Raw genomic sequence first — 57,553 nt, 5'->3', positions numbered from 1 at the left:
GGTTGAGGCCCTGTCCGCCGAGGGGCGGATGGATGTGCGCCGCGTCGCCGGCCAGCAGCACCCGCCCGGCCCGATAGCGTTCGGCCAGCCGGGTGGCGTTCCCGAAGCGGGACAGCCAGCGCGGCGAGTGCACGCCGAAATCGGTTCCGGCGACGGCGCGCAGCTGTCGCTGGAAATCCTCCAGGGTGGGCGGTTCCGCGCGGTCGCTGACTCCCCCGGCCGGGACGACGACGCTGTAGAACCCTTCGCCGAAGGGCCTGAGCCAGAAGGGCCGGTGGGTCTCGCCGACCTCGGCCACCTTGGCGGCGATCTCCTCCGGCGGTACGCCTGTTTTCAGCTCGCCCATGAGCGTGTCGGACCGTGAGGGCTCGCCGGGGAAGCCGACGCCGAGCAGTTTGCGCACTGTGCTGCGCGCCCCGTCACAGCCGATGAGGTAGCGCGAACGCAGCCGTTCCCCGTCGGACAGTTCGACGGTCACGCCCTCGTCGTCCTGCTCGAAAGCGGCGACCGCGCGACCGCGCCGCACCTGCGCGCCCCGTTCGATCGCGTGTTCTTCGAGCAGGCGGACGATGACCGGCTGCGGGATGCCCAGCAGGTAGGCGTAGGCGGAGTCCAGGCCCTTGGGCGCGGGTTTGGGGATGGCGGCGAAGAAACCGGCGGCCGGACGCCGTCTGCCATGCGGGAGGATGCGGTCCAGGAGTCCGCGCATCGCCATCAGTTCGAGACTGCGGATGTGCAGACCGACGATGCGGACGTACGACGCGGGTTCGGTGTCCTTCTCCAGGACGAGTACCCGCACATCGTGCAGCCGTAGTTCGGCGGCCAGCATCGCGCCGGTCGGCCCGCAGCCGGCGATGATCACATCGATGTCGTCATGCATTGGTGTTGCCCTTCGGGAGTGCCTTCTTGGCGGGGCGCTCCCGGCGACACCTACGTCAGTCGCCCGCCCGTGACGGGAAGGGGGAGCACCCACATCGATACAGCGTTCATGGGGCTCACCTCCTCGGGCGATGTCACGGTCGAGTGCAAGCTACAAGCCCGCTCATCACCCCGTCCAACCCTTTTTAGTCGTCGCGGGAGTCGTAGGCCGTCTGGCTGCGTTCGATGCCGGGGTTGTGCTCGACCGCCCACTCGGCGAGGGTGATCGCCGGGACGATGAGGGTCTGACCCATCGGCGTGAGTTCATACTCCACCCGGGGCGGCACCTCGGCGTGGGCCGTGCGGGAGATCAGCCCGTCGCGTTCCAGGTGGCGCAGGCTCAGCGACAGCATGCGTTGCGATATGCCGGGGATGTGCTGCTGCAACTCGGTGAAGCGCATCCGGCCGCCGTGGAGGGTCGCGACGATCAGCAGGGTCCACTTGTTGCCGATGCGGTCGAGGATGGCGCGGATCGTTCTCCCGGAGTCGCCCCTGATCAGGCAGGTCTTCTCGTACTGCGACACGGCCGCTCCCGGTTACCGACGCACACTGATGTTCCTTTTGTACGGCATCCCGCGGTCCCCCATCATGGGCGGGCGCAACCATTGGAGGAACGCCATGACCGTCGCCTACTGGATCATCGCCGGACTGCTGGCCCTGTTCTACCTCTACGCGGGGGGCAAGAAGATCGTCCAGAGCAAGGAGCGGCTCCAGCCCATGATGGGCTGGGTCGACACCGTCCCGATGCCGATGGTCCGGGTGATCGGCGTCCTGGAGGTCCTCGGGGCTGCCGGGCTCGTCCTGCCGCCGGTCACCGGGATCCTGCCCGGCCTGGCGCTGACCGCCGCGGTCGCGTTCGCGGTGCTCCAGGTGCTGGCCACGGGGCTGCACCTGTCGCGGGGCGAGGTCAAGGAGACCGGTCTGAACATCACCCTGATCGTGCTCGCGGCGGCCGAGATCTGGCTCGCGACGATCTGGCTGTGATCACGCCGGGTCCTTGATCTCGCAGATGACCACGCCCGCGGCGACCGTCGCACCCACCTCGGCGGACAGGCTGACGACGGTCCCCGCCTTGTGCGCGGTGAGCGGCTGTTCCATCTTCATGGCCTCCAGGATGACGACGACGTCGCCGGACGCGACCTCGTCGCCATCGGCGACCATGACCTTGACGATCGTGCCCTGCATGGGGCTGACCAGGGAGTCTCCGCTCGCCGCGGCCTTCGTCCCGCCGCCGCGACGGCGGCCGGCCGGCGCCGGGGACCGCTTCGCCGGAGCAGTGCCGAAGCCGGCCGGGAGGGCGATCTCCAGGCGTTTGCCCGCCACCTCGACCGTGATCCGTTCGCGTTCCTCCTGCTCGGCCGCCGCGCCGGCCTCACCGTCGTAGGGCTGGAGGGTGTTGTGGAACTCCGTCTCGATCCAGCGGGTGTGGACGGTGAACGGCTCACTCGTGAACGCGGGATCCTCGACCACGGCCCGGTGGAACGGCAGCACGGTCGGCATGCCGTCGATCTCGAACTCGGCCAGGGCCCGGCGGGCGCGTTGCAGCGCCTGGGTCCGGGTGGCGCCGGTGACGACGAGCTTGGCCACCAGGGAGTCGAAGGAGCCCGGCACGGTCTCGCCCTGCTCGTAGCCCGAGTCCACGCGGACGCCCGGGCCGGAGGGTGCGCGCCAGCGGGTGATCGTGCCCGGGGCGGGGAGGAAACCGCGCCCGCCGTCTTCGGCGTTGACGCGGAACTCGATCGAGTGGCCGCGGGGTTCCGGGTCGTCGTAGGTGATCGCCTCGCCTGCGGCGATGCGGAACATCTCGCGGACCAGGTCGATGCCGGTGACCTCTTCGGTGACCGGGTGCTCCACCTGGAGCCGGGTGTTCACCTCGAGGAAGGAGACGGTGCCGTCCTGTCCGACGAGGAACTCGCACGTCCCCGCGCCGACATAACCGGCCTCGCGCAGGATCGCCTTGGAACTGTCGCGGAGCAGGGTCTCCTGCGCGGCGGTGAGGAACGGCGCGGGGGCCTCTTCCACCAGTTTCTGGTGGCGGCGCTGCAGGGAGCAGTCGCGGGTGGAGACCACGACGACGTTGCCGTGGGTGTCGGCCAGGCACTGGGTCTCGACGTGGCGGGGGCGGTCGAGGTAGCGCTCGACGAAGCACTCGCCCCGGCCGAACGCGGTCACGGCCTCGCGGACCGCCGATTCGTACAGGTCGGGGATCTCTTCCATGGTGCGGGCCACTTTGAGGCCGCGCCCGCCGCCGCCGTACGCGGCTTTGATCGCGATGGGCAGGCCGTGTTCGGCCGCGAAGGCCGACACCTCCGCCGCGCCGGAGACCGGATCAGGGGTGCCCGCCACCAAAGGGGCTCCCACGCGCTGGGCGATGTGCCGGGCCTGGACCTTGTCGCCGAGGGCGGTGATCGCGGCGGGCGGCGGGCCGATCCAGGTCAGCCCGGCGTCGATGACGGCCTGGGCGAAGGCGGCGTTCTCGGCCAGGAAGCCGTATCCGGGGTGGACGGCGTCCGCGCCCGATCGGCGGGCCACCTCGATCACCTTGTCGATCGAGAGGTAGGTGTCGCCCGGGGTGACGCCGCCCAGCGCGTAGGCCTCGTCGGCCATGCGCACGTGGAGCGCGTCGCGGTCCTGGTCGGCGTAGACCGCCACGCCGGGGATTCCGGCGTCCCGGCAGGCCCGGATGATCCTGACCGCGATCTCGCCGCGGTTGGCTACCAGCACCTTCACAGACGTCCTCCAAGGTTCCACGTCGACTGCCGCCAGGCGTGCCGCCCGGGGGCGGAAGAGCGGCGCAGCCCGTTCTGGCGGGCCAGTTCGCGCCAGGCGGCTGACGGCGGCGCGACCGGGCCGATGTCCCGCGCCGCGAGCAGGGCCGCCACGAGCGCGGCCAGTTCCTCGGGCGACGGGTCGCCCTTCGTCACGCGCAGCCCGTTCACAGGGGGATGTTCCCGTGCTTCTTGGGCGGCAGGGCTTCCCGTTTGCCGCGCAGCATGCGCAGGGCACGGACGATCGCGCGCCGGGTGTCGCGCGGCGGAATCACCGCGTCGACGTAACCGCGCTCGGCCGCCAGGTAGGGGGTGGCGAGCGTGTCCTCGTACTCGCGTACCAGTTCGGCGCGCAGCGCGTCGGAGTCGTCGGACGTGGCCAGCGCCCTGCGGTGCAGGATGTTGACCGCGCCCTGGGCGCCCATGACCGCGATCTGCGCGGTCGGCCAGGCCAGGTTGACGTCGGCGCCGAGGTGCTTGGAGCCCATGACGTCATAGGCGCCGCCGTAGGCCTTGCGCGTGATCACGGTGACCAACGGGACGGTGGCCTCGGCGTAGGCGTACAGAAGCTTGGCTCCTCGCCGGATGATGCCGTTCCACTCCTGGTCGGTGCCCGGCAGGAAGCCGGGCACGTCGACCAGCGTGAGCACGGGGATGTTGAACGCGTCGCAGGTGCGCACGAAGCGCGCGGCCTTCTCCGAGGCGTCGATGTCGAGTGTCCCGGCCATCCGCAGGGGCTGGTTGGCCACCACGCCGACCGACCGGCCCTCCACGCGGCCGAAGCCGACCATGATGTTGGGCGCGAACAGCGCCTGCACCTCGACGAACTCGCCGTCGTCGAGCAGGGCGGCGATGACGTCGTTCATGTCGTAGGGCTGGTTCGCGGAGTCGGGGATCAGCGTGTCGAGGGCGCGGTCGCCGTCGCTGATGTCGAGGTCGGCCGGGAACTCGAAGGGGGCCGCGTCGTCGAGGTTGTTCTGCGGCAGGTAGGACAGCAGGGCGCGGGCGTAGTCGAGGGCGTCGTCCTCGTCGTCGGCGAGATAGTGGGCGTTGCCGCTGCGGCTGTTGTGGACGCGGGCACCGCCGAGTTCCTCGAAGGTGACGTCTTCGCCGGTGACCGTCTTGATGACGTCGGGGCCGGTGACGAACATGTGGGACGACTCGTCCACCATGATCGTGAAGTCGGTGAGGGCCGGGGAGTAGACGTGGCCGCCGGCGCAGGCGCCCATGATCAGGGAGATCTGCGGGATGACGCCCGAGGCGCGCACGTTGCGGCGGAAGATCTCGCCGTACAGCCCCAGGGAGACGACGCCCTCCTGGATGCGCGCGCCGGCGCCCTCGTTGATGCCGACGATGGGCGCGCCGATCTTGACGGCCAGGTCCATGACCTTGCAGATCTTCTCGCCGTAGACCTCGCCCAGGCTGCCGCCGAACACGCTGAAGTCCTGGGAGAAGACGCAGACCGTCCGGCCGTCGACGGTGCCGTGCCCGCTGATCACGCCGTCGCCGGGGACGCGGTTCCGGTCCATGCCGAAGGACGTGCCGCGGTGCACGGCCAGGGCGTCGAGTTCGACGAAGGACCCGGGGTCGAGCAGCCGCTCGACCCGCTCGCGGGCGGTGAGCCGGCCCTTGGCGTGCTGTTTGGCGGCCGCCCGTTTCTCGCCCGCGCCGATCGCCTCGTCGAGGCGTTCTTCGAGGCCGGTCAGCCGGGCCGCGGTGCCACGCGCTTCCATGGATCACCACAATCGTGGACGGTGATACTGAGTTTCATACTGAAGGTACTCAGTATCAGGGCTGCGGACAACCCCGGCTCCGTCACAATGGCTTGATGGGCACTCCGTCAATCAGCCGCCGTCTCTCCGAGGCGGCGGTGGCGCTGTTCGACGAGAACGGCTATGAGGCGACGACCATCGACGACATCGCGGCCCGCGCCGGGGTGAGTCGCAGCACCTTCTTCCGCCACTTCCGGTCGAAGGACGACGCGGTCTTCCCCGACCACGACACCCTGCTCGCCACCGTCGACGCCCGGCTGCGCGCCTCCGCCGCCGACACCGCGATCGTCGCCGTGACCGACGCGGTCCGCATCGTGCTGGCGCACTACGTGGAAGACGCCGAGGTGTCGCTGCGCCGCTATCGCCTCGTGCGCCAGGTGCCGGCCCTGCGCGACCGGGAGATCACCAGCGTCGCCCGCTACCAGCGGCTCTTCCGCGAGTTCATCGGCAAGATGCTCGACGGCTCCCCCGACGCCGACCTGCGCGCCGAGCTCATGGCCTCCTCGGTCGTCGCCGCCCACAACCAGGTCCTGCGCGGCTGGCTGCGCGCCGGGGGGACCTACGACCCCTCAGACCTGCTCGACCACGCCATGCGCTATGTGATCGCGACCTTCCGCCAGCTCGAACAGCCCCACGAGCCCGGCAGCGAGCAGATCGTCGTGGCCACCTTCAGCCGGTCGGCCTCTCCCCAGGCGGTCATGGCGGCCGTCGAGAAACATCTCAGGAGCAGGTGACGGCGATCTTGCCGAGGGTTCCGGCGCCGAACGCGCCGAACGCATCCGGGGCCTTCTCCAGCGAGTAGGTGACGGTGACCGGAACGCGCAGCGCCCCCGACGCGACCTGGTCGCCCAGCACGGTCAGCGTCGCCGCGTTCGGGTCGGCCATGATCGAGTGGACGGTGAGGTCGCCCTCGACGGCGTCCGGAGTCAGGCCGAGCGTGGAGGCGATCCGCCCGCCCGGCCGGAGCAGCCCCGCGAGCCGGCGCCCGTCGCCCGCCAGGTGCAGAACGGCGTCCACCCCCTCGGGGACGAGCGCGAGGACCTGCTTGTCCAGCTCGACGGTGTAGTCGACCAGGTCGACGTCGGCGAGGCCCGTGACGAAATCGGCCTCCTCGCCCGGCCTGGCGGTGGCGATGACACGGGCGCCGCGGGCGGCGGCGAGCTGCACGGCCAGCGCGCCGACCCCGCCGGTGGCGCCCGAGATCAGCACCGTCTCGCCGTCGGCCAGGCCCACCGCGTCGAGGCTGTCGAGCGCCGCCGCGCCGGCCAGGCCGAGCGAGCCGGCGTCCTGAACGGCCAGGCCGTCGGGGATGGGGGCCACGCCGTATCCGGCGGACACGGTGACGTACTGGGCCAGCGATCCGGTGCCCAGGAAGGGCTTCATCACCACGCCGAAGACCGGCTGGCCGACGGTGAACCCGTCGACGCCCTCGCCGAGCGCCTCGACGGTCCCCGCGAAGTCCTTGCCGACCACCAGCGGGAACCGGTGTTCCATCATTCCTTGGACGTAACCCGCCGCCACGGCGGTGTCGAAGCCGTTGATCGAGGAGGCGGCCACCTTCACCAGCAGCTCACCGGCCTCCGGCTGGGGGGTGTCGACGTCGGTCACCGCAGGGGCGGCGGGGACGGAATCCAGGGTCACGGCACGCATGAGCTGCACCTCTCGAAGTGGAACGGGCTTCCCGTTTATCCTAACCACGGAAACGGGAAGGCTGTTCCACTTAGATAGGATGCGGCCATGAGTTCCTCGGGTGAGCCCCTCCGCGCCGACGCCGAACGCAACCGCGAACGCATCCTGACCACGGCCCGCCGCCTCTACGCCACTCACGGGCTCGACGTCTCGATGGCCTGCGTCGCCCGCGAGGCCGGCGTCGGCAAGGCCACGCTGTCCCGCCGCTTCGCCACCCGCGACGAACTCATCACCGCGGTGTTCGCCGACCGCATGGACGCCTACGCCGCCGCCGTCGCCGTCGCTCTCGCCGACCCCGACCCGTGGCGCGGTTTCACCGGCTACGTCCAGGCCGTCTGCTCGATGCAGGCCGCCGACCGCGGCTTCGCGGACGTGCTGACCATGGCCTTCCCCACCGCCAAGGCGCTGGAGGCCCGCCGCGACGAGGCCTACCACGGGTTCACCGAACTCATCGCCCGCGCCAAGGCCACCGGCCGTCTGCGCGCCGACTTCACCGCGGAAGACCTGGTCATCCTGCTGATGGCCAACGCGGGCGTGGTGGCCGCCACCCAGGACGCCGCCCCCGGCACCTGGCGCCGCCTGGTCGGCCAGATGCTCCGCGCCTACGCCGCCCCCGGCGCCGACCTGCCCCCGCTCGATCCGGGCCCCACCCCGACCGCGCTCTATCGCGCCATGATCCGGCTCGCCCGCTCCCGGGACGACGAAGCCCCTCAGTGAGCGGGCCCGCCCAGTTCGGGGTCCACGATCACCGCGATCTTGCCCAGCACCCCGCCGCCCGTCTTCAGCGACCCCAGCCCCTCGTTGATCGCTTCGACGGTGCTGTCGATGGTCCGGCTGACATGCGGGACCACAAGCCCGGCGTTCGCCCACTCCATCGCCAGGTCCATCCCGCGCTGGAGGAAGGCACGCGCCTCGCCGTCCAGCGTGGCGGGTTCGGAGTAGTACCGCAGCAGGTTGACGTTGACATACGTGGCCCCGCGCTCGGCCAGGATGGCAGCCACCGGGCTGGCCGTCTCGGCCACGCGCGTGGTCCTGCCGGGGCCGACGCCGAGCACGATCCACCTGCCGCCCCGCCGGACGGTCTTCGCGGTCGCGGCGAAGCTCTGCTCGCTGTAGGTGGCGTCGAAGACGAGGTCGACACCCCGGCCGTCCGTCAGCTCCGCGATCTCGGCGGCGATGTCGTCACGCCGGTAGTCGAAGACGTGATGGGCGCCGGACCGCCGGGCCAGCGCGATCGACTCCGGCCTGCCGCCACTGCTGATGACCGTCCCCGCCCCATAGGCACGTGCCGCCATCTGCACGGCCAGATGCCCGACACCGCCCCCACCGCCCGGGATGTAGACCGTATCACCGGCCTGGACGACCCCGTGAAGACCGGCGAAAGCGGACAGGAAGCACATGGGCAGCGCCGCCGCGTCGCGAAAACTCAGGGACGACGGCTTGCGCACGGTGAGGAACCGGCGCGCGAGGGCGTAGGAGCCGCGGCCCGTCGCGGCCCAGCCCCCGTCGCCGTTCAGATCGGCCATGGCGACCACCTCGTCACCCACGGTGACGCCGGTGGCGTCGGGGCCCACGTCGGCCACCACACCGGCGAGGTCGAACCCGAGGGCGACGGGAGGCGTCCGTCCCAGGAAGTTGAGCTCGGCCAGCTTGTACTCCAGCGGGTTGAGCGACGAGGCGGCGACGCGGATCAGAACCTGGTCCGCGACCGGCTCGGGCACGGGGACACGCACGGCCTTGAGCGGCAGCCCGGCCCGGTCCCTCGCGTAGCCGACGCCGGCGAAGGTCCCGTGAATCGGATGAGGTAGCTTCATGATCTGCTTCTGGCCGGACTTCATGATCATGAACCCTGCCGGACCGCTCGTCCTGTCGTGGTGATGCAATGGTGCTCATGTCCCTGGACGAGCTTCGCGACCTGCTGGAACGGCATGTGCGTCCTGATCTGACCACGGCCATCGACGGCGTCCGGATCTGCCGGATCGACCATGCCGCGTCGCCGGTGTCCGCGATGTCCGGCACGGTGCTCGCGATCATCGCCCAGGGCGGCAAGCGACTCGCACTGGGCGACCGGGTGTACGAGTACGGCGTCGGTCAATATCTCGTTGCCTCGGTCGATCTTCCGGTGACGGGGCAGACCGTCGACGCCGCCCCGGGCCGCCCCGAGCTCGGTTTCGGGATGGCCCTGGAACCCGCAGCCGTCGCCGAGCTGCTGCTGGAGGCCGGGCCGGGCGATCTGCCCAGGTCCGCCGGCGACATGCGGCCGGGGATCGCGGTCAGTGACGCCCCGGACGAGTTGATCGACGCCGTCGTGCGCCTGCTGCGCCTGCTCGACCAGCCTCGGGACCGCAGGACGCTGGCGCCGTTGATCAAGCGCGAGATCCTCTGGCGGTTGATGACCGGGGAGCAGGGTGAGGCCGTGCGCCGGCTCGGTCTCGCCGACGGCGGCCTGGGCCACATCACCCGGGCCGTGCGGTGGATCAGGGAGAACTACACCCGCCCGTTCCGCGTCGAGGAGGCCGCCCGGCTTTCGGGGATGAGCGTCTCCGCGTTCCACCGGAACTTCCACACGGTGACGGCGATGAGCCCGATCCAGTTCCAGAAGCACATCCGGCTGCAGGCGGCCAGACTGCTGCTGGCCAACAGCCCCCACGACGTCACCGGCGTCGGCCGTCGCGTCGGCTACGACAACCCGTCCCAGTTCAGCCGGGAGTATCGCCGCCTGTTCGGCGCCCCGCCGAGCATCGACGCGCGACGTATGCGCGGGGAAGCCGCTCTCCCCTGACCGAAGAGGATCGTGCAACCACGCGAGACGATCCTGGTAGCCCCCCGCATGCGGCCCTTGCTTTCCTGAAGTGCGGGAACGTGCCCGCATTCAAGGGAGAACCATGAAATACCGCACGCTGGGCCGCACGGGAATGAACGTCAGCCCGTACAGCCTGGGGGCCATGATGTTCGGGTCCATGGGCAACACCGATCACGACGAATCGATCCGGATCATCCACCGGGCGCTGGACGCGGGGATCAACGTCGTCGACACCGCCGACGTGTACTCCGGCGGCGAATCCGAGGTGATCGTCGGGAAGGCGCTCAAGGGGCGCCGTGACGACGTCGTGCTCGCGAGCAAATCGTACTACCCGATGGGTGCCGACCCGAACCAGCGGGGGAATTCGCGGCGCTGGATCATCACCGCGGTCGAGAACTCGCTGCGCCGCCTGCAGACCGACCACCTCGACCTCTACCAGGTCCACCGCCCCGACCCGACGGTCGACGTGGAGGAGACGCTGTCCGCCCTGTCCGACCTGATCCACAGCGGCAAGGTGCGCGCGATCGGCGCCTCGTCCTTCCCCGCCTCGGAGATCGTCGAGGCGCAGTGGGTCGCCGAACGGCGGGGGCTGGAGCGCTTCCGGACCGAGCAGCCGCCCTATTCGATCGTCAACCGGAGCATCGAACGCGAGGTGCTGCCGGTCTGCCGGCGTCATGGGATGGGCACGCTGGTGTGGAGCCCGCTGGGTCAGGGCCTGCTCACCGGCCGATACCGCAGGGGGCAGCAGGCCGACACCCACCGGTCCGGGGGCATGCCCCACCACTTCAGCGACGAGCGCAAGCTCGACGTCGTGGAACAGCTCGTCCCGCTCGCCGAGAAGGCGGGCCTGTCGATGACCCACCTCGCGATGGCGTTCGCGATCGCCCACCCGGGCGTGACCTCGGCGATCATCGGGCCGCGCACGATGCGGCAACTCGACGACCTGCTCGCCGGCGCCGACGTCACGCTGGACGACGAGATCCTCGACCGGATCGACGAGATCGCGCCGCCCGGCACCGACGCCGGGCCCAACGACGTGTCCTACACCCCGCCGGCCGTCTCGGACGTGGACCTGCGCCGCCGCCCGGTGCCCGAGCGCTCAGCAGCCTGACCTCCGGGCGCGGGAAGGGCTCCGGGAATCCCCCCGGAGCCCTTTTGATCTTAAGAGGATCAATGGATCTAGTAGCGCTCGCTCAGGCCCGTGTTGATCTCGTCCAGCAGAAGTGAGGTGTCCAGGTAGCGGATCGTGTTCTGCAGGTTGGCCGGGAGTTCGAGGGTGGCGAAGGAGTGGCGGACGGCGCCGCCCACCGTCGTCAGGTTGAGTTTGTGGGTCACCAGGGACTGGATGCGGGTCGAGGCGTTGATCCTCCGGTCGCTCAGGTTGAGCAGGGTGGTCAGGAGTTTGGTCTTCAGCGGCTTGGGCTGGAGGCCGATCGCGGTGAGCGTGCCCAGGGCCTCGTGGTCGGACAGCCTGCCGTCGCCGTTGGCGTCGTAGCGCTGGTCGGTCGCCTGGATGCGGGCCAGGAGTTCGGCGTCGCGGGCATTGTCGAACAGCGTCCAGATGAGGGTCGGGCGCGGGTCGCGGCTGGGGGCGGCTTCGGTGATGCCGGTGGCGGAGGTGGCGCTGGCGGGGTCGTACACGCAGCCCTTGGTGTTCTTGTACGCCGCGCTCGCGTTGCCGGTCAGGGTCGCGCCCGCGGTGAAGAGCAGGCTGGGGCGGGCGGTGTACTCGACGGTCTTGTTCTGGGCGGCAGTCAGGGAGCCGAGGGTCCAGGTCAGGGTGGTGGTGCCGTCGGGGTTACGGGTGACCGTCGTCGGCTTCGGACCGGCGCCTTGGTCGAGGGCCTGGCTGTAGTAGACCTCCTTGGGCAGCTTGTCGGTGACGACCGTTTCCAGCGCGGTTGCACTGCCGGTGTTGGACGTCTTCAGGGTGACTTTCAGCGCCTCCCCTGCCTTGACGGTGGCGGGGGCGGTCCTGGTCAGGGTGAGTCTGGGGGCGTGGACAGTGGTCGTGGCGGTTCCACTGTTGTTGGCCGTGTTGGCCTCGGCTCCCCCTGCGCTGTCCTTGGCGGTCACGGTCGCCCGGTTGGTGAGCACCGTCGCGTCGGCGGTGTCGCAGGGGACGGTGTAGGCGATGGTCTCCGTGGCGTTCTTGCCGTTGGCCAGGTAGGGGAGGTCGCGGATGATGGGGGCGCCGGTGGGCGGGGTGTCGGTGATCCTGATCTGGTGGGCGCCGCCGGTGCCGACGTTGTCGAGCTTCACCTGATACTTCAGTTCTTCGCCTGGTTCGGCGTCGGCCTTGTCCACGGTCTTGGCCAGCGCGACGTCGGGGTCGTACTGGTTGAAGAACCCGATCTCCTGCCGGACCACGGTGGCGAAGGCGAGTTCCCCGCCGGCTCCCGCACAGACCGAGGTGAGGTAGCCGCTGCACGCGCCCGTCTTGGCGTCCGCCGACGCGACGGCCCGGTAGCGCAGGGCGGTCCAGTCGTTGTGGTCGTCCAGGACGGTGTCCGCGTCGGCGTTGATGTTCACGTTGACCGTGCCGGCCTCGATCATCGCGGCGCCGGTGGCCGGGTTGACGGTGTCGTTCCAGTTGAGCGGGCCGTTGCCGCGGTCCGAGCGCAGCGGACGGAAGCCGCTCCCCGGATTGGCCAGGTTGTCGGTCCACCAGAAGGTGAAGTCGTTGCCGTCGCTGATGCCGGTGTTCTCGTTCAGCGCGGTCTCCACCAGCCGTGGGAGGCCGCCGGGCGAGTAGCTGAAGCGCACCGCGCCCTTCTTCCAGTCTCGCAACTCGTTGACCAGCAGCGGGGGCGGGCTGTTCGGGATGCCGGTCTGGAAGAAGTAGTTCATGACGCTCACGTAGTTGGGCTTCCACTGGACGTCCGTGTCGCCACCGTGCCGCAGGTTCAGGGCGTGGCCCAGCTCGTGAATGATCGTCCCGGCCTGGTCTTCCGCGGTGCCCACCTCGGCGTCGCCGGCTCCGGTGCCTGGGGTCAGCACCTGACGGTCGGTGGCGTCTGAGCTGGTCGTGTCGCACGTTCGGTCGTTGCCGACGTGGATCTGGTTGCCGATGACGACGTCGTCCCCGTTGCGGACGGTCTGCAGCATGCCGTCGCCGCCGTAGTCGACGCCGAAGTCGGCCACGCACATGGTCCGCCAGGAGCCGAGGGAGACGATGATGTCCTTGTTGTTGTCCCGGTTCGGCTCGCAGCACTGACCGGAGACGCCGGGATTGGTGCCGCCTCCGGTGAAGGTCAGGTCGTGGGCGAAGATCCCATAGTGGGCGTAGGGGGCCAGCGCGGCCGGGAAGTTGGCGGTGCGGAAGTTGCGGTAGCCGGCGCTGTCCAGGCCCAGGAAGTTCTGTTCGGCCACCCCGGTGCCGGCGACGTGGATGAACTCGATGCCGTCCTGGCGGGGGCCCGGGTAGGGGCAGGTGGCCACGGGCGGGACCGGGGCGTCCTCGTAGGCGTCGCGCACCAGGGTGATGGCGTCGCCCTTGGGCTGGTGGCTGTGGCGGGCGTCGCTCATCCAGTCGAGTTGCAGGATGAGGGTCTTGCGGCAGGGGTCGGAGCCGCTGACGATGACGGCTCCGGCGGCGTTCCTGATGCCGGAGAGTTCGATGATGTCGGGGATGCCGTCGCCGTCGGTGTCCGGCAGGGTCGTCTTGACGCTGATGCCGATCCGGGTGATGCGGCCGTCGTTGTTCCTCGGGAACCCGTGGTCGCCGTCGCCCTGGACGCAGTACTGGCCCTGCTCGACCCCGGAGGAGCTGACGCACGGGGCGGCGGCCGGGAGCTGGTCGCCGGAGAGGGTGCCCGACCGCACGTCGTAGACCAGGTTCAGTTCCACGTCCTGGTCGACGGGGCTGATGTCCATGCGGTCGTCGTTGCTGTTGAGCCCGCTGTCGTAGTCCCACAGCGTGACCGTGATCGGCACGGTCGGCACGTCGCCCGGCAGGTCGCCCTTGGTGAACGTCCATCCGTCGGGCGACTCCGGCAGGCCCAGCGGGCTGAACTCGTCGTCCTCGATCCTCGGCCCCTGCACCAGCGGTCCGTCGGCGATCCGGACGCGCGGGAAGTAGTCGCCGGTCCCGTCGGGGCTCTCGATCTCCTTGAGGTAGTCGATCGTGAAAGTCAGTGAGAATGCGGGCGCCGCCGCCCACGCGGGAAGCGCCGACAGTAGTGACAGCAGCAGTGCGGCGGCGGCCGTGACGGCCAGTGATCTTCGGGTGCGCATCGTCCCCTCCTGAGGTTCTGCTCTAGAAGGGGATGGTGAGCCCGGACGGTGGGGCCGCGCGTGAGTAGGCCCCTACTCTCCGTCTGTTTTCCCTGGTCAGAGGCGTGGCGGTGGGCCGGTCCGGGTACGAGAGCACGATGTTCTTCACTGTGCCGCAGTCGATCGCCCGGGAACTGCCCCGGTTTCTGAACATCGTCGGACGGGTCCCGCTGGTCCGCAGAGTGGTGAGCACCGTCGTGATCGATACCCTGGCGCGCTCGACCTCGCCGCGGCCGCGCGCTCTGTCGATGGCCGACGACTACACCACCTGGAAGAGCCTGACCGACCGGACGTTCAGCGGACGCCACCTGCCCCCGAACCTGTCGTCACCGGGAGACCTGCCGAGCGAGGAGAGCGTCAACGACCTGTTCCGGCGCCGCAAGGACGTGCGGGGACAGGACCTGGCGATCGAGTCCACCGACACCAGCGTCATGTTCATGTTCTTCGCGCAGTGGTTCACCGACAGCTTCCTGCGGACCAGCAGGGACGACTTCCGCAGGAACACCTCCACCCAGGAGATCGACCTCTGCCAGATCTACGGCCTCACCGAGGAGAAGACGCACCTGCTGCGCGCCCACCGGGACGGACGGCTGAAAAGCCAGCTGATCGACGGCGAGGAGTACCCCGAATTCCTCTTCAGGCCGCGCTCCTCAGGGGAGCCGCCGGTGTTCAAGCCGGAGTTCGAAGGGCTCCACGACTCGGAGTTCATCGTCAGCAGGCTCCTGGAGGACGCACCCGAGAAGCAGAAGGACACGTTCTTCGCCGTCGGGCTGGAGCACGGCAACTCCACCATCGGCAACACCATCATGAACGTCGTCTTCCTGCGCGAGCACAACCGGATCGCGGGCCTGCTCAAGCAGGCGCATCCGGAATGGGCCGAGCGGCCGGAGGGGGCCGACGCCCGCCTGTTCGAGACCACCCGCAACATCATGATCGTCCTGCTGCTCAAGCTGGTGGTCGAGGAGTACATCAGGCACATCAGCCCGTACGACTTCCCGCTGGAGACCGTCCCGTTCATCGCCGACGGGAAGCGCTGGAACCGCTCCAACTGGATCTCGATCGAGTTCAACCTGCTCTACCGGTGGCATTCGCTCGTGCCCAGCACCATCGGCTCCGGCCCGGACCGGCTGGATTCGACCGACTTCCGCAACAACAACCCGCTCGTGCTGGCGCGCGGGATCGAGTCACTGGTCTCCCAGTGCTCCGGAGAACGCGCAGGCCGGATTGGCCTCATGAACACGCCCGGCTTCCTGGTCGACCGCGATCCCGCCCACCCCGAGCGTCCCTCGGTGCAGGAACGGACGATCGCCCTGTCGCGCAAGGCGCGACTCGCCTCGTACAACGACTATCGCGAGAACTTCGGCCTCGGGCGGCTCAAGGACTTCGGCCGGCTGACGCAGGACGCCGAACTGCGGGAACGTCTGGAGAAGCTCTACGACGACATCGACAAGCTCGAGTGGTACGTGGGCATCTTCGCCGAGGACTACTCCCGCGACGAGATGATGGGCCGGCTGATGACGACCATGGTCGCCTACGACGCCTTCACCCAGGCCCTGACCAATCCCCTTCTCGCCCGCGACGTCTACAACGAGGCCACCTTCACCCGCACCGGCCTGGACGTCATCGAGAAGACGCAGTCCCTGCAGCAGATCGTCGCCCGCAACTCCACCTCCCCCGAGTCCGTGCACTGCGCCTTCCGCTGCTGATGGGCCGGTCCCGGCGGACCGGCCCATCCCGTCAGGACCGTCTCAGAGAAGGCCGCGCCGGTAGGCGGCGATCAACCGGCGCGGCACCAGCAGCCGACGTCCCTCGACCACGATGGGCACCAGGTCGGGGGCGACGGCCTTCCACTGGGCGCGGCGGTGCCGGGTGTTGCTGCGGGAGGTCTTCCTTTTCGGTACGGCCACCGCTACCAGCTCGCCTTCGTGACGCCCGGGAGTTCGCCCCGGTGGGCCATCTCGCGGAACCGGATCCGGGAGAGGCCGAACTTGGTCAGGTGGCCGCGCGGGCGTCCGTCGACCGAGTCGCGGTTGCGGACCCGGGTGGCGCTGGCGTCACGGGGCTGGCGGGCCAGCTCTCGTATGGCCGACACCTGCTCGTCGGCGGAGCCGGTGCGGATGAGCTCCTTCAGTTCGGCCCGGCGGGCGGCGTACCGGGCGACGACGGCCCGGCGGCGTTCGTTGGCGGCGATCTTGCTCTTCTTGGCCATCAGACCTTCTCTCCTCTGGCGCGGACGCGCGCCACGGCCGCCTCGACCCCGATCTTGTCCACGGTCTTGATCGCGCGGGTGCTGAGGGTGAGCCGGACGTGCCGGTTCTCGCTGGGAAGCCAGTAGCGGCGGTGCTGGACGTTGGGGTTCCACCGGCGGCGGGTGCGCCGGTGGGAGTGGGAGACGTTGTTGCCGAAGACCGGTTGCACGCCCGTGAGCTGGCAGTGGGCGCTCATCGGTCCTCCCGGAACTCGACGTGCCTGCGGGCGATGGGGTCGTACTTGCTGAGGGTGAGCCTGTCGGGGTCGTTGCGGCGGTTCTTCCTGGTCACGTAGGTGTAGCCGGTTCCCGCCGTGGAGCGGAGTTTGATCACTGGACGCAGTTCGTTTCTGGCCAAGGCCGAGTCCTTTCCTGAAGACCGATGGTGCGATGATAATGATAATTGTTTTCATTCGCTACTCGAGAGGTCAGCCATGACCACCCCCGTCGTCCTGGTCGCCGGCCTGCATCCCACGGCCCGCACCGCCACCGTCCACCGGCTCCTGGCCGCCCACCCCGGTGCGGTGGCCGTCCACCACGACCTGCGCGAGGTCTCCTCCGGCCGGGTCGAGCGCACCGTGCGAGACGTCTCCGGCGTGCTGGACTCGGCCGAAGTGCTGCTGGCGCACGGATGCGTCACCTGCACGGTCAGGGAGGACCTGCTGCCGGAGCTGATCCGGCGTGCCGGAAACGCGTCGCTGCTGATCGTGGACCTGTGGGATTCGGTCGAACCCCGGACGGTGGCCGAGGCGCTCGACACCGAGGAGGCCTCCGAGGTCCTGCGCCTGACGTGCGTGGCGACCGCGCTGCACACCGAGCATCTGCCGGTGGACATCGCCAGGGGCGAGCGCCTGTCGGAGACGGGTCAGGGCGCGAGCGGCGACCGGCGATACCTGGCCGAGGTGCTGGCCCGGCAGGTGGAGTACGCCACCGCCCTGGTCCTGCATGGCGGCGACGAGGAGGACCACGAACTCTCCCGCGCCCTGCTGGCCCACCTCGCGCCCGCCACCCCGGTCTTCGCCGCCGAACCGCCCTACGTGACCGGGCCCGCGCTCCGCACCGAGGTGCTGGCCGAACGCGTCGACCCCGCCACCGCCGTGCTCCCCTGTGACGCGCGGGACGGTGAGATCACCACCGTCGTCTGGCACCGGCTGCGCCCGCTGCACCCCGCCCGCCTGTTCGAGGCCATCGACGACCTGGTCACCGAGTCGGTCCGGTCACGCGGCCGGTTCTGGCTGGCCAGCCGGCACGAACGGCTGCTCGGCTGGGACGCCGTGGCGGGCGGGATGGCGGTCGAGGACGCGGGCCCGTGGCTGGCCTCGCTGCCCGAGGCCGCCTGGGATCTGGTCTCCCCCGCCCGCCGGGCCGCCGCCGCCCTCGACTGGACCGACCCCCTCGGCGACCGTGTGCAGCACCTGGTCTTCATTGGGCCCGACCTGGACCGCGACCGCATCCACGGCCTGCTCGACTCCTGTCTGCTGACCCCGGACGAGACCGTGGCGGGCTCGTCCGCGTGGGCCCGTTACGACGACCCGTTCGCCCCGCTCCTCGACCTGGAGGAGATCGCATGACAGACGGCCGGCCCGGATGGGTTCCGGGCCGGCCGTCTGGTGGAGCGGGCAGGTGTTACGGCGCGGACACCCCGTCGAGGATGCCCACCGCGTCGGTGCCCGGGGTCACGACGAGCTTGCGGGTGAGGGTGTAGGAGCCACCCGCCGGCACGTCGACGTTGAACCGGCTCATCACCCAGTTGCCCGCGGCGTACACGTCGAAGGCACTGGCGGGCGTGCCGTAGACGAGGCCGAAGACCTGCGGGTCGGTGCCGGTCATGCCGATGTACGGCTTGGTCGGCGTGTAGGCCAGGTTTGTGCCGGGCACCACGATGCCGGCGCCCGGGATGACACTGGCCTGGCCGGCCGCGTCGTGGTCCATCGCGTCACCGGTCCACACGTTGAGCGGGGCCGGGCCCGAGTTGCTCAGCTCCGTCGCGACCGTGGCGAAGTCGTCGCCCTGCTTCAGCGTGTACGTCGTCGTCGCCGTCAGGCCCGCGATGCCGGTGACCGGCCCGGACACCCGGACGACCGCCTGGTCGCCGGTCGCCTGGACGATCTTGACGTCGGTCGCCGCGACCGTCCGGATGTCCCAGGCGCTGCCGCCGGTCGGCTGGGTCGCCAGGACGTAGGGCAGGTTGATCCAGTCGAACTGGTCGGCCATGCCGCGGACGGCGATGTCGACCGGCTTGCCCCGGGTGCCACCCGAGAGCTGCGCGTCGTTGTAGGCGTCGGCGATCGCCATCGAGAGCTTGTCGTTCTCGAGCATGACGTCGCCCGCACCCGCCTCGACCAGGCCCGCGCCGATCTGCTTGCCGTAGCTCGCCTCGACGGTGACCGGGCTCAGCGCGACGTCGGCGACGCCGCTGCCCGCCGCCGGCACGGTGACCGCGCCGGTGGCGGTCTGGAAGCCCAGCTTCGAGACCCGGACGTCGTACTGACCGGCCGCGGCCTCGACGCGGTACTTGCCCAGGGCGTCGGTGCTCGTGGTCGCGACCACCGCGCCGGCCTTCTCCAGGGCGACCCGGGCGCCGGAGACGGGGTTGCCGCCCTCGGTGACCGTGCCGGCCGCGCGCGCGGCGTCGGGGACGGTCTCGTCGTGCAGGTCGATCTCGCCGGCCCACTTCGCGATGTTGCGGGTGGGGTCGCCGCCCGCGGTCGCGTAGTCGGTCAGGTGGTAGAAGCTGAACTGCTTCGTCGCACCGGGCGCCAGCGTGGCGTCGTAGTAGAGACCCTCGACGTAGCCGTACGCGCCGACGGCGGCCGGCGTGTCCAGGGCCCAGGCGAGACCATGGGCCGCCTGGCCGTTCGTGGTGGCCGCGTCGGCCCCGACGTAGACGTACTTCCCGGTCCAGCCCGTGGTCTTGAGGCCCGGGTTGGTGCCGGCGAAGCCGGGGATCCGGCCGTTGTCGACCGAGCTGTCGGGGTCGATCATGTAGTTGAAGTAGCCCTGGTAGCCCGTCGTGCCGGTGTTGGTCAGCTTGACCGTCATCTTCACGATCGGGGCGTCGGGCAGGGTCTCGTACCGGACCTGCGCCTTGATGGCCGGGTTCGCCTTGTACTGGCCGTTGCCGACCACGGCGGCGCCGTCGACCGCGAGGTCGGGCAGGTCGATCAGGTCGTTCGGCCGGTCCCACGAGTCGGGCGGCGTGAGGCTCGGGCGCAGCAGCATCTCGCCCCAGTCGAGCGTCTCGGCGCCGTTGGTGTCGTTGAGCAGCAGGTCGGACAGGTGGCCCTGGCCGAGACCGCCTGCGCCGTTGTTGGCGGCGGTGTACGGCGTGATGGACGCCCGGATCCTGTCGTTGGCCAGGTAGAAGTACTCCTTGCCCGCGACGAAGTCGGTGCGGGTGCTGCCGTTGCCGTAGTCCGGCGTGTACGTCGACCTGCCGGCGACCGGGTGGGTGACCTTGATCAGCTTCAGGTCGGCCTTCTCGTCGCCGGTGGTGCCGACGGTGACGCTGACGGCCGAGTGGTCGTCGGCGATCAGGCCGCGCTTGGCCGCGGTGACGTTCCAGGTCGCCGCCGCCAGACCCAGCGTGTAGTGGCCCTTGGCGTCGGTGCTGGTCACCGCGGTGTCCTGACCGGCGGCGACGGCGGTGACCTTCGCGCCGGCGATCGGGTCGCCGGTCTCCGCGTCGGTGACCTTGCCGGTCACGGTCGCCCAGCGCGGTGCGGACTCGCCGCCCGGCACGTAGGCGTAGAGGTTGCCGTCCCAGGCGCCCGCCACGACGGTGTTGCCGCTGACGGCCGGTCCGGCGCCGACCCAGGTGCCGATCTCGTGGTTCCACAGGATCTGGCCGGTGTCGGTGGCCAGGGCGTAGAACCGGCCGTTGTTGGCGCCGACGAAGAGCGTGTCACCGGCCACGACCGGGCTGGACATGACGCCGCCGTGGTAGATGTCGCCGGGCAGCGCCCGCTCCCAGAAGACGTTGCCGGTCTGGGCGTCGAGGGCGACGACCGCGCCGCTCGGGAAGCCCATGTAGACGACGCCGTCCTTGACGGCCGCGGCGCTCGGGGTCGAGCCGCTGGAGACGAGCGAGGCGCGCGGGCTGGTGTAGGTCCACAGCGTCGCGCCGGTCTTGGCGTCCCGCGCGACCATGCCGTTGTTGGCGCCGATGAAGACCTTGCCCTCGGCGGCGGTCGGCACGCCGTCCTGCCAGCTGCCGAGCGCCTCGGTCCCGGTCCACTTGCGGGCGCCGGTGGCCAGGTCGTAGGCGAGCACGCGGTCGGCGGTCTCGTTGCCGACGAACACGGTGCCGTCCATGACGGCGGGGGTGCCGTCGCTCATGGTCGCGCCGGACATCGGGGAGGCCCAGATCTGCTTTCCGGTACGGGTGTCGAGCGCCTTCAGCACGCCCTGGCTGCCGATGCCGAAGCGGGTCTGGTACGGCCAGAGCACCGTGTGGCCGGAGACGGCCGGTGAGTAGTAGCCGTAGGTGCGCTGGTTGTTCGGGGCCGGGGCCTGCTCGGGCACGGCCTTCCACTTCAGCTCGCCGGTCTCGGCGTCGACGGCGTAGAGCTCCGAGCCGAGGGTCGGCGCGAAGATCAGGCCGTCACCGTAGGCGAGGCTGCCGTGGATCGACTGCGGGACCTCGACGTTCCACAGCTCCCGGCCGTTCTTGAGCCGGACGGCGTGGATGCGGCTGTTGCCGTCGCCGTTCTCGTCGCGGGTGCCCGCGTAGACGACGCCGTCGTGGATGACCGGCGAGCCGGTCAGGAAGGTGCCCTCGGTACGGAAGCTCCAGGCCAGGCGGCGGCCCGGCTCCTGGTCCTGCGCAACACCGGAGTGGCCCTGGTCGCCGTGGTGCTGCGTCCAGTCGTCACCGGCGACCGTCTTGAGTTCCGGCTCGTCGGTGAGGGTGAACTCGGCCGACCTGGTCCAGACCTTGCCCGCCGCGTCGGTCACCTGCACGTCGATGCGGTGCGCGCCGGGCGTCTGCTGGCTGTTGGGCAGGTTGCCGCGCCAGGTGAACTCGCCGCTGCGGTACAGCGGCCGCCAGTTCTTGTCGCCCGCGATCTGGAAGCGCGCCGAGACGACCTCGTCACCGGTGTCGTAGGCGTTGATCTGGACGTCCGGCATCCCGGCGGCCGGCACCTTCGAGCCCGGGGCCGGGTTGACGATGGTGATGTGCTCGTTCTCGCCGTACATCCGGAACGGGTTCTCGAAGCCGGGGCCCGCCATGTGGATGTAGCGGAAGCCGCGCGGCGCGTTGTCGATCGTGTACGAGCTCGACACCGTCTGGATGTGCTTGGCGGTCGAGGCGAACGCCGACTTGTTCTCGACGTGGTTGGAGTGCTCGTGGCCGACCAGGATCAGCTGCGCCTTGTACTGCTCGAGCACGTCGCCGAACTCGTCGTAGGTCGACGGCGAGCCGAACGGGACGTTCATCGGCTGGTGGGTGAGCACCACGACCTCGGTGTCGTCGTTCGGGACACTGGCGGCCAGATCGTTCTTCAGCCAGTTCAGCTCCTCCTCGAGGGGGGCGGAGCCGTTGTTCTCCAGCACCACGAAGTGCCGGTTGCCGTAGTCGAAGGAGTACCACTCGGGGCCGACGTTCTTGCGGTAGTTGTCGATCCGGTCCGCGTAGGCCGAGCCGCTCGCGTACTCGTGGTTGCCGACGGCCGGCCACACGCCGACGGCCGACTGCTGGGTGCCACGACGGTAGGTGTCGAACTGCGCCTGGCTGGCGTCGTTGGTGAGGTCGCCGCTGACCGCGATGAAGCGCAGGTCGGTGCCGGTGGAGTTGATCTCGCGGATCTGGTCGGGCAGCTGCGCGTTGACGTGCGGGTCGGCGATGTTGGCCCAGGAGAAGGTGTCACCGTCGGACAGCTCGTCGCGGACCAGCGCGAAGTCCGCGACCGGCGTGGCGTCGTCGGCGAGCTCGCCGAGGTTGGCCCAGAACCTGGGCTCCTTGTACTGGTCGAGGCCGAACCGGTAGCCCCGGGGCTGACCGGCCCACACGATGTCCGTCTTGCGACGGTCGGTGGAGATCGTCAGGGCGTAGGACCCGTCGGCGGCGGTCGTGGTGGTGACCGTGCCGTCGGAGACGCGGACGCCGGCCAGACCGGCCTCGCCGGTGTCGCGCTTGCCGTCGCCGTTGGCGTCGACGTACACGACACCTCGTACGGCGGCCTCCGGCGGATCGATGGCGTTGGCGGCATATGTGGTGAGCGGACCCGCCACGACACTGAGGGCGAGCCCCAGCGTGACGGTGTACAGGACGACGCGCAGACGCGCGCGTGTCCCCGTTAAGCCGTACAAATCAGAATCCTTCAGGTGAGGAGCGGGGAGCGCTCGACGAACCAGATGAGACCGGCCCCGGCGACGGCCACAGCGGCCGCGACGGTGCCGAGCATGAGAGCGCGGGCGGCGAGCGGCCCGGTCGCGACCCTGCGCAGGAACAGCAGGGCCGGGAAGGCGACGGCGATGATCGTCAGCTGGACGAGTTCGATGCCGACGTTGAAGGAGAGCAGGTCGACCAGGGTGGAGAACGACAGGGGCCCGTCGACGCTGAGCGCGCCCGCGAAGCCGAGCCCGTGCATCAGCCCGAAGCCGAAGACCACGGGCAGGCGGTGGCTCGTCCTGGGCGAGAGCAGGTTGTCGAGCGCGACGAACGCGATCGACAGCGCGATGAGCGGCTCGACGATCCACCCGGGCACGCTGACCCAGCCGATCGCGGCCAGCACCAGGGTCACCGAGTGGGCGACCGTGAAGGCGGTGGCGACCTCGACGACGTCGCGCAGCCGTTTGGCGCCCAGCAGCAGCGCCAGCAGGAACAGCACGTGGTCGAGCCCGAAGAGCAGGTGCTCCCCCCCGAGCAGGACGAACCTCGGGATCTCGCTGAACAGGTCGGTGTCCCCCACCGTGACGCTGGTCCGCGCGGCGTCGAGCAGCGTCGAACCGCGCGTGCCGTCGACGTCGTAGGCCACCATCGTGCGGATGTCGTCGACGACGCCGTCTGCGGCGCGGAAGACGTCGCTGCGGACGGTGAGCTCGCCCGCTGCCGGGCATGCGTAGGCGAGCGCGACCCGTACCGCCCCGGCGTCGGTGAGTTCGACGCGGCCGCCGTCCTGCGCGGTGCACGCGATCGAGCTGCGGCTCAGGCGCAGGCCTCCGCCGACGTAGGCGGCCACGTCGCTCTCGTGGGCGTCCAGCGAGACGCGCCGCACCTCGGCCGGCACCTCGGGGACGGCGCCGTCGGGGTCCGGGCTCGCGACTCCGTCGAGACCCAGCATCCGGCCCAGGGCGTCGTACTCCACGTCGACGACGGCCGCGACCCCGTCGCCCGAGCCGCGCAGGTCGACGGCGACCGAGGTCGTGCGGACGTGCGCCTGCGCCGGAGCGGCGGTGAGGAGCAGGACGACGAGGGCGGCGAGAAACGCCAGTACACGCACGGGAGGCACTTCCGTCACAGGGGGGAACGGCGGTCGACTCCCCACCCTGTAGTGATCGCTCCACGGCGGGCAACACGCGAGAATCCCAATTCACCGACCCTTCCGCCGACCGTTACCTGCTGGCCGAAAGATGGGTTTCTGGGCGCGTAAATCCGGTTTCTCGGCGACGCGCCGGTCAGTTCTTGGTGATCACGCCGCAGGCGATGCGGGCGCCGGAGTCGCCGGCCTTCTTGGTCTCGGCGTCAGGGCCCTTCTCCCCTGCCGCGTTCCGGTAGCGGTCGGGGATGTTCGCGAAGTTGTCGGCCAGCGCGTGGATCATGATGGAGCTGCCGTCGGCGTCGAAGAGCTGGGCCACCCGGAACCGGTCGGTCACCGACGAGGCGGTGCCGGTGCCGTCGGCGCCGACCAGCAGGTTGGGCAGGTCGCCGGTGTGGTGGTCGTGCGAGTGCCCGCCGACGTCGAAGTGCCCGCCCGCGCTGAAGAAGGGGGTGCCCGAGACGGGGTCGATCGACGTGGGGTCGCAGACGCCCTTGGCGTGGACGTGGAAGCCGTGATAGCCCGCCGGAAGATTCGTCACGTTGACCGTGATCTTGGACTTGCCGGTCCCGGCGTCCTCCACCTGGAGCGAGCCGACCGTCTGGCCCGCGACGTTCCTGATCTCGGCGCCGGCCGGCGCTCCGCCGCCTCCCGCGAGCGCCAGCGCGGAGGCGCCGACCATGACGACTCCGACACCCAGGGGGACGACCAGATTCAGACGGGCTTTGCGTGGCATTGACGGTCTCCCGATGTGGCGGCGTTTTCTCCTCGAAAACCTCGCCACAGGGATTCCCCGTGATTCGCCCGCTCCCCCGATGCCGAAGGCAAAGGTCTTAAAAACAGCGGAGCCCTTTCCCGAGGGGAAGGGCTCCGCGTTTTCAGAGGGTCAGCCCGGCGGGAAAGCGCCGTTCTTGGCGACCGGCAGGGCCAGCTGACTGGCGCCGTACAGGATGGCCTGCTCCTGCGGGAGGCCGGCGAGCACGGGGTTGATGTGCCGCAGGGTCAGTCCGACCTGGGGCGTGGCGGCGACGTTGATGTCGAACTTCTCCAGGTCGATCCAGCGGATGATGTTGAGGATCTGGTCGGGGATGACGTCGCCGGCCTTCTGCACGGGAACGCAGAGCTGCCGGGCGTAGGTGACCTGGGCCGCGTGGTTCGGGATCAGCGGGACCAGGACGGGGTTGAGCTGGCGCAGGCCGATCTGCGCGCCGAGCGGGTTGTTCGGGGTGATGCCGTAGCACTTCAGGTCGATGTGCCGGACGAGCGCCAGCACCTCGCTGGGCGGGACCACGTTGTTCTTGATCACCGGCACGCAGAGCTGCTGCGGGGAGTTCAGCGCCACCTGGGTGCGCGGCGCGCTCTGGAACAACGGGTTGAGGTGGCTGAGAACCAACCCGGTGCCCACGGTGATGCCGGAGATGCGGTAACAGGCCAGGTCGATGAACCTGATGAAGTCGAGCGCGGGCGACGGCGGCTGCTGGTTGTTCTTGGCGACCGGGACGCACAGCTGCTCACGCGGGCCGAGTGTGACGGTCTCGATGGGCAGGTTCGCGAGCACCGGGTTGAGGTGGCGCAGCGTGAGTGTGGCGGCGGGCGGTTGGTACTGGCTGGTCCTGAAGCATTCCAGGTCGAGGAACGCCGTCAGTTCCTTCGGGGTCGGCAGCGCGACCGCGGCGCTGGCGGGCGGGACGCAGAGGAACGCCACGGCGAGGAGGGCGACGCCGGCCGACGCGATGCGCCGGAGCGTCGATTTCCTACGCCATGGAATTCCCTTTACGGCTCGGTCCATTGCGGCTCCAAAATCGAGGGGTCAGGCCTCTTCGCCCTCGATTGTGAGCCGCTCTCGACGCACTTTCAATTTGCCGTTCCAACTTTTTTCCACCACGATATTCCGGACCGGCGTTCCGGGGAATTAACTTCACGCAGAAAGCGCTTGTTAGCTGCTCAACAATTTAATTCTGGAGAAATTCAGGAGCCCACCGGTTCCCAGCGGCCGGTCTTCATCGACAGGTAGCAGGTGTCGATGATGCGGTTGACGATCACGCCGTCCTCGAAGGTCTCCAGCGGCGTCTCCCCCGCCGCGAAGCAGTCGACGAAGTGCCGCATCTGCTGGGAGAAGCCGTACGCCCTGGTCTCCTCCGGCACCGGATAGACCCAGCCGGTGTCCGCGTCGGCCTTCTCCACCAGGTAGCCGACGGGCTGGCTGATGAAGCCCCACACGGGCGTCGAGGCGGTGTCGGTGACCAGGCGGCCGGCGCTGCCGACGAACTCGTGGCGCAGTTGCATGCCGCCCTTCTCGACCCACGACGACTCGATCGAGGCGACCTGGCCGCCGGCGAACTTCAGCAGCGCGATGGCGGTGTCCTCGCCGGTGGTCTTGTCCGTGTGGACCATCGTCGCGCCCCAGGCGAAGACCTCGACGACCGGGTTGTCCTTGCCGAAGAAGTGCCGGGCCGACTCGACCGTGTGGCAGCCCATGTCGAGCAGCGCGCCGCCGCCCGCGGTCTCGGCGTCCCAGAAGTGGGGGGCGTGCGGGCCCGAGTGACCTTCGCGGGCGCGCATCCACAGCACGTCGCCGATGCCGCCGGCCTGGACGATCTCGTGGGCCTTGGCGATGTTGGGCGAGAAGACCGAGCTCTCGGCGTAGCCGTGCCAGACGCCGGCCTCGGTGACCACGCGGAGGATCTCCTCGGCCTCGGGGCCGGTGCGCGCGAGCGGCTTGGTGCACACGACGCCCTTGCCCGCGGCGGCCACGAGGCGGACCGCGTCGAGATGCGCCTCGTTGGGCAGGGCGACGACGACGAGATCGACTTCCGGGTCCTCGCAGAGGGCCTTCATGGTCTCGTGTGGTCTCGTGTTGCGCCCCGGCCGGGCGGCGAAAGCGGCGGCCCTCTCGGGCGATCGGGAGTAGTGCGCGACGAGCTCCGCACCCTTCACGTCGTCGAGTGCGTCGGCGTAGCACTCACCGATAAACCCTGCACCGAGCAGGCCGACACCGATCATCTGGTCCTCCGGACGCGGTTCGCGGCGGCAAGGGGCACGCCGTGGTTCGAAAGGTAGCATCACCGTAAACCAAAGCAATACCTCTTGTTACCACCCTATTCGTCTGTGTACGCTGCCGCATCAGGCGCTGGCCTCCGGGGGAGCAAGCGATGTGACAACGATGACGAGAGGCAACCCCATGCATGCGATACGTGCATCCGTTGCGTTGGTCGCGGTAGCGGCTGCCGTCCTGACCTCGGCCTGCGCGCCGTCGGCGACACCGGTGACCACCACGGGCGGCACCACCGCCCCAGCCGCCGCGGGCGAGAAGGTCGTGCTGACTCTGGGAAGCTGGCGCACCGAGGACCTGGCCATGTGGGAGGACGAGATCCTCCCGGCCTTCGAGAAGACCCACCCGAACATCGACGTCAAGTTCGCCCCGACGAACACCAACGAGTACAACGCGGCGATCCAGTCGCAGGTGGACGGCGGCACCGGGCCCGACCTCATCACCTGCCGGCCCTACGACGTGAACCGCTCGTGGATCAAGAAGGGCTACTTCGAGAAGCTCGACGGCAAGCCGATGCTCGACTCGTTCGAGCCGCTCGCGCTGGACCCCTGGTCCGACGACGCGGGCAGTCGCTACTGCCTGCCGACGGCCGCCGTGCTGGCGGGCTTCTACTACAACAAGGACATCTTCGCCGAGCTCGGCCTCCAGGTGCCGACCACCCAGGACGAGTTCCTGGCGGTGCTCAAGAAGATCAAGGACAACGGCAAGTACACCCCGCTCGCGGTCGGCTCGTCGGAGTCGTGGCAGCTCGCCTACAACGGGCTCTACAGCGTCGGCCCGGTCTACTGGAAGGGCGAGGAAGGCCGTCAGGGGCTCATCAAGGGCACCAAGAAGGTCACCGACCCCGAGTTCGTGAAGGCCTTCGAGGCGTTCGCGGCGTGGAAGCCGTACCTGCCCAAGGGCTTCGAGAGCCTCAAGTACCCGGACATGACGCAGCTCTTCACGCTCGGCAAGGCCGCGATCCTGCCCGACGGCTCCTGGAACATCAACCAGGTCTCCGTCGACGGCCTCAACGTCGGCGTCTTCGGTCCCCCGGCCGAGACCGCCGGAGGTGAGCGCTACCTCCAGGAGATGCCCGACATGGCCATCGGCGTCAACGCCGCGAGCAAGAACAAGGCCGCCGCCGAGGAGTTCCTGGCCTGGACCGCCACTCCTGAGTTCCTGGAGGTGTACGTCAACAAGGTGCCCGGCTTCTTCTCGATGGCCAAGCAGCCCGTGACGTACACCAACCCGCTCGCGCAGAGCTTCGCCGACCTGAAGACCGGCGCGAAGCTCACCCCGCGCCTCGGTCTCGACCGGCTCAGCGCCGGCACCCCGCCGTTCGACGACGAGGTGTGGCGCGTGCTCCAGCTCATGCTCAACGAGGACCTCAGCGCCCAGAAGGCGACCGAGGAACTCCAGAAGGGCCTCGCGAGCTGGTACACGCCGCAGCAGTGAGAACGCGTGCCGGGCTCTCTCGCGAGGGCCCGGCACGACTCCGCGATGGGAAAGGCACCTCTTGAACCGGGCCCACTACCGCTACTTCCTGGCGTTCACGCTGCCCGCGCTCGTGGTCTATGTGATGTTCGCGGCGCTCCCGCTGGTGAACTCCATCTGGTACAGCCTGTACGACACCGACTCGGGCGTCGCCAGGTTCGTCGGCCTGGAGAACTACGTCTACCTGTTCACCAACCCGACGACGAGCGAGCGTTTCTGGAACGCGCTGACCAACAACCTGGAGTTCTTCGCCATCCACCTGCTCGTGGAGGTGCCGCTCGGCCTGCTGCTGGCCGCGCTGCTCACCTCAGGCACGCTGCGCAGGTCGACGGGGCTCTACCGGACGTTGTTGTTCATCCCCACCACCCTGTCGGTGGTGATCGTCGGCTTCGTCTGGCGTCTGATCATCAACCCGCTGTGGGGCCTGGTCGACTTCCCGCTGCTCGGCGACGAGCGCACCGCCCTGCCGACCATCTCGCTGATGTCGGTCTGGCAGTACGTCGGCATTCCGATGATCTTCCTGTACGCCGCCCTGCTCGCCGTGCCGAACGACGTGCTGGAGGCCGCCAGGGTCGAGGGCTCGGGCGCGTGGTCGACGTTCTGGCGGGTGAAGTTCCCGCTGATCGCGCCGCAGTTCGGGCTGATCGCGATCCTCACGTACATCTGGACCTTCAACGGCTTCGACCTGATCTTCGCCCTGAACGGGTCGGCCCCCGGGCCCAACTACAGCACCGACATCCTCGGCACGCTGTTCTACCGCACCTTCTTCGGATCGAGCGGGCAACTCTCCGACCTCGACCTCGGCGCGACCGTGGCCAGCGTGATCTTCCTGATCATCCTGATCGTCACCGCCGTCTACTTCGGGTTGCTGCACCGCCGGCTCAGGAGCTACGAACTATGACGACCCATCGCGACCGCGCGGGCGCGCTCGTGACGCACGGCCTGCTGATCTTCTTCGCACTGCTGGCCGTCGCGCCGATCCTGGTGATCGTGGTCAACTCGTTCAAGACCACGCAGGGCATCTTCGGCGAGCCGTTCGCGCTGCCGAACGCCGACACCTTCAGCCTCGGCGGATACGAGCGGGTGTTCACCCGCGGGCAGTTCGTCGTCAACTACCGCAACAGCCTCATCGTCACGGTGGGGGCCACGGTGGCCACGCTGGTGCTGGCGACGCTGGCGGCGTTCGCGCTGACCGAGTACAAGGTGCGGTTCGCGCCGCTGGTGGGCGGGTTCTTCGTCCTGGGCATCATGCTGCCGATCCGCCTGGGCACCGTGCCGATCATCAAGACGATGATCTCCTGGCAGCTCATGGACACGCTGACCGCGCTGATCCTCGTCTACACGGCGATGAGCCTGCCGCTGGCGATCGCGCTGCTCATGACGTACTTCAAGGCGGTTCCCGGCGCGATCAAGGAGGCCGCGCGCATCGACGGCGCGGGTGAACTGCGCACGCTGTCGATCGTGCTGCCGATGGTGCGGCCGGGTCTCGCGGCGGTGGCGTCGGTGACGATGCTGCCGGTCTGGAACGACCTGTGGTTCCCGCTGATCCTCGCCCCCAGCAGGGAGAACCAGACGGTGACGCTCGGCGTGCAGCAGTTCGTGGGGCAGTTCCTCAACGACTACCCGGCGCTGCTCGGCGCGCTGACGCTGGGCGCGGTGCCGCTGATCGTGCTGTTCGTGGTGTTCTCGCGGCAGTTCGTCCAGGGCCTGAGCGCGGGCATCGGCAAGTGAACGCCGCCGCGGTCTCAGCGCTGGAACGAGGTGCGCAGCCGGTAGCGGTCGCCTCGGTAGCAGACCATCGAGGAGAACAGCGGGGAGTCGGTCGCGCTGAAGACGAGCTGGCGCATCACCAGGACCGGCTTGCCGACCTCCAGCTGCAGGTGACCGGCCAGGTAGTCGTCGGCCTCGCGCGCCTCGATCGTGGCGTTGGCCTTGACCGGGGCCAGGCCCACGGCGGCGATCTGCTCGTAGAGCGAGCCGGTGGAGAAGTCGAGCTCGGCGAAGCCGGGCACCAGGGCGGCCGGGACCTGGGTGACGTCGAGGGCGGTCGGCACGCCGTTGAGCAGGCGCACCCGCTCCAGTGTGAACAGCGGGGTGCCGGGCGCGATGGACAGCTGCTCGGCCTCGTCGAGGTTGGCCGGCACCACCTCGTGGCGCAGCACGGTCGAACTGGGCGTCAGGCCCATCTGGCGGGCGGTCTCGGTGAACGACTCCAGGCTGTTGGGCCACTCGCGCGCGGGCGCGCCGACGCTGGGCGCGACATACCAGCCGCGGCCGTGGGAGGGGCTGAGGATGCCCTCTTCGACGAGGGTCCGCAGCGCCTTGCGCAGGGTGACCCGGCTGATGCCGAGCCGCTCGCACAGCTCACGCTCGGGGGGCAGCCGGCCACCCGGCTTCAGCAGACCGGAGCCGAGCTGGTCTTTGATCAGGTTCACCGCCTGGACCCACAGCGGCTCGGGGTGATCGGCGTGGATCGACGTCGACGTCGGGGCGTTCACGCTCGCATTATCGCGGAACCACCCTCCGATATGCAAACCACAGAAGACCAGATGAGTCCTGGTTTATCTCGGTCGGTTTTTCGGACAAACGCGTAGATAACGGCATGAACGGGCAGGTCGGCCTGCCATTACGGTCGCCCGAATCACGACATTCACGACAACACTGGTATGGCGTGGTCTATAGTTTGGTACTACTCTGGTTATGAGAGGAGTCATCGTGAGGGATAACAGCACACTCCGCGCCGAGGAGATATCGGCGGCGCGCGAGATCCTCGTCCGCGAGGGCCTGCTGAACGAGACGACCCACGTGTCGTACCTGGGCCTGAAGGAGCAGGACAAGCGCGAGGAGGGCGGCGCACGAGAGCTGCGCGCGATGCTCGTCGACATGGCCGACGGCCGATCCCACGACGTGGTGGTGTGCCCGTCCTCGGATGGCCTCGTGTCGGCGGTCGAGCTCGATCCGGCGGTGGACGGCCAGGTGCCGGTCATCATGCTCGAGTTCGCGATGGTCGAGGCGATCGTGCACGCCGACGAGCGCTGGCTCGCGGCGATGCGCCGCCGCGGCCTGACCGACCTGTCCAAGCTGCGCGTGCAACCGCTGTCGGCGGGCCGGGCGATGACCGAGGACGAACAGGGCCGCCGCCTCCAGCGCACCCTGACCTTCCTGCAGAAGGACGAGCACGACCTGCCCTGGGCCCACCCGGTCGACGGCGTCGTCGCCTATGTGGACGTGATCGCGAAGACGGTCGTCGAGGTGCTCGACAGCGCAGTCTTGGACGTCCCCCAGGAGGACGGCAACTTCCACCTCGCCGACTTCAACGGGCCGCTCAGGGAGGGCCTGAAGCCGATCGAGATCACCCAGCCGCACGGCCCCAGCTTCACCATCGACGACGACAACGTGCTCGACTGGCTCGGCTGGAAGGTCCAGGTCTGCTTCGACTCGCGCGAGGGCCTGGTGCTGCGCGACCTCTCGATCAACGACCGCACGGTCGTCGACCGCGCCTCGATCGCCGAGATGGTCGTCCCCTACGCCGACCCCAGCCCCCAGCGCTGGTTCCAGACCTTCTTCGACGGCGGCGAGTACCTGCTCGGCAACTTCGCCAACTCCCTCAAGCTCGGCTGCGACTGCCTCGGCGAGATCACCTATCTCGACGCCGTGGTCGCCGACAACGCCGGCAACCCGCGCGTGATCCCCCAGGCGATCTGCATCCACGAAGAGGACGCCGGGGTGCTGTGGAAGCACACCAGCCACTTCACCAATTCCAGCGAGGTGCGCAGGAACCGCCGCCTGGTGATCTCCTTCTTCGTCACCGTCGGCAACTACGACTACGGCTTCTACTGGTACCTCTACCTCGACGGCGTGATCGAGCTCGAGGTCAAGGCCACCGGTGTGGTGTTCACCTCCGGCCACCCGAACCCGGGTGGCGACTACGCCTACGCCACCGAGGTCGCCCCCGGCCTCGGCGCCCCGCACCACCAGCACCTGTTCAGCGCCCGCCTGGAGATGGCCGTCGACGGTCCCGGCAACTACGTCGAGGAGATCGACGCGGTCGCGGTGCCACGCGGCCCGGAGAACCCGACCGGCACCGGCATCACCCAGCAGGTCACCCGCCTGCGCAGGGAGAGCGACGCGCCCCGCCTGGCCGACGGGCGGCGCGGCCGGGTCTGGCGGGTCGCCAATCCCGACGTCCAGAACCGGCTCGGCCGGGACGTGGCCTACGTGCTGCACCCGGAGGGCATGCCGGTCCTGCTCGCCGACCCCTCGTCCGACCTGTACTCGCGGGCGGTGTTCGCGAGCGGCCACCTGTGGGTCACCGCGTACGACCCCACCGAGCTCTATCCGGCCGGCGACCTGGTCAACCAGCACCCCGGCGGGGCGGGCATGCCCGAGTGGGTCGCCGCCGACCGCGACATCGACGGCGGGCCGATCGTGCTCTGGCACACCTTCGGCATGACGCACTTCCCGCGCCCGGAGGACTGGCCGGTCATGCCGGTGGACACCACCGGTTTCAAGCTCAAGCCATCCGGCTTCTTCGGCCGCAACCCGACGCTGGACATCCCGGCGTCCGGCGGCGCCACGCACTGCCATTCGTGACTCATCGATATCTGGGGAAGAAATGTCAACGCCGAAAGAAGGTCACATCTCCTTCGCCTCCGCGCGGGCCGGTCAGGCCGACGCGCTGCGGGCCGCGATCGAGCGGCTGAGCAGGGACGTCGCCGTCCGGCAGGCCGAGGGCTGGTTCCGGGGAGACGGCCCGATCTTCGTCGCCATCGGGGCCAGCCACGCCGCCGCGAGCGCGCCGGTGTGGACCCTGCGCAGCCGGGGGGTGCACTCGTGGCGGCTGAGCGCGGGCGACCACCCGCTGCCGTTCCCGCGTAGCGTCCACCCGCTGGTCGCGGTGTCGCAGAGCGGGCGCAGCGCCGAGACGCTGGCCGTGCTGGGCACGGTCGACCCCGAGCTCCGGTACGCGGTGACCAACGCCGCCCCTTCGCCGATCGCGGACCTGGCCGTCCGCGCGGTGTCGCTGGGCGGCATCCCCGACAGCTACGCCTCGACGATCGGCTACACCGCGACCATCGTGGCCCTCGGGATGATCGCCGAAGCGTGGGACGGCGGGACCGTCGACCCCTCCTGGCTCGGGCTGCCCGATCACGTCGACGCGCTGGAGAGCGCGCTGGCCGAGCGGGCCGGGGCGCTGGCGGCGCCGTTCGCCTCGGCGCGGGCCGGTGACTTCGTGGGCGGCGGGCCCTCCGCCGGTTCCGCCGAGGCAGGGGCGCTGCTGTTCCGCGAGACGGTGCGGCTGCCCGCGGCGGCGATGAGCACCCGCCAGTACCTGCACGGCGCGATGGAGTCGGCGGGCGACACGGTGCACGTCCTGTTCGGCGACGACCGGGAGATCACCCTGGCGCGCACACTGGCCGCCGCCGACCACCCGGTGATCCTGGTGACCTCGGCCGACGTCACGCCCGGCCCCGCGCTGCAGGTGGTGCGGCTGCCGCCGGTCCCGCCGAACCAGCGGGCCGTGCTGGAGGCGTTCGTGCTCCAGGCGCTCGTCGCCCGGACGGCCGAGGACGCCGGCATCGACATCGAGGAGTTCGTGTTCGACAACACCGACACGAAGGTCGGGGCGGCCCTGTGACGGTGACGGTGCTGGCCGGGCTGGACATCGGCGGCACCAAGACCCACCTGCGGTTCGAGACACCCGACGGCCGGGTCCTGGCCGACGTGGTCGACCCGACCGACACCTGGTCGGCCGCGCCCGTGGAGGCGGCCGCCCGCTGGATCGCCGGCCTGGCCGGCCGCCATCTCCCCGGGGATGCCACGCTCGGGGCGATCGCGGTGGGCGCGCAGGGCTGCGACGACGAGCACCACTGCGCCGAGCTGTCGCACGCGCTGTCCTCGGTGGCCGGGGTCCCGGCCGCCGTCACCAACGACGCCGCGCTGCTGGTCCCGGCGGCGGGGCTGACCTCGGGCATCGGCGTCATCTCCGGCACCGGCTCGATCGCCGTGGCGGTGCGCCCGGACGGCGGGCTGATGTTCGCCGGCGGCTGGGGCTGGGTCATCGGCGACGAGGGCAGCGCGCCCGCCCTGGTCAGGGAGGCCGTCCGGGCCGCGCTGACCAGGAACGACACCGGCGACGGATCGGACGTGCTGCTGTCGCTGCTGATCGAGGCGTTCGGGGTGCCCGACGCGGTGGGGCTGGCCCGCAGCGTCAACGACCTCCCCACGGCCGAGCACTGGGCGCCGAAGGCCCCGGCCGTCTTCGCGGCGGCCCTTGAAGGTTCGGCCGATGCCCGCGCGACGATCCGGGCGGGCGCGGAGAGCCTGGCGTCCCTGGTCGGCGTGCTGGCCGCGCGGGGCGCGGGCGTCACCGCCGTGGTCGCGGCGGGCGGGGTCATGACCGGCCAGCCCGATCTTTTCTCGGCCTTCCGCGACGCGGTCACCCGTGACCATCCGGGGCTGACCGTGCACCTGCTGAGCGAACCCCCCGTCACCGGCGCGGTCGCACTCGCCCGGCGTCTCCACAGCTAAGGAGCGGACATGATTTCCAGGGACAAATCGACCGGCGAAGACTTGGGTGCCGTGCCCGAGTCGACGGTCGCAGGCGTCGACGCCGCGGTCGGCCGGGCCGCCGCCGCGCAGCCCGGCTGGGCCGCGCTGCCGTACACCGAACGCGCCGCCGCGCTGCGCCGGGCCGCCGCGAAGCTGGAGGCGAAGGCGGCGGCGGTTCGCGACCTGATCGTGCGCGAGACGGGCTGCATCCCCGGCAAGGCCGACTACGAGATCGGCGCGGCCGTCGGCGAACTGCACGCCGCCGCCGCGCTGGCCTCCCGGCCCGTCGGCGAGGTGCTGCCCTCCAACCACGCGGGCCGGTTCAGCCTGGCCGAACGCCTGCCCCTCGGCGTGGTCGCCGCGATCACGCCGTGGAACTTCCCGCTGGTGCTCGGCATGCGGGTGGTCGCGCCCGCGCTCGCCCTGGGCAACACGGTCGTGCTGAAGCCGTCCCCGGAGACGCCGCTGAGCGGCGGTTCGCTGTTCGCCGACCTGTTCGAGGGGGATGTGCTCCAGGTCGTGCAGGGCGGCCCCGAAGTCGGCGAACGCCTGGTCACCCACCCGGCGACCGCGATGGTGCACTTCACCGGCTCGACCGCCGTCGGCCGCGCCATCGCCGCCCAGGCGGGCGGCCTGCTGAAGAAGGTGTCGCTGGAACTCGGCGGCAACAACGCCCTGGTCGTGCTCGACGACGCCGACCTGGAGCAGGCCGCGATGATCGGGGCCTGGTCGAGCTTCCACTACCAGGGCCAGACCTGCATCACGGCCGGACGCCACATCGTGCAGGCGGGCATCGCGGAGGCCTACATCGCGGAGCTGACCCGGCGGGCGGCGGCCATCAAGGTCGGCGACCCGTTCAAGGACGCGGTCGGCCTCGGTCCGATGATCAACGAGCGCCAGTTCACCCGGGCGGCCGGCATGCTGGCCGAGGCCGTGGCGGCGGGCGCGTCCGTGCTCACCGGCGGGCCCGGCGAGGCCCCGTTCTTCCGGCCCGCCGTGGTCGTCTCGGTCGACGAGGGCATGCGGCTCTGGCGGGAGGAGATCTTCGCCCCGGTCGCACCCGTGCTGGTCGTGGCGGACGAGGAGGAGGCCGTCCGGGTGGTCAACGACACCGAATACGGGCTGGTCAACTCGGTCGTGACGGCCGACCTGCGGCGCGGCCTGTCGGTCGCCCGGCGGTTGCGCGGCGGCATGGTCCACGTCAACGACGCGACCCCGCAGGACGAGGCGGGCGTGCCGTTCGGCGGGGTCGGGCAGTCGGGGCTCGGCGGGCGGTCCGGCGGTGACGACAACCTGGAGGAGTTCACCACCCGCCGCTGGCTGACCACGACGGACCTGCCCGTGCACTACCCGTACTGACCGATTCAGGGGCGACGGGCCCAGATCGCCGAGCCGACCGCCCAGAGGGAACCGTTCTCCGGCCAGATGGCGATGCCGCGGACGGACGCCTTCCGGTTCTTCGGAGCCGGAAGGACGCCCGGCTCGACGCTCTCGGTGCGGATGTGCAGCAGGCCGCCGCTCTTGGGGTTGGGGACGACCCAGGCCCCGCCCCGTTCGTCGGGCACCGCCTGGGCGCTCGGCTGGACGCCCAGGCCGCTGCGGACCTCCAAAGTGGGCTCGCTCAGAGGGCCGGTGAGCAGCAGGGTCTCCCCGCAGTACTTCGCACCGCCGCACGGCCAGGCGACCCAGCCGACGGCCATCACCCGGCCGGTCTCGCCGTCGACCGCGACATCGGTCAGCTCCGAGACCTGCCCCGGGTGCGCGACCGGAACGGCGGGCAACGCGTACGTGCGCCAGGCCGTGCCGGACCAGCGGGCCAGCGCCGCCTTGCCCCGGACCGAGCCCGCCGCCCACCTGCCGTCGAGCCCCTTGACCACGATCGGCGTGGGGACCTTGCGCCACGTCGATCCGACGAGACGCCGCAGCGTGGACGTCGCCTTCCACCCGGCGCCACTCGCCGCAGAGAAGGTGTTCGCGTTCTCGATGACCCATAGGTTCTTGCCGATGGAGTACGCCTGATCCACCCGGCCGTGGGTCCAGCGCTTGACCTGCCAGCGTTTGCCGTCCCAGCGGGCGTACCGCGACGCGCCGAACGCCCAGACCCTGGTGTCGGACGCCGATGCCAGCTTCTTCACCCGGAAGCCCGGCCCGGCGACCCGTTTGAAGGTGGTCCGGCCCTTGAGCAGCAGCGACTCGGTTCCTCTCGTCCCGGCGACCCAGACTCCCCCGCCGGGCGTCACCGTCACGGCGTCGTAGGAGTCACGGGGTGCGTCCCGGATGATGCCCCACTGCCCGGACGGCGCCTCGGCGTGGGCGGCGGCGGGCCCCGCGGCGGCGAGGAAGGCGACGAATGCAGCAGTGCCGCGGAGCAATTTTCCCATATAGGTAAGACGCGCCCTATGGGGGAAAAGTTGGCACGTGGCCCGGGTCAGGACTACGGATCCCGCCCCGGGCCTCGGTGATTCCTAGAAGGTGACCGTGGCGTACTGGTAGAAGGAGTCGCCGTTCTCGTCGTCGTGGTGGCGGCGGCCCGTCATGATCTCGTCGCCGCTCGCCCGGGACTCGTGTCTGCTCTCCCGCAGGGCCCCCGTCCAGCGGCGGTTGACCAGTTTCACCGGCTGGCCGCGCCAGGTCAGCAGGGCGAAGTAGGTGGTGGTGACGCCGTTCTCGTCGCCTCGGTGTTCACGGCCGACCATGGCGTTCGCCTCCGGGGCCTCGAACCAGGAGAAGGGCTCGGTCTGGGCGTCGACGTAGTGGTAGGTCGACACGGAGACCTGTTCGCCGTCGATGACGATCTTCCCGCACCAGTAGGTGGTCGGGCCGTTCTCGTCCTTCTGGTGCGCCCGGCCGGTGATCACTTCGTTCGCGGGGCAGAAGAACCGGCTGTTCTTCTCCCCCAGGGTCGAGGTGTGGCCGGGGACGATCTCGACGTTCGGAGCCGCGGCTTCGGCCACCGAGGGAATCAGGGTGAAGGCCAGGACGGCGGACGCCGCGATGGCGAGCGCTCTTCTGTACACGGTCACGTCCTTCGGATCAGGCGTGCCGGTGTTTCCGGCACGCCGTCACGATCACCCATGCCGTTGCAGCCTCACTTGCAGGTGACATGTGAAGGACAGGACCCGCAGGCCCGTCGGCATCCGGGTCAGTGGGCGGCGCCCGCGAGGTTGAGGCCGACCACCCCCGCGAGGATGAGGGCGATCGAGGCGATCTTCAGCGGGCTCACGTCGTCGCCCATGACGATCATCCCCAGGGCGGCGGTGCCGACGGCGCCGATGCCGGTCCAGACGGCGTAGGCGGTGCCGACGTCGAGGCTCTTCAGGGCGATCGCCAGCAGGCCGAAGCTCAGGACGGCGAAGCCGACGAAGGCGATGCCGGGGAGCGGTACGGAGAAGCCGTCGCTCAGCTTGAGCGAGTAGGCCATCGCGACCTCGAACAGACCGGCGGCGAAAAGGAGGAACCAGGCCATGACGATGCTCCTGTCGGAGCGTCGTCTTGCAGTCCGGGTACGGCGCACCTCGTCCGGACGGATCCCGTCATCGGGCCCGTATCGTCGTCAACGGCCAAGGGCGCCGGGTGATTCCCAGATGGGTCGACGAAAACGCTTTCGGTGATGTTGACTCGGGCGTAACGTTTCGGCGAAAGGTAAACGAAAAGGGTTTCTGCCAGAAAGGGATCCCTCAGTGAGACGATTAGCCCTGACCGCTACTCTGCTCATCGCGTTCCTCACCGTCCCCGCCACCTCCCACGCCGCCCCGACGGCCACGGTCGTCGACATGTTCGGGCGGACGATCAACACCCACGGCATCCAGCTCGTCGACTGGCAGGGGCACGTCGCCAACCCCGCCCTGACCTTCACCGTCCGGCCCCCGGCGGACGTGAGGTTCCCCGCCACGATCGACCTCAAGGCCGAGGGCACCTCACGGCTGATGATGGACCTGCCGAGCCAGCTCACCGCGACCGGCTCGACCAAGACGCTCACGTTCGCCAACGCCTCGGAGCAGAAGACGTTCCGGCTGGGCATCCAGTCGAAACGGGGCGCCGGGCAGGACGAGACCCACACGTTCCGGCTGACGATCCGGGACGCCGGAGGGGCGACGTACACGCAGACGATGCCGATCCGGGTCCAGCAGGACGAGAAGACCACGCTCGAACCGTCGATCCCGATCACCTTCGACTACCGGTTCGACACCATCACCGGCTACTTCGGCAACACGGCGTTCCGGGCGGCGGCGGAGGAGGCGGTGAAGGACTGGTTCCGCTACTTCGAACTGGCGCCCTTCGACACCGTCGCGGCCGGGGCCGAGCCCAACCACCTGCCGGGCGACGACTGGCAGAACACGGTCAACGTCACGAACAACAGCGCGTTCACCGGCCACTACGTGTTCTTCCGCGGCATCCAGACGCCGTACTCGACGGGCTATCCCGCCGCGAACGGCCGCTACGCCACCCGCGGCGGCCAGCAGGTCGCGGGCCCGCTGCACCGCTCGACGTCGATGATCTTCGAGTACGACGAGGCGGGCAAACAGCTCTTCACCTCCCTCGCCGACGACGACTGGTGGCGCACCACGATCACCGGTTCCGTTCTCGATGTGTACGGCCTGGTCATGCACGAATACGGCCACGCCGTCGCCTACCACAGCGACTGGGCCGGCATGCGGTCCTACGTGCAGTCGGGCGGCGTCGACGCGGAGGTCGAGGCCTACCAGGGCATCCGGGTGCCGCTCGACTCCAGCTACCACGTGCCGGGAACCCAGCAGTATTGGGACCGCGTCAGCGGCCAGAGCGGCGGCTGGACCCACGCGTTCCCGACCCGGCGCTGGACCCTGACCAAGCTCGCGCTCCTCATCGCCGAGAACGCCGGCTGGCGCCTCAACCGCACCCTGACCCCGTTCCTGCCCCCGTCGATCACCACGACGACACTGCCGGCGGCCACTCCGGGGACGGCCTACTCCCAGAGACTCGCCGCCCAGGGCGGGGTCCCGTTCTACGACTGGACGATCACCGGCGGCGCGCTCCCCGCCGGACTCACCCTCGACCGGTTCACCGGCGCGATCACCGGCACCCCGGCGGCCGGCGGCACCTCGCAGTTCACGGTGCGACTGCGCGACTACGACACCCGCAGCACCCCGGTCACCCGCACGTTCACCCTCCAGGTCGGCGGCACCCCGTCGGCGAACCTGGCCGGGAGCGCCACGCCGAGCGCCTCCTCCACCTCGCCGTGGGAGTCGGTGGCCGCGATCAACGACGGGATCGACCCGCCGGCCTCCAACGACACCGTCAACCCGCGCTGGGGAACCTGGCCGAACACCGGCGCCCAATGGGCCGAGCTGACCTGGCCCGCCGCGCAGACCCTGCGGTCGGCGGACGTGTACTTCTTCGACGACGGCCAGGGCATCGACCTGCCGGCGTCCTGGCGACTCCAGTGGTGGAACGGGTCGTCCTATGTGGACGTCCCGGCGACGTACCCAATCGGGGCGAACACCTACAACCGCGCGACCTTCTCCCCCGTCACCACGACCCGGCTGCGGGTCGCCCTCCAGAGCGGGGCGTCGTCGGTCGGGTTACTGGAGGTCAAGGCGTTCGGCTGAGACTCCCGTGAGTTCCGCGGAGATCCGCCAGACGCGGGCGGCGTCGTCCTGGTGACGAAGCCGGGAGTAGAGGGCCTGTTCGGCGGGTGCGCCGGACAGGTTCCCCAGACCGCTCGGACCGTAGAGGCGGGCGCCGCGCGCGTCCGGGGAGGTGGCGGCCAGCAGGGCCGGCAGGGCCGCCGTCTCGACCGTGCCGACGAGGACGCCGCGCCGGGACAGGGCGCGGATGGCCCGCACGCCGAGGGTGTCGTTCGGCCGGCCCATCTCGGGGTGCGCGGCCAGCAGGTTGGTGGGGGCGACGCCGGGGTGGGAGAGGTTGCTGGTGATCCCCCAGCCGCCCGCCTGGCTGCGCCGGTCCAGTTCGAGCCCGAACAGACCGAACGCGATCTTCGACTGGCTGTAGGCGCGGCGGGCGTGGTAGCGCCGTTCCCAGTTCAGGTCGTCCCAGTTGATGCCGTTCTCGTTCGCGGCGATGCTGATCTGCGAGGTCACCCGGGCGCGCCCGGCCCGCAGCAGGGGCAGCAGGTGGGAGACGAGGGCGAAGTGCCCCAGGTGGTTGCTGCCGAACTGCAGCTCGAACCCCTCCGCGGTGGTCCGGCGTTCCGGCGGGGTCATCACCCCGGCGTTGTTGACGAGGATGTGGATCGGCCGGTTCTCGCCACGCAGCGTCGTGCCCAGGGCGGCGACCGAGGCCAGCGACGACAGGTCGAGGTCCCGCAGGGACACGGCGGCGTCCGGGTGCCGCTGTTTGATCGTCGCGATCGCCGCCTCGCCCTTCCGGCGGTTGCGGACGGGCATGACGACCTCGGCGCCGGCGGCGGCGAGCCGGGTCGCCAGCACCAGTCCGACGCCGTCGCTGGCCCCCGTGACGACGGAGAGCCTCCCGGTGAGGTCGGGGACCGTGAGGTCCGGTCGTGTGCGTGCCATGGTGCTGCTCCCTTGGTCGATCGGTTTCCAGGGTTCACCCGATCGGCAGGGGTAGCCACGGCCTCACAATCCCAGGCTGGCCGCACCCGGCCACCCCGGCGGCGGTGGTAGAACGAACGGAATCGATGACGAGGGAGGGAGCAGCCGTGATCGACCGAGCCGGGCTCGCCGAGTTCCTGCGTCGCCGTCGTGCGTCACTCCAGCCGGAAGACGTCGGTCTCCCGCGCGGGCAGCGGCGCAGGACCACCGGTCTGCGCCGCGAGGAGGTCGCCACGCTCTGCCACATCTCCGCCGACTACTACAGCCGGCTGGAACGGGAGCGGGGACCTCACCCGTCGGAGCAGATGATCGCCTCGATCGCGCAGGGTCTGCGGCTGTCCCTGGACGAACGCGACCACCTGTTCCGGCTCGCCGGGCACCATCCGCCCACGAGGGGCACGACCGGCGAGCACGTCAGTCCCGGCCTGCTGCGCATCTTCGACCGGCTCACCGACACCCCCGCGGAGATCGTCACCGAGCTCGGCGAGACGCTGCGGCAGACTCCCCTCGGCGTCGCGCTCACCGGCGACCTGACCGGATACACCGGCCCGGCCCGCAGCATCGGTTACCGGTGGTTCACCGACCCGGCCACCCGGGCGCTCTACCACCCGGACGACCACGCGCTGCACTCCCGCGTCTTCGCCTCGGGACTGCGCACAGTGGTCACGCTGCGCGGCCCGGGCTCCAGGGCCGCGCATCTCCAGCGCCTCCTGCTCGACCGCAGTGAGGAGTTCCGTACGGTCTGGCAGGAACACGAGGTCGGCATCGGCTACAGCGACGTCAAACGCTTCGTCCACCCCGAGGTCGGCGTCCTCGAACTGGCGTGTCAGGCGCTTCTCGACCCCGACCAGGCGCACCTGCTCCTGGTCTACACAGCCGTCCCGGGCAGCGAGAGCTACGAGAGACTCCGGCTTCTCTCCGTCATCGGGCCCCGGCCGCCTCGTCAGCCGAGCAGCGTGGTCAGGTCGTTCTTGGTGTAGGCGACGGAGTTCTAGACCTCGGGAAGCGAAGGGTCGGGCGTCCAGGGGGACGGTGCGGTGATGGACCAGCGTTCGTGGTCGCGCCAGGCTCCGTCGATGAAGAGATAGTCGGGCGACATGCCTTCGTACCGGAAACCCAGGCGCTGGGCCAAGGCCAGAGACGCCTTGTTCGCGGGCTGGATGTTCGCCTCCAGCCGGTGGAGCCGCAGGTCCTCGAAGGCGTGCCGCAGAACGAGGGTGAGGCCTTCGGTCAGGTAGCCCCGCCCGGCGGACGGGGCGAAGGCCGCGTAGCCGAGGGACGCGCCCTGGTAGCGGCCCCGGATGATCGAGTTGATGTTGACCGCGCCCGCCGCTGCACCGGTCTCCCGGACGCGGATCAGATAGGCCCGGTTGGTGCCGTCGGCGAAGCGGCGCATCCAGACCTGGAAGTCCTCCGCGGTCGTGGGCAGCTGCATCCACGGCGTGTGAAGTTCAGCGCTGGCCTCGACGAGCGAGCAGAACTCGTCCTCGTCGGCGAGGGTGAGAGGACTGAGTTCGACCCGGGGGATCATCTCGGACATGGACCGACATTAGGGCTTTGGCCCCGAGGCGTGCACCTCGTAGTGGTGTTGGCCAGGTCGGCGGGGACACGCCACACCACTCTCCGGTCAATGGAACCGACTCGCTGAAGACGTACACGGGAAGAAGCCGGGTGGCGGGCCGCCCTCGCGGCCCGCCACCGTCAGCGGTTATGCGAAGGGCAGGCGGATGACGCTCTGGTTGCCGATCCCGAGGTTGGTCGTGGTGGAGCCGATCGCGCTCCAGACCTCGACCCGCACCGAGCCGTTGGCCAGGTTGCCGAGTGCGCCGGTGGCCGTCTTGACCCCGGCCGTCTGGGTGTAGTGCTCCCAGCCGGCCACCGGGTCGGTGGCGAAGTAGGTGTAGGTCTCCACCCGGTCCCAGCTGCCGTTGCCGGTCAGGTCGTAGGAGACCCTGACCTGCGTGGCGTTGCCGACGTTGGTGCCGGCGTCGACGAACACGTCGAACGTGGTGGCCGCGCCGCTGTACGTCGCGGTCAGGCCGGTCGCGTTGTAGACGGCGGCGTTGGTCGGGACGCCGTCACGGTTGCCGTTGGCCGCGGCCAGTGTGACGCTGCCGGCCGAGCCCGTCGTCCCGGGCAGGGTGCCGTTCGACTGCGGGTAGCGGTTGGCGGCGAAGTTGCCGGGAGACGGCGACGGTGAGGGCGACGGGCTGGGGCATCCGGCGCCGCCGCCGAAGACCTTGAACTCCCACAGCGAGTAACCCCAGGCGGTGCCGCGCGCCGTGCCGTAGACCCGCACATAGCGGGCCGACCCGGAAACGGTCAGGTTGTCCGTGCCGCCGTCACCAGTGGTGGTGGTGAAGACGTCGGCCCAGGTCGTCCCGTTGCTGGAGGTCTGGATCTGGTACGACCGCCCGTAGGCCGCCTCCCAGGTCAGCTGCACCGACGAGATCGGCTGCACCGAGCCGAGGTCCACCTGGATCCACTGCGGGTCGCTGAACGCGCTGGCCCAGCGGGTGGCCGCGTTGCCGTCGACCGCCAGGTTGGCGGTGTAGGCGGCCTCGACGCTCGACGCGGTGGCGGGGCGGCCCTGCGAGAGCAGGTTGGTCGCGCACGGCGACGGTGAGGGCGACGGGCTGGGCGACGGACTGGGTGACGGGCTGGGCGACGGGGTGCCGCCGCCGTTGGCGTTGCCGCCGCTCCAGGTGAACAGGCCCGAGGTGACGGTCTTGCCGGCCGGCGCGGTCAGTGTCGTGCCGTTGGAGAAGGTCACCGTGAGCGCGGTGTTGGTGATGTTGGAGGCGACGTAGGTCCGGGTGCCGTTCTTGACGAAGACCTTCGCCAGCGGGTGGTTGGCGGTGACCGTGGTGTCCACCGTGCCGAGCGAGGCCAGGTTGCGCAGCCAGTGGAAGGTGTGCGCCTTGCTCTCGCCCTCCTCGGAGGTGAAGTTCGGGTTGGCCTGGAAGGCCGCCAGCGCGGCCGGTCCGTCGGCGAGTGCCCGGAACTCCTGGATGATGTCCTGCCAGACCGTCGGTGGTCCTCCGTTGTTGGTGACCAGCTCGTTGTAGTTGACCAGCACGTTGGCCGGCCACTCGCCGAGGTAGAAGTGGCCGCCGGTGATCGGCAGCATGTTGATGCCCTGGATCATCTCGGGCTCGCCGCTGAACCAGGTGGCGTACGCGCCGCCGGAGCCCCAGACCATGCCGACCGTGTTGTGGCCGAAGGTCGACGGGAAGTTCTGGTTGCGCACGTCGAACCAGTACTCCTGGATCGCCGCGCTCTGGGTGGCGTAGATGAACACACCGGCGTCGCGGACGGCGGTGTTGCCGGTCGCCTGACCCCACTGGATGAGGGCGTTGGCGAAGTTCATGCCCTCGGAGGAGGACTCCTGGTTGTTGCCGGAGCCGAACGCGCCGTGCCCGGCCGCCCAGTCGTGACCCGCGTAGATGTCGAAGTCACGCAGGTAAGGGAAGCGGGTGTCGCCCCGGTCGTAGTTGTTGGCGTCCCGGATCAGCAGGTCGACCATGCCGCCGTACTGGCCGTTGGTCGCCCAGGTCGGGTCGAACTTCGCCAGGGTCGCGGCGGCGGCGATGTAGTAGCCGTAGTGGAAGTGGTGGTCGTTGAGTTCGGCGTCCGAGCCGTAGGAGGCCGGGTAGCCGATCAGGGTGCCCCACTGCTGGTTGTAGTAGAAGACCCGGCTGGTCTTGCCCGAGCTGGCGGTGAACCAGTCGTTGAGCCTGGTCCGGATCCGGTTGAGCGCCGAGTCGCGGACGGCGGTCAGGTTGAGCTGGTCGGCGATCTCCGCGATGCGCGCCGCCCGGCCCAGGCCCTTGCCGGTCCAGTAGGTGTCGTCGCCGAGGCCGGCCGTGGGATCGCCGAGTTCCGCGTTCAGGTAGTTGGTGATCGTGGTCAGGTCGCCGCCGGAGTTGTCGCCGACGGCCGGGATCTCGGGCAGCACGCCCTGGAACTTCATCGTGGTGCTGAACGAGGTGCCGGTGACCACCTTCATCTGGCCGCGCGCCGAGATGTAGGTCTGTGCCAGCGGAGTGGAACCGGTCAGGTAGTTCCACTGGTGCGGGTAGAGCGCGATGACGGTGCCGCTCGCGCTGCCCTCGCGGGCCGTGGTGGTGAAGGTGTAGGTGGTGCTGACGTTCGAGTTGCCCGGGTTGTACGAGTAGGACACCCGGGTGCCGGTGACGTGCGCGTGGGCGTACTGCCCGTAGGTGCTCGCCAGGCTGGTGCGGGTGGCCGCCGGGGTCGAGGGCGTCGTCGGCAGCACCGCGACCGAGAAGTAGTTCTGGCCGTTCAGCGTCGAGGAGATGCTGGTGCCGCTGACCGTCCAGGTCGAGCCGCTGGGGGCGAAGCCCAGGTAGTCCTTGCCGTTGACGGTGAACCCGATGGTCCCGCCGCTGTTGGACCACACGGTCGGGGTGCCGCTGGTGGTGATCTGGGCGTTGCCGCCGGTCTTGGTGAAGTAGGCGAACGGCAGGCCGTGACCGATGGTGGCCCGAAGGGTCCGCGTGCCGTCACTCCAGTAGGGGCTGACCGTCCAGTCGGTCCAGCCGTCGACCTTGGCGTCGGGCGAGTTCAGCCCGGTCACGCCGACGAGGATGTCCTGCACGTACGGGTAGTGGTACTCCCCCACGCCGGTCGCGGTGCCGCTGATCGCGGCGACGGTGTTGTAGGAGAAGCCGAGGCCGCCGGCGACCGTGTCGTAGGAGATCGGGTGCGCGTGCAGCGGCTCGCTGTAGGCGCAGTCGAACTTCTTGAACAGCAGCGACGACCACCAGTCGTTGGTGGGGACCGCGCCGGCCGGGGCGTTCGCCGTGACGTAGGCGCGCGGGTTGGTCGACAGGGAGCCGCAGCCGACCGGCAGCGAGCGGCCGGCGGGGAGCGTCTCGGTGTACGAACCGGCGCCGACCGTGGCCGCCTGGGCGGCGGGCGTGCTGGCCACGAAGGCCAGCATCGCGGCGATCATCGCCAGCACCACGCTGACCACGACCGACCGCGAGGCGGGCCGGCGGGCGGACGGGCGGGTGCCGGGCGGCGAGGTGCCGGGTGACTGAGCCCCAGTGGGCTGGTCCATTCTTCCTCCGTGGGGGGACGACCGGGGGGTGCGGGAGTCGGGGGTTCGGACGGATCGGGGGCTACAGCGGGTGACGTCTACGTTTCGCGGTGGGCTCGGGGACGCGCCGGAGGGGACGTCCGGCGACGAGCTCCCTCCACCACAAAGAGAGCGCTCTCTAGCGCGGAAACTAGTGCCCGGAACACCTCTCGTCAATGTTTCTGACTGATTGCCCGGAGGTTAATCCCTCCGGTGCAGGTCAATGCGGTCCGGTGTCGCGACGCCGAAGCCACCCCGCCGTCAGTCGCGAGCCGCGACGTCCAAGCCGACACGGATCTCCCGTAGCAGGCCGTGCGAGGCGCGCGGAAGCTTTCCTCAGTGGCCGCCCGGCCCGATGGGCGAGAGCGCTCTCAGCGCTGGACGCGCTTCCCTGGACGGGCCGACCGGGCAGGGGACCCCCTGCCCGGGACCGTCACCAACAGCACAGGCCGCCACCGCTCACGGCTTCAGCTTGAGGGTCTTCCTCGACGCACCCGGGAACACGACGACCAGGTGCTCCTCGCTCGCGCGGTCGAGGCGCACGTAGACGCGGACCCGGTAGCGGCCCTTCCCCTCGATCGCCAGGTTCGGCATCGGGGCGCCCGCGCCCACTTCGCCGTCGCCCATCTCCGGCACGGTGAGCCGGCCGGTGCGGCTGATGATCGGCACCTCGGTGACCTGGTACCACCCGGACAGCCGCCGTGGCGGCGCGGTGCGGAAGGCCTTCACGGTGAGGCACAGATCGATGACGTCCTCGACGTGCCCGACGAGCACCGTGCTGCCGGCCACCCCGATGAGGACGTCGTCGTCGTAGAGCCGGGCTATCGCCCGCTCCCCCTCATCACCGCCCGCTTCGTCGTCGGGATCGTGGACCACGTAGCCGTGGTCGCCGTCGGCGAACAGGAAGTAGTTGGCCGTCGCCTGGACGACCCCCTTCGTCCGGGGCCACGGGTCGCGGCACTTCGCGTTCGCCTCGGCGACGAAGGCGTCGTTCGCCGCCTCCGTCTCCTCCTCCGACCGGAGCAGATCGGGCTGGGCCGCGCCGACGATCTCCGGGCAGACGTGGACGAGCTCCCTCGGGTCGGCGCCCCAGGCGGGCCGCTCGCTCCCGGCGCGCGTCAGAATCGCCTTCTGCTCGTCGGCGTCCTTCGCCCGGCACAGCGCCCGCCCGTACCCGAGGACCTGCTGGTCCGACAGGCTGTCGGGGAACATGGGCGGGACCCCGCCGTCCGTGCTCCGCGCCGCGCACAGGAACACGGCGTCGCGTTCCGCGGGCTTCACGTCGCCGAAGCTACGGCGGTCGTAGCAGCTCATCTCCCAGCCGCTGTACGTGAGACGCGGGGACTGCTCGGGATGGATCAGCGCGATGACCGGCAGTACGGCCACCGCCGCCGCCCCGACCCGGATCCAGCGTGGCGTGGGCGGAATGTCCGCCGGTTCGCCGCCGCCGGCGGTCAGTTCACGGGCCGTCGACGCGAGCCACAGAGTGCTGACGAGCCCCGCCGTGTCCATCAGGACGGTCAGCTCCAGACTGCCGACGAAGCTCCATCCGAAGGGCAGGTTGAACAGGATCACCAGCAGGTAGACGCTCAGCGACAACCACCCGGCGACCTGTGTGCCGAGGCTCCACCTGCCGTCGCGCCGCTGCCCGATGATCGTGAGGACGGTCCCCGCCACTCCGCCCAGCATCCAGACCATGCCGAGGACGGCCCCCGGTCCGAGCTCCAGCAGATCGAGTTCGTCGAGCAGATAGTCGAGCAACCCGGCCAGCTGGACCGCGAACATCGCTCCGGCCGCCACGCGCAGCACCCGCGACCGCCAGCGGATGACGAGCAGGAAGAGGACGTTGATCGCGGTCCACAACGCGAGCTGCAGCACCGCGTCGACCTCGTCGGGGAGCAGCGCGATCGGGAACCACAGCACGAGGGCGTCCACCACCGCCAGGTACAGCAGCAGGCGCAGCGCCCTCTCCCTGCGGTCCAGCGGCCCTCGCAGGGGGGCGAGCAGGATCAGCCACAGGATCGTCGCCTTCACCAGGGCGGCCACGAGCAGCACCACCGTCATCGTGGCGTCGATCCCGTCGGACTCGTACAACCACTCCCCGAAGGCCGGCGGCGACCATTCGACGGCCACCCAGAGCCAGTCGTCGTCGCCGGCTATCAGGCCCGCGACCACCACCGCAAGAAAAAGGCCTACTAATCCAAGTCTGATAAACCGACAGAATCCATCCGAAAGCACGGGACGCGATCTTAGCGCGGCACCGCTGCGCCAATAACCGCCAATCTTCGACATTGCCGGATCGCGGCATTCGATAAACGCTTCCTGCCGGAAGGTGCGCAGGTGAGGTGCCACCTGGAAATTCCGCGGCGCGGGCTTCCGGCGCGACGGCGTCTATCGACCGATGAACTCGATCCGCCCGAGGAAGAATGCGGCGCGAACATTATCGGCTCCCACTCGCCGTTCCAGTTCGACGGCACCCGGGGTGACCGGACCCGGCGAGCCGCCCATCGCCACCACGACCTGTGACGTGAGGAGTTCGACCAGCGCCTCGACCAGACTCGGCTCCGCCCCGCCGATCAGCCCGGGATGGGCCAGCCGGTGCAGCAGACCGTGAGCCAGGTCCGTGTGGAGCCGGGAGCGCCCGTCGGCGGGGACGGCGAAGGGGACGTACACGGGATGGCCCGTGTGGGAGGCGGAGTTCAGGATGACGTGCCGCACCCGCTCCGACAAGCCCGGGTCGGCGGTGAGGCGCCGCCGCAGCAGATCCGGATCGGCGCCGGTACGCCGGTGGAGCTCCTCCGACTGGGCGCCGAGACCGGCGGGACGTTCCGCGGAGCTCAGGACCGCGGTGGCGAGGTCGTAGCCGCCGGACAACGGGCCGTTGGGGCGGGCGATCGGGTAGGGGCCGAAGCCTGAACTCAGGAAACGCTGGACCTGCCCGGCCAGGTCGAGCGCCTGCAGCGGGTCTTCGGCCGCCAGGGCCGCCCCCGGCGGACGCAGGGCCAGGTCGGCGGAGAGAGGCCGCTCCTCGAAGCGCGCCTCGGGCCCGGACACCGGGACCCGGAGGCGGGCCGGCAGCACCTCCGCCTGCCAGCCGCTCACCGCCAGCACCTCGGACTCGAACGCACCGTCGGGCCCACCCGGTTCGGCGGTCCGCCGGGCGGCGTGCCGCACCAGCCGGGCCAGTGCGGCCACCCGGTCGAAGGCCGGGCCCGCCTCGGCGGCCCGCCGCCGCAGCACGTAGGCCGCGTGGATCAGCCACGACCTTTCCACCAGGGGCATCGCCGCCAGCGTCGGCCAGTGGGACACCGTCGGTCCGGCCCCCGCCAGCGCCGACTCCAGCGACCGGAACGCGGGCTCCGCGCCGTCGCGCAGCAACTCGGCCAGGCTCGGTTCGGACCGGGTCGCGCGTTTGCTCTTGGTCAGACTCTCCATGGGGTTCACTTCCCCTTCCTGAGTCCGGCGAAGGACACACCGCCGAGGAAGAAGGCCGTCATGACGCCGTCGAGCCCGACGATCCGCGCGATCTGCTGCGCCTTCGCCCCGGCCTCGTCGTATTCGATGGTGAACAGCCCTTCGTCGGGTCTCTCGAACGGCAGGTCCGGCCCCAGGAGGCTCTGACACATCACCGGGTCGTTCTCCGCCGCCGCGACGAGCCGTTCGAAGATGTGCAGGGCGATGAGGTCGGTGAAACCCTCGTGGATGATCTGGTCGTGTTCGACGTACCTGGCCGCTTCCAGCAGGTCGGGGTGGCTGAGCCGGTGCATGAACTCGTGGATCAGCGTCCGGATGAGCTTCCAGCGCTTGTCGGCGTCGGAGAGTTCGGCGCGGAAGACCGGGCAGACGTAGATGAACCCGGACGACCTCTCGTTGCGGCCGGTGACCCTGATCAGTATTTTTACCGACCGCACCAGCTCGGCGTCCTCCAGCATGCCCTTGAGCACCTGCTGGAGGATCTCCTGGTCTCCGGGCCGTCCGGGGTGGTAACCGGCGACCTCGAAGGGCTTGCCGTACTGCCCGCTCCAGCCGATGAGATCGGCCCGGTTGGCCAGCATGCCCAGAACGGCGTCATCGCCGGTGTCCGACTCCAGGGTGCTCGCCAGCGTCTGGGCGTAGGAGGCCATGGTGAAGAACGGCCCGGTGGGGTCGGCCGATGTGTACGGGATCCCGCTCCCGTAGATGAACCCCTCGACCGCGGCGGCGATCCCCTGGACCTCGCTCCAGGCGATCTTCGTGGAGGTGGGCCAGTCCTTGAGGGTCTTGGCGGCGTGCGTGTTGAGGACCTCGGTGAGAACCGGCACGAGGGCTTCGGTGAGTTTCCTCCTGTCGACGGCACCCTCCGGAACGGTGGGCGCCTCCTCGTCGTCCCCGTCGTCCGCGTCGACGAAATTGAAGGACTGGTCCTCCGAAGTCACCGGGACGATGTGACTCGGGTTGCAGAGGTTGTGCACGCGCACCCGGTTGACGTCGCTCGGTCGTCGCCGCGAACTGATCAGGTGGCAGGCCAGCCAGCCGCTGGACCTGACCACGTCGAGCTCGAACTGACCGGAGTTCCTCGCCATGGCGCGACCGGACCGGCACCATCGCACCAGCCGGGGGAACACCAGGCTCACGTCCAGCCCGGCGTCCACGGCGGCCCTGAGGTTGCCTATGCAGATCGTCAGGGCGTGGATCAGCCAATCGGTCTGAACCAGCGTGAACTTGAGGAGGATCTGCGGGACGTTCTGCGGGTTCGCGAACCTGAGCCCCTGGGACGCCCGCTGGATGAACGCCAGCTGCCTCTCCCCGTCCATGTCGGGGACTTTGTCGTGGTCGATCGTCGCGGTCAGGCCGGCCAGGGTGAAGCTGTGGTGGGTCGTGGTGAGCGCGGCGACCGGCACCATGGCCGGTGGGGCGACCGGCCGCATCACCGTTCGCAGCGGCGCGACCAGGGTGAGCTGCTGGTCGTCGGGGATCTGCGGAACGGGCGAAGGCGCCGGCTCGACGAGGTCCTCGGTGTCGGCGGTGGCGGTGCTCTTCTTCTTCTCCAGCGGGGCGTCCGGAGCGGGGGTCCCCTCTGCCGACTTCCGCTTCTTCCGGGCGGACGAACTCGATCTCTTGTGCACGGGTGCCCATGCTCCAGCACCCGCAGGAAAGGCCAAACTTACCGAAGCGCCACATATCTAAAAGCACGGGCAGGCAGGTGCCGCCCGCTGGACGGCACCTGCCCCAATCGTCAGGAGCCGTTCGCCGGGTGCGGGTCGCCGAGGTACGGGAACCGGTCCAGGGTGTCGGTGTGCGGCGTCAGGCCGGTGGGCGGCGCCTCGTTCTTGGTGAGGAACGCGACGCGGATATCGATGACGTCCTCGGTGAACGTCCGGCCGTTGGGGTAGGAGGCGGGCTTGGCCGGGTCGAAGGTCAGCACGTCCGGCAGGAGGCCGTGCTCGTCGAGCGCGGCCACCGCCTCCTCCTCCGAGTAACCGCCGGTGTGTCCCAGCAGGTGGACGAACTGGTCGGTCCACCTGGCCCGGTCGTTGACCGGCTCGCTCGCGTTGTACTCCAGCTTGGTGTCGTCGGTGTTGAAGAAGCTGCTCATCGACGGGTGTCCGGCCCGGTCGGCGTGGACGAGTTCACCGTCCTTCATGACGCTGCACCGGCCCCAGACGTGCAACGTGGGCTTGGGCGCCAGTTCCGCGGTCGGCAGTTCGACGGCCATGGAGAAGACGTTGGCCGTGGTGTTGGAGTCGATGCCGGTCCACGGCGACTTCCCGCCCAGGTGCGGAGCGGTGAAGTTCCGGTTGCCGCTGGTGTCGAACAGGTTCTGGATGCCGTCGAAGTCGAAGAAGAAGGCGTCGCTGCGGCTGCCGGCGGCGATCTTGTAGTCGCCGCTGCCGACCACGTTGGCCCGGGGGCCGAAGGAGACGGCGGCGTCCGACACGATCTTGGTGCCGACCGCCTCCGGCTTGCGGGACTCCGCGCCCGTCACCATGTAGACGCTGTAGGTCTGGGAACCGTCGGACGCCGGCGGGTCGAAGACCCAGCTGAAGGCGATGTCGGTCAGATAGTCGCCGTCGTTGTCGATGTTCAGGCGGTAGACGGCGTCGGGGTGCAGGGCGTCCGCGACGGGATTGGCGTTGAGGATGAGAACGGTCCGGCTCGGATCGCCGGGGGCGGTGAAGGCGTAGAGGTCGCACAGATCGAGGCGCTGGTCGCCGAGCGGCGGCCCCAGGCTGAGGCCGGTGAAGTGGTTGGACATGTCAGGCTCCCATTGCTCGCACGTCGGGGATTGATCTCCACGCGACCCTGTTTCTGCAGGTTAAGCGGCAAGTGTTCGCACCATGGGTTGCGTCGCCGTGTGTCGCGGGCCTCGCTTGCCAGCGATCCTCAACGGCGGATCCACAGCAGGGCCCCCGCCAGCAGCACGCCGCCGCCCAGCAGCCAGGGAACCGGACCCGGCGGCAGGATTCCGACGAGCAGACCGATCAGGGCGCCGACCAGTTGCAGCGCGAGCGACTGGACGGACAGCGCGGTGGCCCGGCCGGCACTGGTGACACGCCGGTGCAGGAGGTCGTTCTCGTTCGGCCCCGCCGCCCCGAACCCGAGATACACCAGCCCGTAGCCGGTGGCCGCGAGCGCCCCGGCGAGCACGCCGGTGGTCGTCGCGGTGGCGCCGAGGAGCAGCAGCCCGAGCGCGCCGCTCGCCAGACTCACCAGGACCGCGCGTTCGCCGCCGCCCGCGAGCCGGGCGACGCGCGGCGCGAGAGCGCTGCCGAGACCCGAGCAGAGGAAACCGACGCAGGCGAGGGTGGCGTAGAGGACCGCGCCCGTCTCGGAGGCGCCGGTGAGCGTCGCGGCCCGCCCCGGCGTCAGCAGTTCGATCGCGGCCAGGGCGCCGCCGACGGCCGCCGCGCTGAGCAGGATCCGGCGGACCATCGCGTCGCGGGCGCCCAGCCGCAGTCCGCTCGCGACGGTGGCGGGGATGTCGCGAAGCGCACCCCGCAGAGTCGCAGCCGGCCGGGGCAGCTCACGCAGGGCGGTCAGGACGTACCCCACGAAGGCGATCTCGATGACGGCGCCGAGCAGCAGCGGGATCGACAGAGGCAGCACCACGCCGCCGAGGTCGGCCCCCAGCAACCACGGGATGCCTCCCCCGACCAGGGTGCCGACGGCCAGTGCGACGGACGTCGCGGAACTTCCCCGGGCCAGCCCGGTGCGAAGCTCGGCGTCCGGCCCGGAACGCACGTGGACGGTGTCGACGTACCAGGCCTCGGCGGGCCCGCTCGACAGCGCCCGGCCCGCGCCCATGAGGATCATGCCGAGCGCCAGCGTCCAGGGCGCGGTGCCCAGACCCAGGAGCGTGAACGCGACGAGGTTCAGCACTCCGGCGGCGGCCAGCACGACGCGTCGCCCGAAGACGTCGGACAGTCCCCCGGTGGGCAGCTCCAGCGCCGCAGCCGTGAGCGAGTGCGCGGCCACGAGCCCCGCGACCGCCACGAGCGTCATGCCGCGCTCGGTCAGCAACAGGACCAGCGGCGCGATGGTCAGCCCCAGCGGAAGCCAGAAGAGCACGCAGACCGTGACGTAGCGACGCCGGGCCTCGTCCACGTCCGGTAACGGGCTCATGGCGCCGCCAGGGGCAGTCCGGCGGCGAGGAAGACCACGTTCTCCGCGCGCGGGTCGTCCGCGTCGCGGGCGCCGAGTTCCCTGAGTTTGTCATCGAGCATCTGCCACAGCTCGGTGAGCGACTCGGGAGTCAGCCGTGGGAGCAGGTCGGTGATGCCCGACGGCTCCAGCCACTCCCGGTCCAGCCGGCCCGCGGCCATGTCGTCTTCGTGCCGGGTGAGCGCCGACTCCAGATGCTCCAGCTGACGCCGGCGCAGGAGGCCGACGAAGGCGTGGCTCCCGGCGGAGGCCTCCATGGCGGTGTTGCTCCACGACGTCACCAGGTGCACCGCCTTCCAGCGGCGCTCCCGTCCGTCGCGGTGCTCGGCCTCGGCGACGAACGCGTGCTTGGCCAGCACCCGCAGGTGGTAGCTGGTGGAGGCGGACGTCTCACCGGTTCTGGCCGCCAGTTCGCTCGCGGTGGCGGGCCCGTCCTGCCGCAGCAGCCCGAGCAGCCGGATGCGCAGGGGGTGGGTGAGCGCTTTCAGCGCGGCGGCGTCGCGCTCCGGATCGAGGACGCGCTCGTGTTCGTCACTGGCCATGACAGCACGCTAGGGCGACCGGCCCACTTTGCAAAAGTATTTTTGCAAAACTTCTTTGGGAAAAGGGCTCCCGGCCCAGACCGGGAGCCCTCTCCGTCAGGACGCGAGCAGGCGCAACTCGGAGAGCTGCCCGGCCGGCCAGGCGGTGTTGCCGGTGAAGGTCAGGCGGACGTACCGGGCGGTCGTCATGTTGAAGCCGACCGTCGTGGGCGACGCCCCGAACGCGTAGGCGCGGGAGGCGACGATCGGGAAGTAGGTGCTGCCGTCGTTGCTACCCGAGATCGTGATCGTCTGGGTGCGGGCCGGCCAGCCGGAGGGCAGGGTCATCTCGGCCTGGTGGAGCTTGACCGGGGCGCCCAGGTCGACGGTGTAGTTCTGCGGGAAGGCGTTGTTGGGGCTCTCCCAGTACGTCGCGGTGTTGCCGTCGACGGCGTTGCCGGGCACGTAGGTCTGCGCGTGCGAGGCGGTGACGGGGCGGCCCTGCGCGGCGTTCTTGCCGGTCGCCGAGAACGCCTCGATCTCGGCGATCTTCAGGGTGGGCGACCACGGTCCCGTGGGGAACTGGAGCGACACGCAGCACCCGTGGACGGGAGGCAGGGTGACGGTCACCTTGTTGCCCGTACCGGGAGAGAAGGAGTAGTTCGCCTCGGGGAGGACGGTGACGTAGTCGCTGTAGCCCTCATAGGCGGCACGGACCGCGAACCGCAGCGTGCGGGCGGGTTCGCTCGCCGGGAGGGTCACGGTGACCTTGTCGAAGGTGCGCCGCCCGTTGGTGAACGCCAGGTTGATGTTGGCGAAGATCCGGTCGGAGGGCACCTCCCAGTAGGTCGCGGGGTCGCCGTCGACCGTCATGTAGCCCCAGTGGTCGGGGGTGCCGGGCAGGCCCACGTTGTAGCCCACGGCCAGCGGCAGTTCGGCGCCGGGAGCGACGGGGTTCGCCAGGGCGAGTTGCACGGCCGCGTACGCGTCGAGTTTGCCGTTGCCCCAGGTGGCGTTGACGTCACCGGCGGAGGCGCACGAGGTGTCGGGGACGGGCGTCGCGCTGTCGTTCAGCACGAGCCGGGTCAGGTCGACCATGCCGCGCAGGCGCGGCACCTCCGACCAGATGAGCGCGACCGTGGCCGCCGTGTGCGGGGAGGCCATCGAGGTGCCGCTGGCCACGCCGTAGCCGCCGCCGGGCACCGACGAGCGCACGTCGACGCCGGGCGCGGCGATGTCCGGCTTGTACCAGGACATACCGGAACCCCGGCTGGAGAAGGGCGCGATGACGTCGTTCACGTCGAAGGCGCCGGTCGCGTAGGCGCCGAGCTGGATGCCGGGGGAACCGCCCGTCTCGCAGCCAGGGCCGTCGTTGCCGACCGAGAACGCGGGGAAGATGCCAGCCTGGGTCCAGGAGTAGATCACGTCGGAGTACCACTCCGAGTAGCCCATGCCGCCCCACGAGTTGTTGATCACGTCGGGGGCCAGGTCGGGGCGGGGGTTGTTGCCGGCGGCGTCGGTGGGCGCGAGCATCCACTGGCCGGCCAGCATCAGCGAGGCGGCGGTGCAGGTGGTGCCCGGGCACGCCTTGGCGGCGATCCACTTCACGCCGGGGGCGACGCCGACCTGGTTGACGCCGTCGTCGCCGACCATCGTGCCCATCGTGTGGGTGCCGTGGCCGTTGACGTCGCAGGGCGCGGCGGAGGGGCAGCCGCCCTCGGGGTTGTACCAGTTGTAGGCGTGGTTCCCGGCCGCGCCGCCCCGGTAGGAGCCGACCAGGGCGGGGTGGTCCCACTGCACGCCGGTGTCGATGCCGGCGACGACGATGCCCTCGCCCTTGGTGCCGTAGCCGCTCCAGACGTCGTCGGCGCGGATCTTCTCGACGTTCCACTCGACGCCGGCCATCATCCCGGTCATCGTCCCGGCCTGTCGCGTGACGGCGGTGTGGAGCTCGATCGGCTCATCGGGTTCGATCGCGGTCACCTCGGGGCGGGCGGCGATCCGGTCGATGAGGGCCTTGTCGCCCTTCACCAGGACGGTGTTGGAGATCCAGAACGCGGTGTGGTCGGCCTGGGCGGCGTCGGCGAGGGCCAGGACGTCCTGCTGGGATGAGGTGGCGACGGCCTTCCTGGCCCGGATGACCTCGAGGGGGTCCGACGCGGCGGTGAGATCGGCCTTTCGCGCGAAGCGGACCCAGAAGGAGGTCTGGCCTCCGTCCGCCGCCTCCGACCGGACCTCGGCCGCGATCTTCGGCGAGGGGGTGGGTTCGGCTTCTGCGGGGCCGGTCGTGACCGTCCAGCCCAGCAGACCGAGTAACAGCAGATACGCGGTCTTCCGGGGCCGGCGGCTCCGATCAGATGTGATCATCATGCGGGCAGCATATATCCGCAATTATGCGGCAAGATGCCGCAATTCTGCCAACATTGATCGGTAATATGACGATGGGCGGGATGCCCCTTGCGTTGTCGCGCAAAGGTCTTCTCCCACCCAGGGCGCTGATCGACTCTTACGGCCATGCGACTGACACGAGCAATGATCTCGACGGCGATCGCCCTCTTCATCGGCATCGTCGTCCCGCTGGCCACCGCCCAGCCCGCGAGCGCGCGAGCGTGCGGGTCCGTGGTCAGCGGCAGCAGCTACTGGAACTGGGACGGCACCTTCAGCACGCACGTGGTCGGCACCAACTGTTCCACCCGCTA

At 70.0% G+C, this 57,553-nt stretch carries 48 protein-coding genes and 1 riboswitch (2 of these 49 cut by a window edge); of the genes, 17 read left to right on the top strand and 31 right to left on the bottom strand.

Annotated elements, in window-relative coordinates; all coding sequences use genetic code 11:
• Both rox and AW272_RS27215 read right to left on the bottom strand, forming a co-directional pair.
• Positions 1-880, bottom strand: the 5' portion of a protein-coding gene (rox, locus tag AW272_RS27220) for a rifampin monooxygenase (protein WP_066370886.1). Its footprint begins 590 nt before the window's first position; only the first 880 of its 1,470 coding nucleotides appear in the window; it begins with the start codon at positions 878-880; the stop codon falls past the left edge of the window.
• A 184-nt stretch (positions 881-1,064) separates the two neighbouring features.
• Entirely contained in the window at positions 1,065-1,442 is a 378-nt protein-coding gene (locus AW272_RS27215; RefSeq protein WP_066370883.1) for a winged helix-turn-helix transcriptional regulator, read from the bottom strand.
• Positions 1,443-1,536: 94 nt separating this feature from the next.
• Here AW272_RS27215 and AW272_RS27210 point away from each other — a divergent pair, with 94 nt between their 5' ends.
• Positions 1,537-1,902 (top strand): DoxX family protein, encoded by a 366-nt coding sequence (locus AW272_RS27210; RefSeq protein WP_066370882.1) that lies wholly within the window; start codon positions 1,537-1,539, stop codon positions 1,900-1,902.
• On the opposite strand, the gene AW272_RS27205 is transcribed toward AW272_RS27210, so the two are convergent.
• The 3 genes from AW272_RS27205 to AW272_RS27195 are packed head-to-tail and all read right to left on the bottom strand — an operon-like array spanning position 1,903 to position 5,419.
• Positions 1,903-3,648 (bottom strand): acetyl/propionyl/methylcrotonyl-CoA carboxylase subunit alpha, encoded by a 1,746-nt coding sequence (locus AW272_RS27205; protein WP_066370879.1) that lies wholly within the window; start codon positions 3,646-3,648, stop codon positions 1,903-1,905.
• Positions 3,645-3,857, bottom strand: coding sequence for an acyl-CoA carboxylase epsilon subunit (locus tag AW272_RS27200; protein ID WP_066370877.1), 213 nt, complete (start codon positions 3,855-3,857; stop codon positions 3,645-3,647). The genes AW272_RS27205 and AW272_RS27200 overlap by 4 nt, the downstream gene beginning before the upstream one ends.
• On the bottom strand, positions 3,854-5,419 hold the full coding sequence (locus AW272_RS27195) for an acyl-CoA carboxylase subunit beta (RefSeq protein WP_066370875.1): 1,566 nt from the start codon (positions 5,417-5,419) through the stop codon (positions 3,854-3,856). The genes AW272_RS27200 and AW272_RS27195 overlap by 4 nt, the downstream gene beginning before the upstream one ends.
• A 95-nt stretch (positions 5,420-5,514) precedes the next feature.
• On the opposite strand from AW272_RS27195, the gene AW272_RS27190 reads away from it, so the two are divergent.
• Positions 5,515-6,192 carry a TetR/AcrR family transcriptional regulator gene (locus AW272_RS27190; RefSeq protein ID WP_066370872.1) on the top strand — a complete coding sequence of 226 codons (678 nt, stop codon included), beginning with the start codon at positions 5,515-5,517 and terminating at the stop codon, positions 6,190-6,192.
• Here the strand turns inward: AW272_RS27190 and AW272_RS27185 are convergent.
• Positions 6,179-7,108 carry an NADP-dependent oxidoreductase gene (locus AW272_RS27185; RefSeq protein WP_066371141.1) on the bottom strand — a complete coding sequence of 310 codons (930 nt, stop codon included), beginning with the start codon at positions 7,106-7,108 and terminating at the stop codon, positions 6,179-6,181. The genes AW272_RS27190 and AW272_RS27185 overlap by 14 nt on opposite strands.
• Positions 7,109-7,195: 87 nt before the next feature.
• On the opposite strand from AW272_RS27185, the gene AW272_RS27180 reads away from it, so the two are divergent.
• Entirely contained in the window at positions 7,196-7,864 is a 669-nt protein-coding gene (locus AW272_RS27180) for a TetR/AcrR family transcriptional regulator (RefSeq protein ID WP_066370870.1), read from the top strand.
• Here the strand turns inward: AW272_RS27180 and AW272_RS27175 are convergent.
• Entirely contained in the window at positions 7,858-8,985 is a 1,128-nt protein-coding gene (locus tag AW272_RS27175) for a quinone oxidoreductase family protein (protein ID WP_169807640.1), read from the bottom strand. The genes AW272_RS27180 and AW272_RS27175 overlap by 7 nt on opposite strands.
• Before the next feature lie 53 nt (positions 8,986-9,038).
• Here AW272_RS27175 and AW272_RS27170 point away from each other — a divergent pair, with 53 nt between their 5' ends.
• Both AW272_RS27170 and AW272_RS27165 read left to right on the top strand, forming a co-directional pair.
• Positions 9,039-9,929, top strand: a complete 891-nt coding sequence (locus AW272_RS27170) for an AraC family transcriptional regulator (RefSeq protein WP_066371140.1) — start codon at positions 9,039-9,041, stop codon at positions 9,927-9,929.
• 103 nt (positions 9,930-10,032) lie between these two features.
• A complete protein-coding gene (locus tag AW272_RS27165) occupies positions 10,033-11,061 on the top strand; it encodes an aldo/keto reductase (RefSeq protein ID WP_066370864.1) in 1,029 nt (342 codons plus the stop codon).
• Positions 11,062-11,129: 68 nt separating this feature from the next.
• Here the strand turns inward: AW272_RS27165 and AW272_RS27160 are convergent, their stop codons facing one another.
• Positions 11,130-14,186 carry a DUF11 domain-containing protein gene (locus tag AW272_RS27160; RefSeq protein ID WP_066370861.1) on the bottom strand — a complete coding sequence of 1,019 codons (3,057 nt, stop codon included), beginning with the start codon at positions 14,184-14,186 and terminating at the stop codon, positions 11,130-11,132.
• 137 nt (positions 14,187-14,323) lie between these two features.
• On the opposite strand from AW272_RS27160, the gene AW272_RS27155 reads away from it, so the two are divergent.
• Entirely contained in the window at positions 14,324-15,931 is a 1,608-nt protein-coding gene (locus AW272_RS27155) for a peroxidase family protein (protein WP_066371138.1), read from the top strand.
• 42 nt (positions 15,932-15,973) lie between these two features.
• On the opposite strand, the gene rpmF is transcribed toward AW272_RS27155, so the two are convergent.
• From rpmF to rpmG, 4 genes are read right to left on the bottom strand one after another with little or no spacing between them, the layout of a single operon-like run.
• Positions 15,974-16,132: a 50S ribosomal protein L32 gene (rpmF, locus tag AW272_RS27150; protein WP_066370859.1), complete on the bottom strand. Its 159-nt coding sequence runs from the start codon at positions 16,130-16,132 to the stop codon at positions 15,974-15,976.
• A 2-nt stretch (positions 16,133-16,134) separates the two neighbouring features.
• Positions 16,135-16,434 (bottom strand): 30S ribosomal protein S14, encoded by a 300-nt coding sequence (gene rpsN / locus AW272_RS27145; RefSeq protein ID WP_066370857.1) that lies wholly within the window; start codon positions 16,432-16,434, stop codon positions 16,135-16,137.
• Positions 16,434-16,670: a 50S ribosomal protein L28 gene (gene rpmB / locus AW272_RS27140; protein ID WP_066370855.1), complete on the bottom strand. Its 237-nt coding sequence runs from the start codon at positions 16,668-16,670 to the stop codon at positions 16,434-16,436. Before rpmB ends, rpsN begins: the two co-directional genes overlap by 1 nt.
• Entirely contained in the window at positions 16,667-16,831 is a 165-nt protein-coding gene (rpmG, locus tag AW272_RS27135; RefSeq protein WP_066370853.1) for a 50S ribosomal protein L33, read from the bottom strand. The genes rpmB and rpmG overlap by 4 nt, the downstream gene beginning before the upstream one ends.
• 76 nt (positions 16,832-16,907) lie before the next feature.
• On the opposite strand from rpmG, the gene AW272_RS27130 reads away from it, so the two are divergent.
• Complete coding sequence (locus AW272_RS27130) at positions 16,908-18,044, top strand: CobW family GTP-binding protein (protein WP_066370845.1); 1,137 nt, start codon at positions 16,908-16,910, stop codon at positions 18,042-18,044.
• Between the two features lie 55 nt (positions 18,045-18,099).
• Here the strand turns inward: AW272_RS27130 and AW272_RS27125 are convergent, their stop codons facing one another.
• The 5 genes from AW272_RS27125 to AW272_RS27105 all read right to left on the bottom strand — a co-directional run bounded on the left by AW272_RS27125 (position 18,100) and on the right by AW272_RS27105 (position 26,957).
• Positions 18,100-22,785 (bottom strand): outer membrane protein assembly factor BamB family protein, encoded by a 4,686-nt coding sequence (locus AW272_RS27125; protein ID WP_066370843.1) that lies wholly within the window; start codon positions 22,783-22,785, stop codon positions 18,100-18,102.
• 11 nt (positions 22,786-22,796) lie between these two features.
• On the bottom strand, positions 22,797-23,918 hold the full coding sequence (locus AW272_RS27120; RefSeq protein ID WP_083958714.1) for a HupE/UreJ family protein: 1,122 nt from the start codon (positions 23,916-23,918) through the stop codon (positions 22,797-22,799).
• Positions 23,919-24,093: 175 nt separating this feature from the next.
• Entirely contained in the window at positions 24,094-24,690 is a 597-nt protein-coding gene (locus AW272_RS27115) for a superoxide dismutase family protein (RefSeq protein ID WP_066370840.1), read from the bottom strand.
• 150 nt (positions 24,691-24,840) lie between these two features.
• The gene (locus AW272_RS27110; protein ID WP_066370839.1) at positions 24,841-25,743 is read right to left on the bottom strand and encodes a hypothetical protein; all 903 of its coding nucleotides are present in this window, start codon (positions 25,741-25,743) and stop codon (positions 24,841-24,843) included.
• A 179-nt stretch (positions 25,744-25,922) separates the two neighbouring features.
• Entirely contained in the window at positions 25,923-26,957 is a 1,035-nt protein-coding gene (locus tag AW272_RS27105) for a Gfo/Idh/MocA family protein (protein WP_066370836.1), read from the bottom strand.
• A 205-nt stretch (positions 26,958-27,162) separates the two neighbouring features.
• Here AW272_RS27105 and AW272_RS27100 point away from each other — a divergent pair, with 205 nt between their 5' ends.
• The 3 genes from AW272_RS27100 to AW272_RS27090 all read left to right on the top strand — a co-directional run bounded on the left by AW272_RS27100 (position 27,163) and on the right by AW272_RS27090 (position 30,213).
• Positions 27,163-28,443, top strand: a complete 1,281-nt coding sequence (locus AW272_RS27100) for an ABC transporter substrate-binding protein (RefSeq protein ID WP_218011088.1) — start codon at positions 27,163-27,165, stop codon at positions 28,441-28,443.
• Positions 28,444-28,504: 61 nt separating this feature from the next.
• Positions 28,505-29,383: a carbohydrate ABC transporter permease gene (locus AW272_RS27095; protein WP_066370829.1), complete on the top strand. Its 879-nt coding sequence runs from the start codon at positions 28,505-28,507 to the stop codon at positions 29,381-29,383.
• A complete protein-coding gene (locus tag AW272_RS27090; RefSeq protein ID WP_066370827.1) occupies positions 29,380-30,213 on the top strand; it encodes a carbohydrate ABC transporter permease in 834 nt (277 codons plus the stop codon). The genes AW272_RS27095 and AW272_RS27090 overlap by 4 nt, the downstream gene beginning before the upstream one ends.
• Before the next feature lie 14 nt (positions 30,214-30,227).
• Here AW272_RS27090 and AW272_RS27085 read toward each other — a convergent pair whose 3' ends face one another.
• Positions 30,228-30,980, bottom strand: a complete 753-nt coding sequence (locus AW272_RS27085; protein WP_066370824.1) for a GntR family transcriptional regulator — start codon at positions 30,978-30,980, stop codon at positions 30,228-30,230.
• Positions 30,981-31,197: 217 nt separating this feature from the next.
• Here AW272_RS27085 and AW272_RS27080 point away from each other — a divergent pair, with 217 nt between their 5' ends.
• The 4 genes from AW272_RS27080 to AW272_RS27065 are packed head-to-tail and all read left to right on the top strand — an operon-like array spanning position 31,198 to position 36,393.
• Positions 31,198-33,075: a primary-amine oxidase gene (locus AW272_RS27080; protein WP_245657742.1), complete on the top strand. Its 1,878-nt coding sequence runs from the start codon at positions 31,198-31,200 to the stop codon at positions 33,073-33,075.
• A 22-nt stretch (positions 33,076-33,097) separates the two neighbouring features.
• Positions 33,098-34,120, top strand: coding sequence for an SIS domain-containing protein (locus AW272_RS27075; protein WP_066370820.1), 1,023 nt, complete (start codon positions 33,098-33,100; stop codon positions 34,118-34,120).
• On the top strand, positions 34,117-35,013 hold the full coding sequence (locus tag AW272_RS27070) for a BadF/BadG/BcrA/BcrD ATPase family protein (RefSeq protein ID WP_218011087.1): 897 nt from the start codon (positions 34,117-34,119) through the stop codon (positions 35,011-35,013). Before AW272_RS27075 ends, AW272_RS27070 begins: the two co-directional genes overlap by 4 nt.
• A 9-nt stretch (positions 35,014-35,022) precedes the next feature.
• A complete protein-coding gene (locus AW272_RS27065; protein ID WP_066370818.1) occupies positions 35,023-36,393 on the top strand; it encodes an aldehyde dehydrogenase family protein in 1,371 nt (456 codons plus the stop codon).
• A 5-nt stretch (positions 36,394-36,398) separates the two neighbouring features.
• Here the strand turns inward: AW272_RS27065 and AW272_RS27060 are convergent, their stop codons facing one another.
• From AW272_RS27060 to AW272_RS27050, 3 genes are all read right to left on the bottom strand, one after another.
• Positions 36,399-37,415: a hypothetical protein gene (locus AW272_RS27060; RefSeq protein ID WP_157518809.1), complete on the bottom strand. Its 1,017-nt coding sequence runs from the start codon at positions 37,413-37,415 to the stop codon at positions 36,399-36,401.
• 84 nt (positions 37,416-37,499) lie between these two features.
• Positions 37,500-38,051 (bottom strand): hypothetical protein, encoded by a 552-nt coding sequence (locus AW272_RS27055; RefSeq protein WP_066371132.1) that lies wholly within the window; start codon positions 38,049-38,051, stop codon positions 37,500-37,502.
• Between the two features lie 125 nt (positions 38,052-38,176).
• The gene (locus AW272_RS27050; RefSeq protein WP_066370815.1) at positions 38,177-38,500 is read right to left on the bottom strand and encodes a DMT family transporter; all 324 of its coding nucleotides are present in this window, start codon (positions 38,498-38,500) and stop codon (positions 38,177-38,179) included.
• 15 nt (positions 38,501-38,515) lie between these two features.
• Positions 38,516-38,574, bottom strand: a riboswitch (guanidine-III (ykkC-III) riboswitch).
• A 140-nt stretch (positions 38,575-38,714) separates the two neighbouring features.
• Here AW272_RS27050 and AW272_RS27045 point away from each other — a divergent pair.
• The gene (locus AW272_RS27045) at positions 38,715-40,622 is read left to right on the top strand and encodes an Ig domain-containing protein (protein WP_066370812.1); all 1,908 of its coding nucleotides are present in this window, start codon (positions 38,715-38,717) and stop codon (positions 40,620-40,622) included.
• On the opposite strand, the gene AW272_RS27040 is transcribed toward AW272_RS27045, so the two are convergent.
• Positions 40,596-41,549, bottom strand: coding sequence for an SDR family oxidoreductase (locus AW272_RS27040; RefSeq protein ID WP_066370810.1), 954 nt, complete (start codon positions 41,547-41,549; stop codon positions 40,596-40,598). The genes AW272_RS27045 and AW272_RS27040 overlap by 27 nt on opposite strands.
• A 146-nt stretch (positions 41,550-41,695) precedes the next feature.
• On the opposite strand from AW272_RS27040, the gene AW272_RS27035 reads away from it, so the two are divergent.
• A complete protein-coding gene (locus AW272_RS27035; protein ID WP_066370808.1) occupies positions 41,696-42,568 on the top strand; it encodes a helix-turn-helix transcriptional regulator in 873 nt (290 codons plus the stop codon).
• Between the two features lie 11 nt (positions 42,569-42,579).
• Here AW272_RS27035 and AW272_RS27030 read toward each other — a convergent pair whose 3' ends face one another.
• The 9 genes from AW272_RS27030 to AW272_RS26990 form a co-directional block, all read right to left on the bottom strand.
• A complete protein-coding gene (locus AW272_RS27030) occupies positions 42,580-43,128 on the bottom strand; it encodes a GNAT family N-acetyltransferase (protein WP_066370805.1) in 549 nt (182 codons plus the stop codon).
• Positions 43,129-43,296: 168 nt separating this feature from the next.
• Entirely contained in the window at positions 43,297-46,674 is a 3,378-nt protein-coding gene (locus AW272_RS27025; protein WP_169807639.1) for a glycosyl hydrolase, read from the bottom strand.
• Between the two features lie 477 nt (positions 46,675-47,151).
• The gene (locus tag AW272_RS27020) at positions 47,152-48,867 is read right to left on the bottom strand and encodes a hypothetical protein (protein ID WP_157518808.1); all 1,716 of its coding nucleotides are present in this window, start codon (positions 48,865-48,867) and stop codon (positions 47,152-47,154) included.
• A 216-nt stretch (positions 48,868-49,083) separates the two neighbouring features.
• The gene (locus tag AW272_RS43850) at positions 49,084-50,127 is read right to left on the bottom strand and encodes a hypothetical protein (protein ID WP_066370797.1); all 1,044 of its coding nucleotides are present in this window, start codon (positions 50,125-50,127) and stop codon (positions 49,084-49,086) included.
• A gap of 5 nt (positions 50,128-50,132) precedes the next feature.
• Positions 50,133-51,797 carry a hypothetical protein gene (locus AW272_RS27010; RefSeq protein WP_066370796.1) on the bottom strand — a complete coding sequence of 555 codons (1,665 nt, stop codon included), beginning with the start codon at positions 51,795-51,797 and terminating at the stop codon, positions 50,133-50,135.
• Between the two features lie 110 nt (positions 51,798-51,907).
• Positions 51,908-52,927 carry a DUF4331 family protein gene (locus tag AW272_RS27005; protein ID WP_066370795.1) on the bottom strand — a complete coding sequence of 340 codons (1,020 nt, stop codon included), beginning with the start codon at positions 52,925-52,927 and terminating at the stop codon, positions 51,908-51,910.
• A 128-nt stretch (positions 52,928-53,055) separates the two neighbouring features.
• Complete coding sequence (locus tag AW272_RS27000) at positions 53,056-54,294, bottom strand: MFS transporter (protein ID WP_066370793.1); 1,239 nt, start codon at positions 54,292-54,294, stop codon at positions 53,056-53,058.
• On the bottom strand, positions 54,291-54,875 hold the full coding sequence (locus tag AW272_RS26995) for a winged helix-turn-helix domain-containing protein (protein WP_066370790.1): 585 nt from the start codon (positions 54,873-54,875) through the stop codon (positions 54,291-54,293). The genes AW272_RS27000 and AW272_RS26995 overlap by 4 nt, the downstream gene beginning before the upstream one ends.
• 96 nt (positions 54,876-54,971) lie before the next feature.
• Positions 54,972-57,224 (bottom strand): S8 family serine peptidase, encoded by a 2,253-nt coding sequence (locus AW272_RS26990; protein WP_066370788.1) that lies wholly within the window; start codon positions 57,222-57,224, stop codon positions 54,972-54,974.
• Positions 57,225-57,368: 144 nt separating this feature from the next.
• On the opposite strand from AW272_RS26990, the gene AW272_RS26985 reads away from it, so the two are divergent.
• Positions 57,369-57,553 carry the 5' end (the start) of a hypothetical protein gene (locus AW272_RS26985; RefSeq protein WP_157518807.1) on the top strand. Its footprint extends 256 nt past the window's final position, so 185 of the gene's 441 nt are visible here — the first part of the coding sequence; the start codon lies at positions 57,369-57,371; its stop codon lies beyond the right edge, outside the window.

Source organism: Herbidospora mongoliensis (genome assembly GCF_001570545.1).
GTDB classification, from domain to species: domain Bacteria; phylum Actinomycetota; class Actinomycetes; order Streptosporangiales; family Streptosporangiaceae; genus Herbidospora; species Herbidospora mongoliensis.
The sequence above is the reverse complement of the archived record's forward strand: the minus strand, read 5'-3'. Positions and strand labels throughout refer to the sequence as shown.

What these genes read in the sequence shown, in the direction of transcription:
- AW272_RS27195 (WP_066370875.1), bottom strand. Translation starts at nt 5,419, where the DNA reads ATGGAAGCGCGTGGCACCGCGGCCCGGCTGACCGGCCTCGAAGAACGC.
- AW272_RS27115 (WP_066370840.1), bottom strand. Translation starts at nt 24,690, where the DNA reads ATGCCACGCAAAGCCCGTCTGAATCTGGTCGTCCCCCTGGGTGTCGGA.
- AW272_RS27050 (WP_066370815.1), bottom strand. Translation starts at nt 38,500, where the DNA reads ATGGCCTGGTTCCTCCTTTTCGCCGCCGGTCTGTTCGAGGTCGCGATG.
- AW272_RS27075 (WP_066370820.1), top strand. Translation starts at nt 33,098, where the DNA reads ATGTCAACGCCGAAAGAAGGTCACATCTCCTTCGCCTCCGCGCGGGCC.
- AW272_RS26990 (WP_066370788.1), bottom strand. Translation starts at nt 57,224, where the DNA reads ATGATGATCACATCTGATCGGAGCCGCCGGCCCCGGAAGACCGCGTAT.
- AW272_RS27185 (WP_066371141.1), bottom strand. Translation starts at nt 7,108, where the DNA reads ATGCGTGCCGTGACCCTGGATTCCGTCCCCGCCGCCCCTGCGGTGACC.
- AW272_RS27040 (WP_066370810.1), bottom strand. Translation starts at nt 41,549, where the DNA reads ATGGCACGCACACGACCGGACCTCACGGTCCCCGACCTCACCGGGAGG.
- AW272_RS27090 (WP_066370827.1), top strand. Translation starts at nt 29,380, where the DNA reads ATGACGACCCATCGCGACCGCGCGGGCGCGCTCGTGACGCACGGCCTG.
- AW272_RS27210 (WP_066370882.1), top strand. Translation starts at nt 1,537, where the DNA reads ATGACCGTCGCCTACTGGATCATCGCCGGACTGCTGGCCCTGTTCTAC.
- AW272_RS27165 (WP_066370864.1), top strand. Translation starts at nt 10,033, where the DNA reads ATGAAATACCGCACGCTGGGCCGCACGGGAATGAACGTCAGCCCGTAC.
- AW272_RS27160 (WP_066370861.1), bottom strand. Translation starts at nt 14,186, where the DNA reads ATGCGCACCCGAAGATCACTGGCCGTCACGGCCGCCGCCGCACTGCTG.
- AW272_RS27005 (WP_066370795.1), bottom strand. Translation starts at nt 52,927, where the DNA reads ATGTCCAACCACTTCACCGGCCTCAGCCTGGGGCCGCCGCTCGGCGAC.
- AW272_RS26995 (WP_066370790.1), bottom strand. Translation starts at nt 54,875, where the DNA reads ATGGCCAGTGACGAACACGAGCGCGTCCTCGATCCGGAGCGCGACGCC.
- AW272_RS27175 (WP_169807640.1), bottom strand. Translation starts at nt 8,985, where the DNA reads ATGAAGTCCGGCCAGAAGCAGATCATGAAGCTACCTCATCCGATTCAC.
- AW272_RS27105 (WP_066370836.1), bottom strand. Translation starts at nt 26,957, where the DNA reads ATGATCGGTGTCGGCCTGCTCGGTGCAGGGTTTATCGGTGAGTGCTAC.
- rpsN (WP_066370857.1), bottom strand. Translation starts at nt 16,434, where the DNA reads ATGGCCAAGAAGAGCAAGATCGCCGCCAACGAACGCCGCCGGGCCGTC.
- AW272_RS27030 (WP_066370805.1), bottom strand. Translation starts at nt 43,128, where the DNA reads ATGTCCGAGATGATCCCCCGGGTCGAACTCAGTCCTCTCACCCTCGCC.
- AW272_RS27190 (WP_066370872.1), top strand. Translation starts at nt 5,515, where the DNA reads ATGGGCACTCCGTCAATCAGCCGCCGTCTCTCCGAGGCGGCGGTGGCG.
- AW272_RS27025 (WP_169807639.1), bottom strand. Translation starts at nt 46,674, where the DNA reads ATGGACCAGCCCACTGGGGCTCAGTCACCCGGCACCTCGCCGCCCGGC.
- AW272_RS27170 (WP_066371140.1), top strand. Translation starts at nt 9,039, where the DNA reads ATGTCCCTGGACGAGCTTCGCGACCTGCTGGAACGGCATGTGCGTCCT.
- AW272_RS27180 (WP_066370870.1), top strand. Translation starts at nt 7,196, where the DNA reads ATGAGTTCCTCGGGTGAGCCCCTCCGCGCCGACGCCGAACGCAACCGC.
- AW272_RS27000 (WP_066370793.1), bottom strand. Translation starts at nt 54,294, where the DNA reads ATGAGCCCGTTACCGGACGTGGACGAGGCCCGGCGTCGCTACGTCACG.
- AW272_RS27110 (WP_066370839.1), bottom strand. Translation starts at nt 25,743, where the DNA reads ATGGACCGAGCCGTAAAGGGAATTCCATGGCGTAGGAAATCGACGCTC.
- AW272_RS27130 (WP_066370845.1), top strand. Translation starts at nt 16,908, where the DNA reads ATGACCACCCCCGTCGTCCTGGTCGCCGGCCTGCATCCCACGGCCCGC.
- AW272_RS27060 (WP_157518809.1), bottom strand. Translation starts at nt 37,415, where the DNA reads ATGGGAAAATTGCTCCGCGGCACTGCTGCATTCGTCGCCTTCCTCGCC.
- AW272_RS43850 (WP_066370797.1), bottom strand. Translation starts at nt 50,127, where the DNA reads ATGGAGAGTCTGACCAAGAGCAAACGCGCGACCCGGTCCGAACCGAGC.
- AW272_RS27155 (WP_066371138.1), top strand. Translation starts at nt 14,324, where the DNA reads ATGTTCTTCACTGTGCCGCAGTCGATCGCCCGGGAACTGCCCCGGTTT.
- rpmB (WP_066370855.1), bottom strand. Translation starts at nt 16,670, where the DNA reads ATGAGCGCCCACTGCCAGCTCACGGGCGTGCAACCGGTCTTCGGCAAC.
- AW272_RS27065 (WP_066370818.1), top strand. Translation starts at nt 35,023, where the DNA reads ATGATTTCCAGGGACAAATCGACCGGCGAAGACTTGGGTGCCGTGCCC.